Source organism: Alistipes sp., assembly GCF_020026455.1.
Lineage (GTDB): Bacteria > Bacteroidota > Bacteroidia > Bacteroidales > Rikenellaceae > Alistipes.
This window is the reverse complement of record NZ_JAHHQJ010000005.1, coordinates 57,672-115,342: the sequence shown is the minus strand read 5'-3', so window position 1 is coordinate 115,342 and position 57,671 is coordinate 57,672. Positions and strand designations below refer to the sequence as shown.

General features: G+C 57.3%; 53 protein-coding genes (2 of these 53 cut by a window edge). 51 read left to right on the top strand and 2 right to left on the bottom strand.

The genetic code is table 11. The annotated features are described in order from the left end of the window. The 33 genes from fusA to QZ460_RS04230 all read left to right on the top strand — a co-directional run. On the top strand, positions 1 to 702 hold the 3' end of the coding sequence (gene fusA, locus QZ460_RS04390; protein WP_290540369.1) for an elongation factor G. It extends 1,413 nt beyond the left edge of the window; 702 of the gene's 2,115 nt are visible here — the last part of the coding sequence; the start codon falls outside the window, past its left edge; its stop codon occupies positions 700 to 702. A gap of 9 nt (positions 703 to 711) precedes the next feature. Beyond that, positions 712 to 1,017, top strand: a complete 306-nt coding sequence (gene rpsJ, locus QZ460_RS04385; protein WP_004329464.1) for a 30S ribosomal protein S10 — start codon at positions 712 to 714, stop codon at positions 1,015 to 1,017. Positions 1,018 to 1,356: 339 nt separating this feature from the next. Next, positions 1,357 to 1,971 (top strand): 50S ribosomal protein L3, encoded by a 615-nt coding sequence (rplC, locus tag QZ460_RS04380; protein ID WP_044054309.1) that lies wholly within the window; start codon positions 1,357 to 1,359, stop codon positions 1,969 to 1,971. 1 nt (position 1,972) lies between these two features. Beyond that, positions 1,973 to 2,599 carry a 50S ribosomal protein L4 gene (gene rplD / locus QZ460_RS04375; protein WP_290540368.1) on the top strand — a complete coding sequence of 209 codons (627 nt, stop codon included), beginning with the start codon at positions 1,973 to 1,975 and terminating at the stop codon, positions 2,597 to 2,599. A gap of 14 nt (positions 2,600 to 2,613) precedes the next feature. Next, a complete protein-coding gene (gene rplW / locus QZ460_RS04370) occupies positions 2,614 to 2,904 on the top strand; it encodes a 50S ribosomal protein L23 (RefSeq protein ID WP_018696467.1) in 291 nt (96 codons plus the stop codon). Between the two features lie 5 nt (positions 2,905 to 2,909). Next, positions 2,910 to 3,734, top strand: a complete 825-nt coding sequence (gene rplB, locus QZ460_RS04365) for a 50S ribosomal protein L2 (protein WP_290540367.1) — start codon at positions 2,910 to 2,912, stop codon at positions 3,732 to 3,734. 17 nt (positions 3,735 to 3,751) lie between these two features. Next, complete coding sequence (gene rpsS, locus QZ460_RS04360) at positions 3,752 to 4,021, top strand: 30S ribosomal protein S19 (protein ID WP_290540366.1); 270 nt, start codon at positions 3,752 to 3,754, stop codon at positions 4,019 to 4,021. Positions 4,022 to 4,028: 7 nt separating this feature from the next. Next, entirely contained in the window at positions 4,029 to 4,439 is a 411-nt protein-coding gene (rplV, locus tag QZ460_RS04355; RefSeq protein WP_290540365.1) for a 50S ribosomal protein L22, read from the top strand. Positions 4,440 to 4,443: 4 nt separating this feature from the next. Next, positions 4,444 to 5,223, top strand: a complete 780-nt coding sequence (rpsC, locus tag QZ460_RS04350) for a 30S ribosomal protein S3 (RefSeq protein ID WP_290540364.1) — start codon at positions 4,444 to 4,446, stop codon at positions 5,221 to 5,223. Positions 5,224 to 5,250: 27 nt separating this feature from the next. Further along, positions 5,251 to 5,679, top strand: a complete 429-nt coding sequence (gene rplP, locus QZ460_RS04345) for a 50S ribosomal protein L16 (protein ID WP_087263390.1) — start codon at positions 5,251 to 5,253, stop codon at positions 5,677 to 5,679. A 12-nt stretch (positions 5,680 to 5,691) separates the two neighbouring features. Further along, positions 5,692 to 5,883, top strand: a complete 192-nt coding sequence (gene rpmC / locus QZ460_RS04340) for a 50S ribosomal protein L29 (RefSeq protein WP_015547054.1) — start codon at positions 5,692 to 5,694, stop codon at positions 5,881 to 5,883. An 11-nt stretch (positions 5,884 to 5,894) separates the two neighbouring features. Next, entirely contained in the window at positions 5,895 to 6,149 is a 255-nt protein-coding gene (rpsQ, locus tag QZ460_RS04335) for a 30S ribosomal protein S17 (RefSeq protein ID WP_290540363.1), read from the top strand. Positions 6,150 to 6,151: 2 nt separating this feature from the next. Further along, positions 6,152 to 6,517: a 50S ribosomal protein L14 gene (rplN, locus tag QZ460_RS04330; RefSeq protein WP_010262407.1), complete on the top strand. Its 366-nt coding sequence runs from the start codon at positions 6,152 to 6,154 to the stop codon at positions 6,515 to 6,517. Between the two features lie 20 nt (positions 6,518 to 6,537). Further along, a complete protein-coding gene (gene rplX, locus QZ460_RS04325) occupies positions 6,538 to 6,858 on the top strand; it encodes a 50S ribosomal protein L24 (protein ID WP_290540362.1) in 321 nt (106 codons plus the stop codon). Next, complete coding sequence (gene rplE / locus QZ460_RS04320) at positions 6,858 to 7,418, top strand: 50S ribosomal protein L5 (protein WP_290540361.1); 561 nt, start codon at positions 6,858 to 6,860, stop codon at positions 7,416 to 7,418. The genes rplX and rplE overlap by 1 nt, the downstream gene beginning before the upstream one ends. A 3-nt stretch (positions 7,419 to 7,421) precedes the next feature. Then, a complete protein-coding gene (rpsN, locus tag QZ460_RS04315; RefSeq protein WP_044054318.1) occupies positions 7,422 to 7,718 on the top strand; it encodes a 30S ribosomal protein S14 in 297 nt (98 codons plus the stop codon). Between the two features lie 770 nt (positions 7,719 to 8,488). Continuing rightward, positions 8,489 to 8,887 (top strand): 30S ribosomal protein S8, encoded by a 399-nt coding sequence (gene rpsH, locus QZ460_RS04310; protein WP_290540360.1) that lies wholly within the window; start codon positions 8,489 to 8,491, stop codon positions 8,885 to 8,887. Positions 8,888 to 8,912: 25 nt separating this feature from the next. Next, positions 8,913 to 9,500 (top strand): 50S ribosomal protein L6, encoded by a 588-nt coding sequence (rplF, locus tag QZ460_RS04305; protein WP_044054321.1) that lies wholly within the window; start codon positions 8,913 to 8,915, stop codon positions 9,498 to 9,500. 16 nt (positions 9,501 to 9,516) lie between these two features. Beyond that, entirely contained in the window at positions 9,517 to 9,879 is a 363-nt protein-coding gene (rplR, locus tag QZ460_RS04300; RefSeq protein WP_290540359.1) for a 50S ribosomal protein L18, read from the top strand. Between the two features lie 6 nt (positions 9,880 to 9,885). Further along, complete coding sequence (gene rpsE / locus QZ460_RS04295; protein ID WP_290540358.1) at positions 9,886 to 10,404, top strand: 30S ribosomal protein S5; 519 nt, start codon at positions 9,886 to 9,888, stop codon at positions 10,402 to 10,404. 14 nt (positions 10,405 to 10,418) lie between these two features. Then, on the top strand, positions 10,419 to 10,631 hold the full coding sequence (rpmD, locus tag QZ460_RS04290) for a 50S ribosomal protein L30 (protein ID WP_290540357.1): 213 nt from the start codon (positions 10,419 to 10,421) through the stop codon (positions 10,629 to 10,631). 25 nt (positions 10,632 to 10,656) lie between these two features. Next, the gene (rplO, locus tag QZ460_RS04285; protein WP_290540356.1) at positions 10,657 to 11,103 is read left to right on the top strand and encodes a 50S ribosomal protein L15; all 447 of its coding nucleotides are present in this window, start codon (positions 10,657 to 10,659) and stop codon (positions 11,101 to 11,103) included. Between the two features lie 22 nt (positions 11,104 to 11,125). Next, positions 11,126 to 12,502, top strand: a complete 1,377-nt coding sequence (secY, locus tag QZ460_RS04280) for a preprotein translocase subunit SecY (RefSeq protein ID WP_290540355.1) — start codon at positions 11,126 to 11,128, stop codon at positions 12,500 to 12,502. Positions 12,503 to 12,534: 32 nt separating this feature from the next. Beyond that, positions 12,535 to 13,311 (top strand): type I methionyl aminopeptidase, encoded by a 777-nt coding sequence (gene map / locus QZ460_RS04275; RefSeq protein ID WP_118406801.1) that lies wholly within the window; start codon positions 12,535 to 12,537, stop codon positions 13,309 to 13,311. 6 nt (positions 13,312 to 13,317) lie between these two features. After that, positions 13,318 to 13,536, top strand: a complete 219-nt coding sequence (gene infA, locus QZ460_RS04270; RefSeq protein ID WP_015547066.1) for a translation initiation factor IF-1 — start codon at positions 13,318 to 13,320, stop codon at positions 13,534 to 13,536. Positions 13,537 to 13,554: 18 nt separating this feature from the next. Then, complete coding sequence (gene ykgO, locus QZ460_RS04265; protein WP_010262443.1) at positions 13,555 to 13,671, top strand: type B 50S ribosomal protein L36; 117 nt, start codon at positions 13,555 to 13,557, stop codon at positions 13,669 to 13,671. A gap of 37 nt (positions 13,672 to 13,708) precedes the next feature. Continuing rightward, positions 13,709 to 14,089, top strand: a complete 381-nt coding sequence (gene rpsM, locus QZ460_RS04260) for a 30S ribosomal protein S13 (protein ID WP_015547067.1) — start codon at positions 13,709 to 13,711, stop codon at positions 14,087 to 14,089. Between the two features lie 13 nt (positions 14,090 to 14,102). Next, positions 14,103 to 14,492, top strand: a complete 390-nt coding sequence (gene rpsK / locus QZ460_RS04255) for a 30S ribosomal protein S11 (RefSeq protein ID WP_015547068.1) — start codon at positions 14,103 to 14,105, stop codon at positions 14,490 to 14,492. Between the two features lie 50 nt (positions 14,493 to 14,542). After that, positions 14,543 to 15,151 carry a 30S ribosomal protein S4 gene (gene rpsD, locus QZ460_RS04250; RefSeq protein WP_015547069.1) on the top strand — a complete coding sequence of 203 codons (609 nt, stop codon included), beginning with the start codon at positions 14,543 to 14,545 and terminating at the stop codon, positions 15,149 to 15,151. A 22-nt stretch (positions 15,152 to 15,173) separates the two neighbouring features. After that, positions 15,174 to 16,166: a DNA-directed RNA polymerase subunit alpha gene (locus QZ460_RS04245; protein WP_290540354.1), complete on the top strand. Its 993-nt coding sequence runs from the start codon at positions 15,174 to 15,176 to the stop codon at positions 16,164 to 16,166. Between the two features lie 2 nt (positions 16,167 to 16,168). Then, positions 16,169 to 16,759, top strand: coding sequence for a 50S ribosomal protein L17 (rplQ, locus tag QZ460_RS04240; protein WP_290540353.1), 591 nt, complete (start codon positions 16,169 to 16,171; stop codon positions 16,757 to 16,759). Between the two features lie 953 nt (positions 16,760 to 17,712). Then, positions 17,713 to 20,388, top strand: a complete 2,676-nt coding sequence (locus tag QZ460_RS04235) for a TonB-dependent receptor (RefSeq protein ID WP_290540352.1) — start codon at positions 17,713 to 17,715, stop codon at positions 20,386 to 20,388. 40 nt (positions 20,389 to 20,428) lie between these two features. Next, on the top strand, positions 20,429 to 21,679 hold the full coding sequence (locus tag QZ460_RS04230; protein WP_290540351.1) for a hypothetical protein: 1,251 nt from the start codon (positions 20,429 to 20,431) through the stop codon (positions 21,677 to 21,679). A gap of 178 nt (positions 21,680 to 21,857) precedes the next feature. On the opposite strand, the gene QZ460_RS04225 is transcribed toward QZ460_RS04230, so the two are convergent. Continuing rightward, on the bottom strand, positions 21,858 to 23,099 hold the full coding sequence (locus QZ460_RS04225) for an ROK family transcriptional regulator (RefSeq protein WP_290540350.1): 1,242 nt from the start codon (positions 23,097 to 23,099) through the stop codon (positions 21,858 to 21,860). Between the two features lie 346 nt (positions 23,100 to 23,445). Between QZ460_RS04225 and QZ460_RS04220 the strand changes: the two genes are divergently transcribed. From QZ460_RS04220 to QZ460_RS04135, 18 genes are all read left to right on the top strand, one after another. Beyond that, on the top strand, positions 23,446 to 26,592 hold the full coding sequence (locus QZ460_RS04220) for a TonB-dependent receptor (protein WP_290540349.1): 3,147 nt from the start codon (positions 23,446 to 23,448) through the stop codon (positions 26,590 to 26,592). A gap of 12 nt (positions 26,593 to 26,604) precedes the next feature. Then, positions 26,605 to 28,593 carry a RagB/SusD family nutrient uptake outer membrane protein gene (locus QZ460_RS04215; protein WP_290540348.1) on the top strand — a complete coding sequence of 663 codons (1,989 nt, stop codon included), beginning with the start codon at positions 26,605 to 26,607 and terminating at the stop codon, positions 28,591 to 28,593. A 23-nt stretch (positions 28,594 to 28,616) separates the two neighbouring features. Further along, positions 28,617 to 29,615, top strand: coding sequence for a DUF5000 domain-containing lipoprotein (locus tag QZ460_RS04210; RefSeq protein ID WP_290540347.1), 999 nt, complete (start codon positions 28,617 to 28,619; stop codon positions 29,613 to 29,615). A 92-nt stretch (positions 29,616 to 29,707) separates the two neighbouring features. After that, the gene (locus QZ460_RS04205; RefSeq protein ID WP_290540346.1) at positions 29,708 to 30,979 is read left to right on the top strand and encodes a DUF4855 domain-containing protein; all 1,272 of its coding nucleotides are present in this window, start codon (positions 29,708 to 29,710) and stop codon (positions 30,977 to 30,979) included. A gap of 28 nt (positions 30,980 to 31,007) precedes the next feature. Further along, the gene (locus QZ460_RS04200) at positions 31,008 to 32,477 is read left to right on the top strand and encodes a BACON domain-containing protein (RefSeq protein ID WP_290540345.1); all 1,470 of its coding nucleotides are present in this window, start codon (positions 31,008 to 31,010) and stop codon (positions 32,475 to 32,477) included. Positions 32,478 to 32,530: 53 nt separating this feature from the next. Next, positions 32,531 to 34,174 (top strand): phosphodiester glycosidase family protein, encoded by a 1,644-nt coding sequence (locus tag QZ460_RS04195; protein WP_290540344.1) that lies wholly within the window; start codon positions 32,531 to 32,533, stop codon positions 34,172 to 34,174. Continuing rightward, the gene (locus tag QZ460_RS04190; RefSeq protein ID WP_290540343.1) at positions 34,171 to 35,310 is read left to right on the top strand and encodes a DUF4855 domain-containing protein; all 1,140 of its coding nucleotides are present in this window, start codon (positions 34,171 to 34,173) and stop codon (positions 35,308 to 35,310) included. The genes QZ460_RS04195 and QZ460_RS04190 overlap by 4 nt, the downstream gene beginning before the upstream one ends. Before the next feature lie 36 nt (positions 35,311 to 35,346). Beyond that, complete coding sequence (locus QZ460_RS04185) at positions 35,347 to 36,567, top strand: hypothetical protein (RefSeq protein WP_290540342.1); 1,221 nt, start codon at positions 35,347 to 35,349, stop codon at positions 36,565 to 36,567. A 160-nt stretch (positions 36,568 to 36,727) separates the two neighbouring features. Then, the gene (locus QZ460_RS04180; RefSeq protein WP_290540341.1) at positions 36,728 to 37,390 is read left to right on the top strand and encodes a family 20 glycosylhydrolase; all 663 of its coding nucleotides are present in this window, start codon (positions 36,728 to 36,730) and stop codon (positions 37,388 to 37,390) included. Next, entirely contained in the window at positions 37,359 to 38,525 is a 1,167-nt protein-coding gene (locus tag QZ460_RS04175) for an AGE family epimerase/isomerase (protein ID WP_290540340.1), read from the top strand. Before QZ460_RS04180 ends, QZ460_RS04175 begins: the two co-directional genes overlap by 32 nt. Positions 38,526 to 38,814: 289 nt before the next feature. Further along, positions 38,815 to 42,786, top strand: coding sequence for a hybrid sensor histidine kinase/response regulator transcription factor (locus QZ460_RS04170; RefSeq protein ID WP_290540339.1), 3,972 nt, complete (start codon positions 38,815 to 38,817; stop codon positions 42,784 to 42,786). A gap of 283 nt (positions 42,787 to 43,069) precedes the next feature. Continuing rightward, on the top strand, positions 43,070 to 46,072 hold the full coding sequence (locus QZ460_RS04165) for a TonB-dependent receptor (RefSeq protein WP_290540338.1): 3,003 nt from the start codon (positions 43,070 to 43,072) through the stop codon (positions 46,070 to 46,072). Between the two features lie 19 nt (positions 46,073 to 46,091). Further along, on the top strand, positions 46,092 to 47,489 hold the full coding sequence (locus QZ460_RS04160) for a RagB/SusD family nutrient uptake outer membrane protein (RefSeq protein ID WP_290540337.1): 1,398 nt from the start codon (positions 46,092 to 46,094) through the stop codon (positions 47,487 to 47,489). Between the two features lie 22 nt (positions 47,490 to 47,511). Then, positions 47,512 to 48,726, top strand: a complete 1,215-nt coding sequence (locus QZ460_RS04155) for a basic secretory protein-like protein (RefSeq protein WP_290540336.1) — start codon at positions 47,512 to 47,514, stop codon at positions 48,724 to 48,726. 15 nt (positions 48,727 to 48,741) lie between these two features. Next, positions 48,742 to 50,988 (top strand): hypothetical protein, encoded by a 2,247-nt coding sequence (locus QZ460_RS04150; protein WP_290540335.1) that lies wholly within the window; start codon positions 48,742 to 48,744, stop codon positions 50,986 to 50,988. A gap of 80 nt (positions 50,989 to 51,068) precedes the next feature. After that, positions 51,069 to 53,399, top strand: coding sequence for a GH92 family glycosyl hydrolase (locus tag QZ460_RS04145; RefSeq protein ID WP_290540334.1), 2,331 nt, complete (start codon positions 51,069 to 51,071; stop codon positions 53,397 to 53,399). 1 nt (position 53,400) lies between these two features. Next, positions 53,401 to 55,725, top strand: coding sequence for a GH92 family glycosyl hydrolase (locus tag QZ460_RS04140; RefSeq protein WP_290540333.1), 2,325 nt, complete (start codon positions 53,401 to 53,403; stop codon positions 55,723 to 55,725). 33 nt (positions 55,726 to 55,758) lie between these two features. Beyond that, the gene (locus QZ460_RS04135) at positions 55,759 to 56,886 is read left to right on the top strand and encodes a basic secretory protein-like protein (RefSeq protein WP_290540332.1); all 1,128 of its coding nucleotides are present in this window, start codon (positions 55,759 to 55,761) and stop codon (positions 56,884 to 56,886) included. 338 nt (positions 56,887 to 57,224) lie between these two features. On the opposite strand, the gene fsa is transcribed toward QZ460_RS04135, so the two are convergent. After that, positions 57,225 to 57,671, bottom strand: the 3' portion of a protein-coding gene (fsa, locus tag QZ460_RS04130) for a fructose-6-phosphate aldolase (protein WP_290540331.1). The gene runs 207 nt beyond the window's last position; the window shows 447 of its 654 coding nt (coding positions 208–654); its start codon lies beyond the right edge, outside the window; it ends in the stop codon at positions 57,225 to 57,227.

Below are 57,671 nucleotides of genomic sequence, written 5' to 3'. Positions count from 1 at the left end.
CGCGAGTTCGGTGTGGAGATCAACCAGGGCGCTCCCCAGGTGAACTACAAGGAGTCGCTCACCAAGACGGTTCAGCACCGCGAGGTCTTCAAGAAGCAGACCGGTGGTCGCGGTAAGTTTGCCGACATTATCTTTGAGATCGGTCCCGCCGAGGACGGAAAGATGGGCCTTACGTTCGTTGATCAGGTGAAGGGCGGTAACATTCCCAAGGAGTTCATTCCTTCGGTTCAGAAGGGCTTCGAGTCGGCTATGGCCAACGGTGCACTGGCCGGATATCCGATGGACTCGATGAAGATCACGCTGCTCGACGGTTCGTTCCACCCCGTGGACTCCGACCAGCTCTCGTTCGAGATCGCTGCACGCAACGGCTATCGGGCTGCTGCCCCCAAGGCCGGTTCGGTGATCCTGGAACCCGTGATGTCCGTGGAGGTCGTTACCCCCGAGGAGAGCATGGGCGACATTATCGGTGACCTGAACAAGCGTCGCGGCCAGATCACCGGCATGGAGTCGAAAGGTACCGCACGCGTGGTGAAGGCCAAGGTCCCCCTGTCGGAGATGTTCGGCTATGTGACCGTGCTGCGTACGATTTCGTCGGGCCGTGCCACATCGTCCATGGAGTTCTCGCACTTCGAGGAGGTTCCTGCCAACCTGGCCAAGGAGATCATCGAGAAAGCGAGTGGTAAACGTAAGGATATAGAATAAGCAAACAATATGAACCAGAAGATTAGAATCAAGTTAAAGTCATTCGATCACAATCTCGTGGACAAGTCGGCCGAGAAGATTGTGAAGACCGTGAAGAGCACGGGTGCCGTCGTGAGCGGCCCGGTGCCCCTCCCCACGCACAAGCAGATTTTTACGGTCAACCGCTCGACTTTCGTAAACAAGAAAGCTCGTGAGCAGTTCCAGCTCTGCACCTTCAAGCGTATCCTCGACATCTACTCGTCGACGCCCAAGACGATCGACGCGCTGATGAAACTGGAGCTCCCCTCGGGCGTGGAGGTAGAGATCAAGGTCTGATCGAATTGTACGTCTGCCGGTTTTCCGAGCCCTAACCCGGGTTTCTTCGAAAGAAGGAACCGGGGGCGGGACGGCACGGCGAACGTTGCCCGGAAGCGGGAGCGGGAGTCGGATAAAATGACGAAAACCGGAGGAGTTGAGCATATTTCGTCTGCCGCCGTGCAGAGCGCAGGCCATCTTCCTCACTGCGGGAGAGCCGTGGTGGGGCCGAGTTGCGGATGACGCCCCGGGAGGCAATGACGCAGGTGAAAGCGGTCGGCAGGTCGGTGATAACTCCGGACGGCAGGACAAAAACCTTACATCACTTTATTACTATTTATAACAAACAATTGACAACAAATGTCAGGACTTATTGGAAAGAAAATCGGAATGACTTCCGTTTACAGTGCCGAGGGTAAGAACATACCATGCACTGTCATTGAGGCTGGACCGTGCGTTGTTACGCAAATCAAGACCGTCGAGAAGGATACCTACGAGGCGGTGCAGATTGCCTATGACGAGACAAGTGAAAAGCACGCCACCAGCAGTTTGTTAGGTCACTTCAAGAAGGCTGGTACCACTCCGAAACGCAAGCTTGCGGAGTTCAAGGACATGCCTGAAGTGAATCTCGGCGACACGCTGACCGTGGAGCTCTTCTCGGAAGAGGACTGGGTCGACGTGACCGGGATCTCGAAAGGTAAAGGCTTCCAGGGCGTAGTGAAGCGTCACGGCTTCGGCGGCGTCGGCGGCCAGACCCACGGCCAGCACAACCGTGCGCGCAAGCCGGGTTCGCTGGGCGCATCGTCCTATCCCTCGCGCGTCTTCAAGGGCAAACGTCTGCCCGGACAGATGGGCGGAGAGCAGGTCAAGGTTCTGAACCTGCGTGTATTGAAAGTAATCCCCGAGAGCAACCTCATCCTCGTGAAAGGTTCGATTCCGGGTGCAAAAGGTGCTTATTTAACGATTGAGAAGTAGTATGGAATTAGCTGTATTGAACACACAAGGAAAAGAGACGGGTCGTAAGGTAGTCCTGTCGGACGCCGTCTTCGGCGTGGAGGCTAATGACCACGCTATTTACCTCGACGTGAAGCAGTATCTCGCTGACCAGCGTCAGGGTACGCACAAGTCGAAGCAGCGCAACGAAGTTGCCGGCTCGACGCGCAAGCTCAAGCGTCAGAAAGGAACCGGCGGTGCCCGTGCGGGTAGCATCAAGTCGCCCCTGTTCCCGGGAGGCGGCCGCATCTTCGGTCCCCAGCCCCGCGATTACAGTTTCAAGCTCAACAAGAAACTCAAGCAGCTGGCTCGCCGCAGCGCTCTGACCTACAAGGCTCAGGCCGGTGTCATCAGCGTTGTCGAGACGATCGCCATGGAGGCCCCCAAGACCAAGTCCGTCGTGGCTCTGGCCGAGGCTCTCAAGGTTGACGACAAGAAGGTTTTGCTGGTTCTCCCCGAATCGAACGTAAACCTGCAGCTGTCGTGCCGCAACCTCCCCTATGTGAAGCCCGTGCTGGCTCAGAACGTCTGCACCTATGACGTGATGAACGCATCGGCCATCGTGATGGTGGAAGGCGCCGAGAATGTATTGAATACGATGTTAGCTTAAAAACGCAAGTTACAATGGAGATTATTATTAAGCCGGTTTTGACCGAGAAAATGACGATTCAGGGCGAAAAGTTGAATCGCTACGGTTTTATCGTTGACGTGAGGGCTAACAAGCTGCAGATTCGCAATGCCGTGGAGCAGATGTACAACGTCGTCGTTACGGACGTGAACACCGTGAACTACATGGGCAAACTCAAGAGCCGCTACACAAAGGCCGGACTCTTGGAGGGTCGCGCCAATAACTTCAAGAAGGCGATCGTCACCTTGAAGGATGGAGACAAGATCGATTTTTACAGTAATATCTAACGAAGATGGCAGTAAGAAAATTTAAACCTGTAACCGCAGGTACAAGACATAAGATTATCGGCACGTTCGACGAGATCACGACGTCGAAACCGGAGAAATCGCTGCTCAGCCCCAAGAAGAGCTCGGGTGGACGTAACAACGACGGCAAAATGACGGTCCGCTACATCGGCGGCGGTCACAAGCAGATGTATCGTAACGTCGACTTCAAACGCTCGAAGGACGGCATCGCCGCAACTGTAAAAACGATCGAGTACGACCCCAATCGTACTGCACGCATCGCTCTCCTGGTATACGCCGACGGTGAGAAGAGCTACATCATCGCACCCAACGGACTCCAGGTGGGTCAGACCGTCATGAGCGGCGCAGGTGTCGCTCCCGAGGTCGGAAACACGCTCTTCCTGAGCGAAATCCCCCTGGGTACGGTCGTACACAACATTGAACTCTACCCCGGTCAGGGCGCCGCTATGGCTCGTTCGGCCGGTTCCTACGCCCAGCTGCTGGCTCGTGAGGGCAAATTCGCCATCATCAAGCTGCCTTCGGGCGAGACTCGTATGGTACTCGTAACTTGCCGCGCTACGGTGGGTGTCGTCTCGAATGTGGACCACAGCCTCGAAAGCTCGGGTAAGGCTGGACGCGAGCGTTGGCTCGGTCGTCGTCCGCGCAACCGCGGTGTCGTCATGAACCCGGTGGATCACCCGATGGGTGGTGGCGAAGGACGTGCGTCGGGTGGTCACCCGCGTTCGCGCAAGGGTCTGCTTGCGAAGGGTTATAAGACTCGTAACCCGAAGAAGACGACCTCGAAGTTTATTATTTCCAAGAAGAAAAAATAATTAAATAAGAGTACATAATGAGCCGTTCATTAAAAAAAGGACCGTTTATCGACCCCAAGCTCGAAGCGAAGATCATCGCACAGGCGGAAGGAAACAAAAAGTCGGTAATCAAGACATGGTCGCGAGCAAGTATGATCTCGCCTGACTTCGTAGGTCAGACGGTAGCTGTCCACAACGGAAACAAATTCATTCCGGTGTACGTAACAGAGAACATGGTAGGACACAAACTCGGCGAGTTTGCTCCCACCCGCAACTTCCGCGGTCACGCAGGTAACAAGAAAAAATAGGTAGAAAATGGGTGCAAGAAAAGCAAATAAAGCCGCACAGTTAAAGGCTGAAAAGAAGCAGAAGGCTATCGCCATTATGCGTGATTGCCCGACCTCTCCCCGCAAGATGCGCCTGGTGGCCGACATCATCCGCGGCGTGGAGATTAACAAGGCTCTGGGCATCCTTCGTTACTCGAAGAAGGAGGCGTCGATCCGTATGGAGAAGCTCCTCAAGTCGGCGATCGCCAACTGGGAGGCCAAGAACGAGGCCGAGCGTCTGGAGGATGTGAAACTCTGCGTGAAAGAGGTATTCGTCGACGGCGGTCGCATGCTGAAGCGTATTCAGGCAGCGCCCCAGGGTCGCGCTCACCGGATCCGCAAGCGTTCGAACCACGTAACGATCGTAGTTGACAAAATGGTAACCGTAGAAAACAAGTAATCAGATGGGACAGAAAGTTAATCCGATAGCAAATCGTCTTGGTATCATCCGGGGTTGGGATTCCAACTGGTTCGGAGGCAAGGATTTCTCCGACAAACTCGTCGAGGACGCCAAGATCCGCAAGTATCTGAATGTCCGTCTGGCGAAGGCGTCGATCTCGAAGATCATCATCGAGCGTACGCTCAAACTGGTGACGGTTACGATTTCGACCGCTCGTCCGGGCATCATCATCGGCAAGGGCGGCCAGGAGGTCGACAAACTGAAGGAGGAGCTGAAGAAGCTCACCGGCAAGGAGATTCAGATCAACATCTTCGAGGTGAAACGTCCCGAGGTGGACGCTGTCATCGTCGGACAGAACATCGCCCGCCAGCTGGAGGGCCGCGTATCGTTCCGCCGTGCCGTGAAGACGGCCGTGGCTTCGACCATGCGCATGGGAGCCGAGGGTATCAAGATCCAGGTTGCCGGCCGTGTCGGTGGCGCCGAGATGGCCCGTACGGAGACCATCAAGGAGGGACGCATTCCGCTGCACACGTTCCGCGCAGACATCGACTACTGCCTCACGGAGGCCCTCACGAAAGTGGGTATTCTGGGCGTGAAGGTGTGGATCTGCCAGGGCATCGTCTACGGCAAGCGCGACCTGTTCGAAATCGCCGGTGCTTCGGCGCAGGCTCCTTCGGGTGAGCGCGGTGAGCGTGGCGAGCGTCGCGGTGGACGTGGCGAGCGTCGCGGGGGAGACCGTCGCGGCGGACGCCGGGGCGGAGACCGTCGCAACAACAATCAGTAAGTAGGACCTTTTTAAAGCAGAACTAACATGTTACAGCCGAAAAAGACCAAATTTAGAAGAATGCAGAAAGGCCGTATGAAGGGGCTCGCTCAGAGAGGTAACCAGCTTGCATACGGATCGTTCGCAATCAAGGCACTTGAATCGACCTGGATCACGGGTCGTCAGATAGAGGCGGCACGTCAGGCCATTACGCGTTACATGAAGCGTGAGGGTCAGTTGTGGATCCGCATCTTCCCCGATAAACCCATCACGAAGAAGCCCGCCGAGGTGCGTATGGGTAAGGGTAAGGGTAATCCCGAAGGCTTCGTGGCGCCTGTTACGCCCGGACGCATTCTCTTCGAGGCAGAGGGTGTGCCCCTGGCGGTTGCGCAGGAAGCGCTGCGCCTGGGTGCCCAGAAACTGCCCATCACCACCAAGTTTATCGTAAGACGTGACTACGTCGAAACCACAATTTAAGGGACACAGAACATGAAAAGTGCAGAAATCAAGGATATTTCGACTAAGGACCTGCAGGAGCGCATCGAGACCGAAAAGGCCCAGCTCGCAAAGCTGAAGGTGCAGCACGCGGTGTCCCCCGTCGAGAACCCGTCGATCATTAAGAAGAACCGCAGAGATATAGCTCGCATGCTGACCGTTCTGCGTCAAAAAAACGCTAAATAACGAGAACAACTATGGAAAGAAATCTTAGAAAAGAGCGTATCGGTGTGGTTGTCAGCAACAAGATGGAGAAAACCATTGTGGTTGCAGTAGCACGTAAGGTGAAGCATCCTATCTACGGTAAGTTCGTGAACAAGACGACCAAGTTCGTGGCAGAGTCGCTCGACGAGTCCTGCAAGGAGGGCGATACCGTACGCATCATGGAAACCCGCCCGCTGAGCAAAACGAAGCGTTGGAGATTAGTACAAATTATTGAAAGAGCTAAGTAGTTATGATACAACAGGAAAGTAGACTCATTGTAGCTGATAACAGCGGTGCGAAGGAGGTCCTCTGCATCCGGGTGCTCGGCGGCACGAAGCGTCGCTACGCATCCATCGGCGATAAGATCGTCGTGGCTGTCAAGAGCGCGACTCCCTCGGGCGATGTCAAGAAGGGTGCCGTGTCGAAAGCTGTAGTCGTGAGAACCACGAAGGAAATCAGACGTGCCAACGGTTCGTACATTCGTTTCGACGACAACGCCGTGGTGCTGCTTAACAACCAGGGTGAAATGCGCGGTACTCGTATATTCGGCCCCGTAGCTCGCGAGCTGCGCGACCAGTATATGAAGATTATCTCCCTCGCACCCGAAGTATTGTAATCATAAAAACTATTTCGGATATGTCAAAATTACATATTAAGAAAGGGGATCAGGTTCAGGTTATCGCCGGTGACAGCAAAGGCCAGACGGGAAAAGTCCTGAAGGTCGAGGTTTCGAAGCTGCGGGCCATCGTCGAAGGTGTGAACCTCTGCAAGAAGGCAACGAAGCCCAATGCGCAGAACCCCCAGGGAGGCATCGTCGAGAAAGAGGCGCCGATTCACATTTCGAACCTCATGCTCATCGACCCCAAGTCGGGCAAACCCACCAAGGTCGGCCGCAAGACCGATGCAAAAGGTAAATTAGTTCGTTTCGCTAAAAAGTCAGGGGAGGAGATCAAATAATGGCATACGTACCTACACTCAAGACACAGTATAAGGAGCAGATCAAACCTGCCCTTATGAAGGAGTTCGGTTACACGAGCATTATGCAGTGTCCGAAGCTCACGAAGATCGTAATCAACCAGGGTATGGGCCAGGCTGTAGCCGATAAGAAACTCATCGACATCGCCGAAGCCGAACTGACGCAGATCACCGGTCAGAAGGCTGTTCAGACCCGTTCGCGCAAGGACATTTCGAACTTCAAGCTGCGTAAGGGCATGCCCATCGGCGTGCGCGTGACGCTGCGCGATGCGAAGATGTACGAGTTCCTGGAGCGTCTGATCGCTGTTGCCCTTCCCCGAATCCGGGATTTCAAGGGTATCAACGAGAAGTTCGACGGTCAGGGTAACTACACGCTGGGTATCACCGAGCAGATCATCTTCCCGGAGATCGACATCGACAAGATCACCAAGATCTTCGGTATGGAGATCACCTTCGTAACGACGGCCAAAACCGACGAGGAGGCTTATGCCCTGCTCCGCGAGTTCGGTCTTCCTTTCAAAAACGCTAAAAAGAATCAATAAGCTATGGCAAAAGAATCGATGAAGGCCCGCGAGGTGAAGCGTGCGAAACTCGCAAACCGCTATGCTCACAAGCGCGAGGAGATCGCTGCCAAGGTGAAGAGCGGTGAGATGGATCACGAAGAGGCATGGCAGGCGCTTGCGAAGCTGCCCCGCAATTCGAATCCCATTCGCCAGCACAATCGCTGCAAGATCACGGGTCGTCCCAAGGGATACATTCGCTTGTTCGGCATCAGCCGTATCCAGTTCCGCGAAATGGCCTCGAAGGGGCTGATTCCGGGCGTTACGAAGGCCAGCTGGTAGCAAGCCGCAGGTGCGGGGTAGGGCGGCGTATGTCCGTCTGAAACCCGCAGAACCTGCGATTCTCAAGAAATGTTCCGTTTTCCGGAAGGTGTGGAGCCTGTGGAGAGTCTCGGACTCTCGGAAGGAAACGGGGCAGATAGGGGTGTTCAACCCGTGTAGATACGTCACAGTGTCGGGGAAAGTGCCGCCGCAAGCGGTAACTTCCCGATATGTGGGACGTAACGAGGGGGCGAGCACTTGGTTACAAATTTCCCGGACCAGGGAACGGACGGTTGATGCCGTGGCCGCGTGAGCAGCAGGGCGGATACCGGAAGGTTTGGCCGATGGGGATTTTGTGCGGATATATGTTAGCAACATGGGTGCTAACATTGTCTGCATTCCGGAGGCAGTGCTAAAATCGCTAAAAATCAGGCGATAACTTGGCTGTTTGGGAAATAATGCGTATATTTGCGCGCTTTAGGCCCTCGCGTGCGTATGCGAGCGGGGTGTCGAAGACAGGAGGAGAGGGGGGTAATGCTCTGGGCCTCAATGAAATGAAAACAAGGGTTGTTTGAAAGCTGAGCGTGTGGGATCCGGGAAATATGTCCGGAGCGTTCCGATGACTTCGGGACCTTGTCGCAAAGCCCCTCCGAAGAGGGGATTCGCGCCGGGAGGACCGGGAGGTGTGGCCGCAGGCTGCGGATGCGCCGGGGGAGTCGCGAAAACCTGCACGAACGATTCAAGCCCCAACTTAATTAACCAAATTTTTTAATTTTTAATTTCTATTCGTTATGACTGATCCTATTGCGGACTTTCTGACCAGAATTAGAAACGCGGTGAAAGCCAACCACAAGGTGGTTGAAGCTCCCGGTTCAAAAATTAAGCAGGAGATGACCAAGATCCTCTATGAGCAGGGTTATATTCTCGCTTACAAATTCGACAAGGACGAGAAAGGTCATCCGTCGATCAAAATCGCTCTGAAGTGGGACCCCGCCACCAAGACCAACGCCATCAAGAACCTCAAGCGCGTGAGCCGTCCGGGTCTGCGCCAGTATGCGTCGGTTTCGGACATGCCCCGCGTTTTGAACGGCTTGGGTATCGCCATCGTTTCCACGTCGAAAGGTATCATGACCGACGCCAAGGCCCGTCAGGAGAATGTGGGCGGCGAGGTGCTGTGCTATATCTACTAATCGCAAATCATTAAAGAACAACACAATGTCAAGAATTGGTAAATTACCTGTAAACCTGCCGGCCGGCGTTACTGTAGAGGTGGCTGCCGACAACACGGTAAGCGTGAAAGGGCCACTCGGGACGCTGAGCCAGAAAGTTGACTCGGACATCAAGGTAGAGGTCGGCACGCACACGGACGTTCATACGGGCAAGGAAGTGCCCGCTGTTCTGGTGACCCGTCCCACCAACCAGCCCCGCCACCGTTCGCTGCACGGTCTCTATCGTGCGCTGATCAACAACATGGTGGTCGGTGTGTCGAAAGGCTATGAAATCAAGCAGGAACTCGTCGGTGTTGGCTTCAAGGCCGAAGTCAAGGGCCAGGTGCTCGAAATGAGCCTCGGATACTCGCACGACACGCATTTCCTGTTGCCCAAGGAGGTGACCGCCACGGCCGTTACCGAAAAGAAGGGTAACCCGATCGTAACCTTCAAGTCGATCGACAAGCAGCTCATCGGTCAGGTTGCCGCGAAACTCCGTTCGCTGCGCAAGCCGGAGCCGTACAAGGGCAAGGGTATCAAGTTCGTCGGCGAGCAGATCCGTCGCAAGGCCGGCAAATCGGCAGGTGCTAAATAGTAAATAGTCTGAAGTTATGTCATTGAACAAGATAGAAAGAAGAGAGAGGATCAAGATGCGTATCCGCAAGATCGTGAGCGGAACGCCTTCACAGCCTCGCATGACTGTATTTCGTAGCAACAAGCAGATCTACGTGCAGTTTATCGACGACCTCGCAGGTGTTACCCTGGCTACGGCTTCCTCGCTGGACAAGGAGGTTGCAGAAGCTGCCGCCGGCAAGAACAAGTGCGAAGTTGCCGCCCTGGTCGGCAAGCTGGCCGCCGAGCGCGCCGTTGCCAAAGGCATCAGCGAAGTAGCCTTCGACCGTAACGGCTACCTGTATCACGGAAGAGTTAAACAGCTGGCCGAAGCAGCACGCGAAGGCGGACTTAAATTCTAAGCGATTATGTCAAATACCAACATAAAGAAAGTACGCACGAGCGATCTCGAACTCAAAGACCGTCTCGTCAGCATCCAGCGCGTTACCAAGGTTACCAAGGGTGGCCGCACGTTCAGTTTCTCGGCCATCGTCGTCGTCGGCAACGAAGACGGCGTCGTGGGCTACGGCCTGGGTAAGGCTTCGGAGGTTCAGTCGGCCATCGCCAAGGGCGTCGAGGATGCCAAGAAGAACTTGGTGAAGATCCCCGTCATCAACGGTACGATCCCCCACAAGCAGGAGTCGCGTTTCAGCGGTTCGCTCGTGATGATTCGTCCGGCCGCTCCCGGTACGGGCGTTATCGCCGGCGGTGCCATGCGTGCCGTTCTGGAGTCGGTGGGCATCAAGAACGTGCTCGCCAAGAGCAAGGGATCTTCGAACCCCCACAACCTGGTGAAGGCAACCATCGGCGCACTGTGCGAGCTGCGCGATGCCCACAGCATCGCCCGTCTGCGCGGTATCTCGATGGACAAGGTGTTTAACGGTTAATTCTCAAGAAGAACATGGCAAGATTGAAAATCACCCAGGTCAAAAGCCGCATCGGCTCCACGGAGCGTCAGTGCAAGAACCTTGACGCGCTGGGTCTGAAAAAGATCAACGCGAGTGTTGAGCACGACGACTCGGTGATCATAAAAGGTATGATTGCACGCGTGAAGCACCTCGTGAAGGTCGAGGAAGTGGCCCCCGCCAAGGAGGATGCTAAGACCGCAGAATAAGTTTAACAGCTAACGGATTATAACAATGGAACTCAATAATCTCAAACCCGCAAAGGGTTCAACGCATCACGATAAACGGATCGGCCGGGGTGCAGGTTCGGGCCACGGAGGAACGGCTACCCGTGGACACAAGGGTGCACAGTCGCGTTCGGGTTACTCGCGCAAGCTCGGCTTCGAGGGTGGTCAGATGCCCCTGCAGCGTCGCCTCCCCAAGTTCGGCTTTACGAATCTGAAACGAGTTGAATTCAAGGCCATCAACCTCTCGACGCTCGAGGAGCTGGCTGCCAAGAAATCGCTCTCGGAGGTTACGGTCGACACGCTCATCGCCGCAGGTTTCATCTCGTCGAACGACAAGGTGAAGATCCTGGGCAACGGCTCGATTTCGAAGGCGCTCGCCGTCAAGGCGCATGCGTTCTCGAAGAGCGCCGAGGCGGCCATCACGGCTGCCGGAGGGAGCGTCGAAAAACTGTAAGCAACCTTAGAACCCAAAAATTATGAATCAGTATCTCGTTGTTGGTATCGTCTTTTTGGTGGTAATCGCTCTTTTGGCGACCAACAAGAAATTGGTAGAAACTCTCAAGAATATCTATAAGATCGAGGAGCTCCGCAAGCGTGTCATTTACACGATCGGACTCCTGCTGGTCTACCGCTTGGGTAGTTTCGTTGTGATTCCGGGCATCAACCCCAACGCCCTGGGCGAGGGGTCGGCGTATGCCAGCCAGCTGGAAGGAAACGGACTTCTGGGTCTGTTGGATGTCTTCTCCGGCGGCGCCTTCGGCAATGCCGCGATTTTCGCGCTCGGAGTCATGCCGTATATCACCGCCTCGATCATCATCCAGCTCATGGGTATGATGGTTCCGTATTTCCAGAAAATGCAGAAGGAGGGTGAGAGCGGCCGCCGCAAGATGAACCAGTGGACACGCTTCCTGACGATCGGCGTGCTGCTGCTGCAGGGTCCGGCCTATATCGCCAACCTGTACCATCAGATGCCCACAGCGTTCGTTTACGGCAATTCGTTCGGTTTCGTTGCCTATGCGACGACGATCCTGATCGCCGGAACCATGTTCATCATGTGGCTGGGCGAGAAGATCACCGACAAGGGTATCGGTAACGGTATTTCGCTGATCATCATGATCGGTATCGTGGCACGTCTCCCGCATGCGCTGTTGGCCGAGGTCAACGCCCGCTTCCAGACGGCCTCCGGTAGCGCCATCATGCTGATCCTCGAGCTTGTGCTGCTGTTCCTTGTCTTCATGGCAACGATCGCTCTGGTGCAGGCTGTCCGCAAGGTCCCTGTACAGTATGCAAAGCGTATCGTCGGTAACAAACAGTATGGCGGCGTACGTCAGTACATCCCGCTGAAGATGAATGCTGCGAATGTGATGCCTATCATCTTCGCGCAGGCTCTGATGTTTATTCCGGCGCTGTTCTCCGGTACGGCCTTCGCGGCTGCTTTCAGCTCGATGACCGGTTTCTGGTACAACTTCACGCTTGCAGTGTTGGTAATCGCTTTCACCTACTTCTACACGGCGATTATCATCAACCCTCAAATGATGGCCGATGACATGAAGCGAAACGGAGGCTTTATCCCGGGAGTGAAACCGGGTAAGCAGACCGTGAACTACATCGACACCATCATGACGCGTATCACCCTTCCGGGATCGATCTTCCTGGCCATCGTGGCAATTCTGCCCGCGCTGGCGATGAAGTTCCTGGGCATTCAGCAGGCATTCGCCTACTTCTACGGAGGTACGTCGCTGCTGATCATGGTCGGTGTGGTACTCGACACTCTGAAGCAGATCGAGAGCTACCTGCTGATGCGCCATTACGATGGTCTGATGAAGACCGGACGTATTCAGGGTCGTCATTAGGAGTTTTTCCGAAGAGTTCTTAAAGCGAAGAAATGATTTATTTAAAGACAGACGAGGAGATAGAGCTGCTCCGGGAAAACAACATCCTGGTGTCGGAGACGCTGGCGGAAGTGGGGCGCCACATCCGTCCCGGCGTCACCACCAAGGAGTTGGATTCGATTGCCGAGGATTTCATCCGCGCGCACGGAGCAGTTCCCGCCTTCCTCGGGTATCAGGGATTTCCCGCTTCGTTGTGTATATCGGTAAACGAACAGGTGGTTCACGGTATCCCATCCTCGAAATGCGTCCTCAAAGAGGGCGACATCGTTTCGGTCGATTGCGGTACGTTTATGAAGGGGTTTGTTGGTGATTCGGCATATACGTTTGCCGTTGGCGAGGTTGCCGGGGAAGTTAGGCAGCTGATGGACGTCACCAAAGAGGCTCTTTATAAAGGTACGGCGCAGGCCAAGGCCGGCAATCGCGTAGGCGACGTGTCGGCTGCCGTGCAGGAGTATGCCGAAAGTTTCGGCTACGGAGTCGTGCGCGAACTGGAGGGACACGGACTGGGTCGGAAAATGCACGAAGACCCCGGTGTCCCCAACTACGGCGCACGGGGCAGAGGACCCCTTCTCAAGGAGGGAATGGTCATCTGCATCGAACCCATGATCAACATGGGGACCAAAGCGGTCGTTTTCGAACGGGATGGCTGGACGGTCCGCACGCGGGACCACAAACCGGCGGCACACTACGAGTTCGCCGTTGCGGTCCGCAAATCGGGACCCGATGTCCTGACGGACTTCAGTATCATCGAAAAGGCTATTAACAATTAAGACTCTATGGCAAAACAAACTGCTATTGAAAGGGACGGGACGATTATCGAGGCGTTGTCCAACGCGATGTTCCGCGTCGAACTGGACAACGGTCATATTCTCACGGCCCATATCTCGGGAAAGATGCGTATGCACTATATCAAGATCCTTCCCGGAGATAAAGTAAAAGTGGAGATGACGCCCTATGACCTTACGAAGGGACGTATATCTTTCCGGTACAAATAATTAGATTGCTTGAAAATCATGAAAGTTAAAGCATCCATCAAGAAAAGAAGCGAGGATTGCAAGATTGTGAAGCGTAAAGGCAAACTTTATGTCATTTGCAAAAAGAATCCCAAGTTTAAAATGCGCCAGGGGTAATGTTTTTTAAACAAGTCAAAAAAGAAAAAGAATTTATATGGCACGTATAGTCGGTGTAGATTTACCGAAAAACAAAAGAGGCGAGATCGGCCTGACCTATATCTATGGTATCGGTCGCTCGACGGCTCGTAAGATTCTCGAGACCGCTGGCATCAGCTACGATCTCAAAGTACAGGATTGGTCGGACGACCAGATCGGTGCGATCCGTTCGACGATCGCCGACCTGGGGCTGAAGGTCGAGGGCGAATGCCGTTCGATGGTCCAGCTGAACATCAAGCGCCTGATGGATATTGGCTGCTACCGCGGCATCCGTCACCGTCTGGGTCTTCCCGTCCGCGGTCAGTCGACCAAGAACAACGCGCGCACCCGCAAGGGACGCAAGAAGACGGTCGCAAACAAGAAAAAGGCAACGAAGTAATCTTTAGAGAATTATGGCAAAGAAAACTGGAACTGTTAAGAAAAAGGTTGTTAAGGTCGGTGCGCTGGGCAATGTCTATGTACACTCCACTTTCAACAACGTGATCATCACCATCACCAACGAGGTGGGCGATGTCATCAGCTGGTCGTCGGCCGGCAAGATGGGCTTCCGTGGTTCGAAGAAGAATACTCCGTATGCAGCACAGACCGCTTCGGCCGATTGCGCCAAGGTCGCTTACGACATGGGTCTGCGCAAGGTGAAGGTGTATGTGAAGGGTCCGGGTGCCGGTCGCGAGTCGGCTGTGCGCACGATCCACGGCGCCGGTATCGAGGTGATGGAGATCATCGACGTCACGCCGCTGCCGCACAACGGTTGCCGTGCTCCTAACCGCCGCCGCGTATAATTCAGGCACAGGTTAAGGATAATTTCAAGGTTTTAAAAAAAGACAAAACAATGGGAAAATACATAGGACCTAAATCGAAAATTGCCCGTAAATTCGGCGAAGCTATCTATGGTGCGGATAAGGTGCTTGAGAAGCGCAACTATCCTCCCGGACAGCATGGTCTGGCACGCAAGCGCAAGAAGGTGTCGGAGTACGGCACGCAGTTGAGCGAGAAGCAGAAGGCCAAGTATACGTACGGACTGCTGGAGAAGCAGTTCTCGCGCACCTACGAGCAGGCTGCCCGCATGGGCGGTATCACGGGTGAGAACCTGCTGAAACTGCTGGAGTGCCGTCTGGACAACGTCGTTTACCGCTTGGGTATCGCCCCGACGCGTGCGGCTGCCCGCCAGCTCGTTTCGCACTGCCACATCTGCGTGAACGGCAGTGTCGTGAACATCCCCTCGTACTCGCTGCGCGCGGGTGACGTGGTGTCGGTTCGCGAGAAGTCGAAGAGTCTGGAAGTGATCTCGGCATCCCTGGCCGGCTCGTCGAAGAGCCGCTACGCCTGGTTGGAGTGGGACAACGCCTCGATGAGCGGCCGTTTCCTGCAGAAACCCGAGCGTGAGGAGATCCCCGAGAACATCAAGGAGCAGCTCATCGTCGAGTTGTACTCGAAGTAGTAATTAAACAAATTCACTCATTATGGCAATATTAGCATTCCAGAAACCTGAGAAGGTTATTATGCTTGAATCCACTTCGTCGTTCGGAAAGTTCGAATTCCGACCGCTGGAGCCCGGATTCGGTATGACTGTCGGTAACGCTTTGCGTCGTATTCTGCTCTCTTCGCTGGAGGGTTACGCAATCACGACTGTCAAGGTAGCCGGTGTCGATCACGAGTTTGCCGCTATCCCCGGTGTGATGGAGGATATGTTGAACATCATCCTCAATCTGAAGCAGGTTCGTTTTATCCGCACAGTCGATAATCAGGATGCCGAAAAAGTATCCATTAACGTTGCGGGTGTTACGGAGCTGACTGCCGGATATATCTCGAATTACCTGTCGTTCTTCAAGGTCCTCAATCCCGACCTGGTGATCTGTCACCTGGCTCCGGGAACGAAGATGCAGATGACGCTCACGATCGGCAAAGGTCGCGGCTACGTACCTGCCGAGGAGAATGCTCCCGCTGAATGCGAATTCGGAACGCTCCCGATCGACTCGATCTTCACGCCCATCAAGAACGTGAAGTACTCGATCGAGAACTACCGTGTCGAGCAGAAGACCGACTACGAGAAGTTGAATTTGGAAATTACAACCGACGGGTCGATTCACCCCAAAGAGGCTCTGAAAGAGGCCGCAAAAATTCTCATCCAGCACTTCATGCTCTTCTCCGACGAGAAGATCACCGTCAACATGGAAGACACGAACGGTGCCGAGGAGTTTGATGAGGATGTGCTCCACATGCGTCAGCTGCTGAAGACCAAGCTCTCGGATCAGGATCTTTCGGTCCGCGCCCTGAACTGCCTGAAGGCTGCCGACGTCGATACCGTGGGGGATCTCGTGAAGCTGAACCGCAACGACCTGCTGAAGTTCCGCAACTTCGGTAAGAAGTCTTTGACGGAGCTGGACGAGTTGCTGACCTCGCTCAACCTGAAGTTCGGTATGGACGTATCAATCTACAAACTTGACAAAGATTAATTATGAGACACAATAAGAATTTCAACCACCTGGGCCGTCAGGCAGGCCACCGCAAGGCCATGCTGTCGAACATGGCTTCGTCGCTGATTCTGCACAAACGCATCGAAACGACGGTTGCCAAGGCCAAGGCCGTTCAGCGTTTCGTGGAGCCTCTGGTCACCAAGTCGAAGGAGGACACGACGCACTCGCGCCGTATCGTATTCTCGTACCTGAAACAGAAAGAGGCCGTTACGGAGTTGTTCCGTACGATCGCGCCGAAGATCTCGGAGCGTCCGGGCGGTTACACCCGCATCCTGAAGACCGGTTTCCGTCTGGGCGATGCTGCCGACATGTGCATCATCGAGTTCGTTGACTTCAACGAGGCTTACACGCTGGGCATCGCTCCCGCAGCCGCTGTCGAGGCGAAGCCGAAGACGCGTCGCTCGCGCAAGTCGGCTGCCAAGGCTGTCGACGCTGTCGAGGAGGCTACCGTTGTCGAGGGCGCACCCAAGAAGGCTGCCGCTCCGAAGAAGCCCGCAGCTCCGAAGGCTGCTTCGGCCAAGGCTGCTGCTCCGAAGGTTGCGAAGAAGACCAATGTGGGCAAGAAAATGTAAATTTTCGATGGTATAGGGCCTCTTTGCCCTTGCTTTCGTGTGGCGCGAATGGGATGTGCTTCGGTACTACCCATCCGCGCCGCACTGCGTTTGGAGGGGGGGGTATCCGCTTCGCTGGAGGATTTGCGCTGGGGGATTTGCGCTGGGGGATTCGTGCCGCAGGATTCCGGAAAATCCTTTGGACCCGCTACAACCAACCGTGCATTTCGGGTGAAAATAGGGTTTGGGGACAGGTGGGGTGGTCGAGTCTTCCGTCTGCAATCGAAAATCGATGTACCAAGAGCAGGGACCGTTTATACGGTTCCTGCTCTTGGTGCAATCTGTTGGGGGGGCTGGAGTGGTCGGGAAATACGATCCTTACATCAGGGGAGTTTGGGCCTGTTTTCGGTTTTGGGCAGCAACTGGATTTTTTTCCGGAATAATACGGCGGGGTAGACGGGCGGCAGCTCGATTTCTGCCGGAGCAATGCGGCGGGGCTGGTTGGCGACTGGAGCAATATTGCGGGAACGGTGGTATTTTGCTCTATGTTGGAGCAATGCGGTTGTTGGGGCGATGCTGCGGGGAGTGGGCGGCAGTTGGAGCAATTCAGCGGGGGTAGGGGACAGTTGCGAGGGGAAGGTTTGGGGTGCCCGTCGGCGTGGATTGGTTGCTTGTTATATACGGTACATATCCCGAAAGCGGCGTTTTGGGCCGCATTCGGTGCGTTATGGACTTTTGCGCGGGGGGCTTTGCGGTCCGATCTGTCTTTTCGGGAGGCAGGAGGTGGCCCGGCTGCAGTCCCGGCGTCCGTTATGCGCATCATCCTGCTCCGTCAGAGCAGACGGAGGGTCTGTTTCGTCGCTGATTCGGGGCGAATTGGGTTTTGTAATGGAAAATACACATCTGCGACATTTTTGCGCAATACCGCCTTTCGATCTTTGCACCCGAAATAGAGATGAAAAATACGTTAACGCATGTCATTACGAAAAATTCTGCTTACCACGCTGTTCTTATGCATATCCGGAGTTGCCGGTGCCGTTTCGCTCAAAGGTGTAATCGTCGATAAAACGACGCAGGAAGTACTTGTCGGAGCTACCGTTATGGTGAACGGTACGACAAAGGGTACGACAACCGATGCCGCGGGGCGTTTCGAACTGAATCTTGCACAAGGCCCCTGCTCGCTGGTTATTTCCTATATCTCCTTCGTGACCCGCGAGCTCAATGTCCGGATCGAGGACGGAATGCCGGAACTGCGTGTCGAGCTGGAGCCCGATAGCCAGATGCTCTCCTCGGTGACCGTGACGGCCCGCAAGAATCTGGAATCGGAACGCAGTCTGCAGACCGAACGCATCGCCTCGAACGTGGCTATCGAGAATATGGGTGCCAAGGAGATGTCGGTCAAGGGTATTTCCAACGTGCAGGAAGGATTGCGGAAAATGGCGGGCATATCCATCGCCCAGGCCGGTCAACTCATTGTCCGCGGACTGGGAGACCGTTACAGCATCACCACGCTCAACGGGCAGCCCATCGCCTCGCCCAACCCCGACAACAAGCTGATTCCGCTGGATATTTTCCCCTCGTCGACCGTGAAGAACATCACCGTGAGCAAGGTCTATGAGGTCAGCTCCTATGCCGACTATTCGGGGGCGCACATCAACATCGACACCCGCGAAAACTCCGGAGATGACTTTTTTACGGTGGATTTCCACGCTGGCGGGCAGTTCAACACGCTGGGGGGCGACTTCTACCGCATGGATCACCGCTCGCTCTTCACGCAGCCTGCAGTGGACGGCAAGGCCCTCTCGTCGAGTCTGTCCGAATTCCGCGAGTATGTGAAAACGAAGGATATTTTCGATACGGATTTCTCGGTTTCGAAGAAAACGGCCCTGCCCGTTATCGGCGGCAACCTGGCCTGGGGCCGCGAGTTCAAGGTCGGGCGTCAGAAGGTGAGCCTGCTGGCTTCGGGAGGCATGAGCAACGATCTGCAAACTCTGGAAGATGCCGAATTCCGGAGACTCGAAGCCACGGGAACCATTACCGACGAATATGCTTATGACAGTTATGCAAGTGAACTGAAAATGGCGGCTCTGGCGAGCCTGAGTACTACTCTGCGCGATGCCGACCGCATCAGTTACACTTTCTTCTATGCCCGCAACGCCATGGATACCTACATGCGCCGGGAAGGATACGACCAGGAGAGCCACCATCTGATCGGCAGCAACGATGTGATGCACGTCTACAAGCTGATGACCAATCAGTTGAACGGTATCCACGAATTCGGCAAGCGCTGGAAACTGCGCTGGAGCGGTTCTTACACCCTCACTGCATCCGACGAGCCCGACCGTCGGCAGGTGATGTACCTGCGCAATGAGGACGGTTCGCTGTCGCTCTTCAAGCTCAACCAGCAGGAGACCATGCGTTACTTCGGAACTCTCGACGAGAACGAATGGAACGCCCATGCCGCAGTCGACTACGGCTTCGGTACCGCGCATAAGTTCACGGCGGGATTCTCCTTCAAGGACAAGAGCCGCGACTACGAAGGTGTCCGTTTCTACTACAACCTGTCCGCCCTGTCGCCCGAGATCAAGGACATCTATTCGCCGAACGACTACCTTAATTTTGAGAATGTGGCGAACGGAACGCTTGGGATCAGCCGCCATAAGCAGCCCAAGGACGCCTACGAGGCCGGAAACCGGATTCTGGCAGGTTATCTCTCGCTGGATCTGAAACCGCTGCCGGAACTGCTGATCAACGCCGGGGTGCGCTACGAGGCCTCGAAGCAGTGGGTACGCTACCATAACGACCAGAGCATGCGCGAACGGCGCGATTTGGACCGGAACGACTTTTTCCCTGCCCTGAACGTCAAATACGAATTCGGCGAAAAGCACCAGCTGCGTCTGGCGGCATCGCGCACGATTACACGTCCTTCGTTCATCGAGATGGCTCCGTTCCTCTATCAGGAGTCCTACGGTTCGGTACAGCTGCGCGGTAACGAGGATCTGCAGAACAGCTACAACTACAACCTCGACCTGCGTTACGAATTCCTGAACCGTCGCGGCGACATGGTCTCCATAACGGGTTATTACAAGTACCTCGACGAACCGATCGAACGCGTGCAGACGCTCGCCGGAGGTGCTGCCGTGCATACGTTCCGCAATGCCGACAACGGTATGGCCGCCGGTCTGGAGGTCGAGGTGCGCAAAGCCCTGACGCAGACCCTGCGCATCGGCGTGAACGGAACCTATATGTACACCAACGTCAAGCTGCCCGAGGGCGGTGCATACACCAACAAGGAACGGGCCCTGCAGGGTGCTTCCCCCTATCTGGTCAATGCCGACCTCACGTGGTCGCCCCGCTTCGGCGAAGTGAAGCAGCTCAATCTGGCCCTGCTTTACAACCTGCAGGGACCCCGGATTCACGCCGTGGGAATCTCCGGACTGGGCGACATCGAGCAACGTGCCGTGCACACGCTCAACTTCTCGGCAGGGTACCGGTTCTGCCGCTGGGCCGAGGTGAAGCTACAGCTGACCGATCTGCTCAACCGTGCGATGGTCTTCGAGCAGGAAGTGCCGCAGACGGGTGGCTCGGTCGAGGTTGAGCGATACAGACGCGGAGCCGGATTTGAGATCGGGATGAACTTGAAATTCTGACAAAAGGGTAAACATAACACAACTTTCAAATTTCAATCAGATGAAAAAGTATTGGAAATTTTTGGCGGCGGTGGCAATCGCCTCGATGACGCTCGCAACCTCCTGCAACGATGACGAAGGCAAGGGTGATGGCAACAAGAACCAAGGACTGAAGGGTGAAATTCCCGCAGGAGAAACCCTCACGGGCAATATTACGGACGATGTAATCCTTACCGCAGGTAATACCTATAAGCTCAGCGGCGGTCTGCACGTCAAGGACGGCGCTACGCTTCGAATCCAGCAGGGCGTTCAGCTCATCGCCATCGACGACGATAAGCCCGATTACATTCTGATCGAACAAGGAGCCAAAATAGATGCTCAGGGCACGGCTGCGAAGCCGATCGTGATGACCTCCGAGCAGAAGAAGGCCGGAGCGTGGGGCGGTATCCACATTTGCGGTAAAGCCCATACCAACGCCGGAACAGGCGTGCGGTCGGAGATCGGCGACGCTCCCTATGGCGGCAGCCAGGATGACGACAATTCGGGTACTCTGCGCTACATCCGTCTGGAATACACGGGATTTGCTCTCGACGAAGAGCACGAAGCCAACGGCGTTTCGTTCTACGGCGTCGGCAATGGTACGACCGTGGAGTATCTGCAAGCCTACAAGGGTTCGGACGACGGCTTCGAGTTCTTCGGCGGATCGGTCAACGTGAAACACCTGGTTGTGACCAGCTGCTCCGACGACTCATTCGACTGGACCGAGGGCTGGAACGGAAAAGGTCAGTTCCTCGTGGCTTATCAGGAGGCCGAGTCGACGCTCGGATACGACTGCGACTGCCTGATGGAGTGCGACAACAACGGCAAAAACTCCGCTGCAACGCCGGTGGCACATCCCATTCTGGCCAATGTGACATTGGTGGGTAACAATGCGACGACCGGAACCCGCGGCGTGCGTCTGCGTGCAGGTACCGAGGTGGAGCTCTACAACGCCATCATCACCGGCAAATCGAAGTGCATCACCGTAGAGACCCCCGAAACCGAAAATTCGTTCTCGAAAGGGCAGAACCCCTCGAAACTCGAGTACATCTCGATGAGCACGGTGCTCAATTCGAAGGAGGGGATCTACACCAACACCAATTTCGCTGCTGCGGCCGGTAATGCAACCGACTACACCAATGCGTTGACCGATCAGTATGTCGGAACCATTGCCGGCGGCAAGACGCTTTCCGACAGCTTCTTCACGGCTGCCGCCTACAAAGGTGCCGTTCCGGCCGACAACAACTGGACGGCCGGCTGGACGTTGAATTGATGTCTGGTCCCCGAATGCACAAAAGCCGACGGACTTCATGATGAACGCTGCGCTTTGTGCCTTGCCCTGTGCGGTCGCCCCTTCGGGCAATGCGGAATGGGCGCTCTGATAGCCTTGCGGTGAGAGCCGCAGTGGAAAGGAACCGGTTGACCGGTTAGCCGGCCAGCCGGTTAACCGGTCATTCTTTGCTCAGCATTCGGTCCCGGATGGCCTTTTTCCGGGCGATCATGCAGGCGCCGGTGATTCCCGCATCGCTGCCCAGCATCGAGGGGAGGATGGTCAGATGCTGCGTCAGCAGCCGGAGCGAGTATTTGAGGATGGCCTGTTTGGCCGGTTGCAGGAAGTAGGAGGACGGGATTTTTGTGATCCATCCGCCCAGAATGATGCAGTCGGGATTGAGCAGGTTGATCAGCCCCGCTAGCAGGAGCCCCAGGTCGCTGGCCGTTCGGGTGATGAGCTCCACACAGAGCCGGTCTCCGAGTTTGGTGGCTTCGATGATGTCGCCGATGGTGATTTTCTCGCCCTCCCATACCTTTTGGGAGAGGACCGATGTCTCGTGGTTGTGGATTCGCTCGATCAGCTTGCGGCAGATGGCGCTTCCCGATACCTCGGTCTCGATGCAACCCTTCTTGCCGCACTGGCACATGATGTTGTTGTTGTAGTGGGAAATGTGGCCGAATTCGCCCGAATAGCCGTCCTTGCCGTAGTAGATTTCCCCGTTGATGATCAGACCGAGTCCCAGACCCCAGCCGACATTGACGTAGATGGCGTTCTTCAGGGTGGGGTCGACCACCGCGGCGTATTCCCCATAGGCCATGGCCTTGGTGTCGTTTTCGATGTATACGGGCATCCTCAGCCGTTCGGAGAGCAGCTCGGTGAGCGGGATCTCGCGCGTCTCCTCGAAGTTGAACACCGTGGCACTGGTCCCCTGGAGGGAGTTGATGCGGCCTCCAATGTTGAAGTTGGCCCCCGCGATCTCGGCCCGGTTGCGGAGCAGGAACTGCCCGGTAAACTGGGTGATGAGGGTGCAGATCTCGTCCAGCTTGTTGTGCGTGTTTTCAAACCGAAAGTCGGGGAAGCGTTCGATGTGGACCATCTCGCCCTGCAGGTTCATCAGCCCCAGCGTCAGTTCGAACGGGCGGATGTCGACACCCAGAAAATAGTAGGCTTCGGACCGGACGTGATAGAGGATGGGCTTGCGTCCCCGTTTGTTGGTCTGCAGGCATTCGGTCCGTTCCAGAAGTCCCTGCTCGTGGAGCTCCGCCACATATTTGGCAATGGTCGTAACGCTGAATCCGGTCTGTTCCGAAATCTCGGGGATGATGAACTCTCCCTTTCGGAAGATGCATTGCAGAATGGTGTTCTTGACAATTCCGCTCGGATCGCTGGAATGCGATGCTGTTGTGGAAGGGCGTGCCATGTTTTGGTGGGTTATCTAAAACAAATGTACGAATTTTAAATGAATTAAAAAACATTCTTTTTCAATACTTCTTACTAATTGTAAAAGGGGACTTTTTATAAATTTCGGTTGTTTTTCCTTGTAACATACTGTTGCTTATGGTTTTGCGCTGTGTGAGGCCTTCTCGGGCCGATTTGCGTAATGAAAAATCTGCTGTTTTAAATCAAAATATAATCGAAAGGAAACAGTGGCTTTAAAAAACCTTGCTATTTTTGTTTGTATGATCTGAATTTATTTAAATCAGGCCGAATTTTATTTGAAGGTAATAACGAATCACCTAAATTCTTAATCAATTTATGAGGAAACTATGACGAATTCACGTTCCAAAAATCTGTGGGGAGTAAGTGACTTGCTCCTGATATTACTGGCGCTCTTGCTGGTAAATCCGGCGTTTGCATCGGTCGGGAGTCGGCGGGTGGAAAACGACGAAGTGGCTGCAACGAAGGCTGATGCCAAAGAGTTGATCGCCAAAGGTAAGGTGCTCGATGCAAACGGTCAGCCCGTGGCCGGCGTCGCCGTCATCGTGGACGAGACGAAAGCCGGCGTGGTGACCGACGCAAACGGTTACTACGTGATCGAAGTGCCGCGAATCGGTTCGAAACTGATCTTTTCCAGCCTGGGATACAAGACCCAGGAGGCCATCGTCCCGAAATCCCTGGCCCTGGATATCTTCCTGCAGGAGGATACCGTCGAGATGGAGGCTGCGGTCGTTGTCGGTATGGGACACCAGCGCAAGGCGAGTGTGATCGGTGCGATCTCCTCGGTGGCCAATGAGAACCTGCAGATCCCGCAGCGCAACCTGACCAATGCCCTGGCCGGCAAGGTGGCCGGTGCGGTGGTTGTGCAGCGCACCGGCGAACCCGGTATGGACAATGCCGAGTTCTGGATCCGCGGTATCTCCTCCCTGAACTCCAGCGCCCCGCTGGTGCTGGTGGATGGCGTCGAGCGCGAGATGTCCGACCTGTCGATCGAGGAGATCGAGTCGATCTCGGTGCTCAAGGATGCTTCGGCCACGGCCGTCTACGGTGTGCGTGCCGCCAACGGTGTGGTGCTCGTCACGACACGCCGTGGTGTGGCCCAGAAGGCTGCCATCGATGTGAAGATCGAGGGCGGCGTCTCCAATCTGGTCAACATGCCCAAACTGCTCGACGGTGTCAATTACATGAAGCTCTACAACGAGGCGTATGGCAGCGAGTTCTACACTCCCGAGCAGATCGCAATGACGGCCTCGGGCGTCGATCCCTATCTCTATCCGAATGTCAACTGGTTCGACGAACTCTTTACGAAGACCTCGTCCAACATGCAGGCTTCGGTCAGCGTGCGGGGCGGCGGTGAGCGGGCCCGCTACTACGTTACGGCCAGCTACCTGCGCGACAACGGCAACCTATACAACAATCCCGATACGGATTACAGCACCAACATCCATATCAAGCGCTACAACTTCCGTTCGAACATCGACATGACCATCACCAAGACGACGACGCTCGGTCTGGAGATCGGTGCCAACATGACCGATGCCCACCAGCCCCGTCCGATCACCAGCAACAACAACTATCAGTCGCAGGCCAGCGAGATCTTCGACATGTGTTACCAGCAGGACCCGATCACCACTCCGGTGCGTGTGCCGCTGGGTTATGACGAAGGCGGCAAGATGCAGTGGGGATGGGGTGCGCCGCTCTCGACCAGTCTGGGCAACCCCGCCGAGCGGCTTTTCGGATCGGGCTACAACAAGACCTACAAGACGCAGATCATGAGCCAGATCGTCCTCAAGCAGGACCTGCCCTTCATCACCGAAGGACTCAATCTGACCGCTTCGTTCTCCTACGACGTGAACACCATGTCGATTCAGGCCCGCGGCAAGTATTCGTCGCTCTATGCCATCAACGGCATCGATGACGAGACGGGACTCTATAAACTCGTGCAGCGCCGCGTGGGCGACGAGTTCCTGGGCTATACCCACATCAATTCGGGCGACCGCGCCGACGAGTTCAAGGCACAGATCAACTACGACCGCGTTTTCAACGACCGGCATCGTGTGGGCGCCATGGCGATGTACTACCAGCGCAGTTTCAACAACCTGGCTGCCGGTTCGTCGATCCTGGCCCTTCCCTACCGGAAGCAGGGCCTTGCCTTCCGTGCCACCTATTCGTTCGACGACCGCTACTTCGTGGAGTACAACATGGGTTACAACGGTTCGGAGAACTTCAAGAAGGGACATCGCTTCGGCGTCTTCCCCGCAGGGGCCGTCGGATACCTCATCTCCAATGAGAAGTTCTGGAACGTGAAGTGGATCAACCACCTCAAGATCCGCGCGTCGATCGGTCTGGTCGGTTCGGACGCCCTCGCAGCCGGCCGTTTCGCCTATTTGAGCACCTGGGGCGGAGGTATCGGCGGCCACCACTTCGGCCCTACGGGTACGTGGTTCGGCAGCGTCGGTGAAGCCCAGGAGGGTGTGAACGACCTGACCTGGGAGAAGGGTCTCAAGAAAGATGTCGGACTGGAGATCAAGATGTTTGATTCGGCCCTTTCGCTGGACTTCGACTACTTCCATGAGAAGCGTTGGGATATTCTCATCCGGCGCAGCATCGTCCCCGGCATCAGCGGCCTGAACCAGCAGCCGCTGGCCAACATGGGCAAGATGAAGAACTACGGCTTCGAGAGCACGCTGGAGTTCTCGCACCACATCGGCCCGGTCAACTACCGTCTGTACGGTAACTTTACCTTTGCCCGCAACAAGGTGCTGGAGAAGGATGAGGCTCCGACGGATCCGTGGCGCATGCGCACGGGACATCGTCTGAACCAGTGCTTCGGTCTGGTGGCGCTCGGCCTGTTCGAGGATCAGGATGATATCGACCTCAGCCCCGAGCAGAAGTTCGGTACGGTGCGTCCCGGTGATGTCAAGTACCTCGACTACAACAAGGACGGTGTCGTGGACTCGCACGACGAAGTGGCCATCGGCTATTCGAACGTGCCGGAAATCAACTACGGTTTCGGCTTGCAGATCAACTGGAAGGGACTGGACATGGGCGTCTTCTTCCGCGGTCAGGCCAATGTGAATTACTATCTGGGCGGGTCGTTCTTCCCGTTTGCCCGCGGTGTCGGCCAGGGCAACCTCTTTGCGAAGGCGCTCGACCGCTGGTCCGAGGAGAATCCCAATCCGAACGCCTTCTATCCGCGTCTGTCGGCCACCACATCGACCAACAACCAGAAAACATCGACACGCACCATCTATAACGGTAACCTGCTCCGTCTTTCGGACCTGGAGGTGGGGTACACCTTCAGGGGCAAGGCGCTGAAGTCGTGGGGCTGCAACTCGATCCGTGTCTACTTCGTCGGCAGCAACCTGCTGCTCTGCTCCCCGTGGGACATGTGGGATCCGGAGACCGGTTCGCAAAATGGTGGAGCCTATCCCTTGTCGCGGAAGTTCAATTTTGGCGTCAGACTCTCATTCTAAACACAAATAATGATGAAACAATATATTTTCCTTTTGATGGCTCTGCTTTTCACGGGTTGCGAATACCTGGACAAGGAGCCCGATGACATGAAGACCGATAAAATGGTCTGGAGCAACCGGAACGAGGTGTTGAAGTATCTGACCAACTGCTACGGAGCCCTCCCGATGGATAATCTCCACCAGGGAGATCCCTGGTTGGGTTGCTCCGACGAGTGCGATATTCCCTGGGCCGTCTATCCGACCTACGGCATCAACCTGGGCAACTGGGAGCCTGCCACCAGTTTCTACGTGACATGGAACCTCTATTACCGCGCCATCCGCTCCACGTTCGTATTCGAGAACAACGTGGGCAAATGCGGCGAGTTGTCGCAGGACCTGAAAGACCGCTATTTGGGCGAGGCGCTCTTCTTGAGAGGCTATTATTACTTCCTGCTGCTGCGTCAGTACGGGCCTGTCGTCCTGCTTAAGGAGCTGATGCCCAACGAAACGAATTTCGGCAATCTTCCGCGCGCTCCGTTTGATCAGTGCATCGGATACGTCTGCGAACTGATGGATCGTGCCGAGACGCTGCTGCCGTTTTCCTATGCTTCGGAGCCCGAATGCCTGGGTCGCGCCACCATTCCGGCGTGCCGTGCCGTGAAGTCGTCGGCCCTGCTGCTGGCCGCCTCGCCCCAGTGGAACGGAAACAAGGACTACGCCCAGTTTGTGAACCACGACGGAACGCCTCTGGCCAGTACGCAGTATGACGAAACCAAATGGAAAACGGCCGCCGAGGCTGCCAAAGCCGTGATCGATCTCTCGGAAAAGAAGTTGGACGAGACCGGGCTGAAACTCTATACGGGGGGTGTCAACATCGATTCGGACGACTACAATCCCTACAAGGCCTATTACGATCTGTTCAATACCGGCTGGAATTCGGAGATCATCTTCGGGTCGATCGACCAGGGTTCCGGTTCGTGGGATAACCGCGGCCCCCGTTATGCGTGGATGGTGCACTGCATCCCGACGGGTGTGAACTGCATGGGTGGTGTCGGTCCGACGCTCCGTCTGGTCGACGCCTTCTATATGGAGAACGGGCGCACGATCGACGACCCGCAGTCGAATTACATCGAACGCGGATTTGTCACCAAGGACGGTCCGCACTACAACCCCAACAACGTCGACCAGAGCAGTGAGGCCGGTCGCAAGAAGTTGCTTGCCGACCTGAAGAGCCTCGATGCATGGGGACACTCGAAGGGCGACTGGAACATGTTCTGCAACCGCGAGGCCCGGTTTTATGCTTCGGTCAATTACAACCACCGCGTTCAGTTGCCCTATTCGGACGATGCGGCCATCCGCAACAAGCTGAACAGAACGAAGGACCAGCAGGACGGATGGGGCCGTGTGGAGCTCTACCGGGGCGGTACGAGCAATTCGGGCGAGAACCTGAACTTCCCGATGACCGGCTTCCTGGCTCAGAAACGCATCGTGCCCTGCGACTTCTACAACAACACGATGCCGGGCAAATACGTCTCGATCTACATCCGTTATGCCCAGATCCTGCTCGACTACATCGAGGCGCTGAACGAGTACGATCCGGCGAATGCCGATATTCAGAAGTACTGGGATCAGGTCCGCAAACGCGCAGGTCTTCCGAGCATCTTCGAAACCTATCCTTCGATTCGCGGCAATCGGGAGCAGCAGCGCGAGTACATCCTCCGCGAGCGTCAGGTCGAGCTGAACTTCGAAGGCGACCGCTACTTCACGACCCGTCGCCGCCTGTTGTGCGAAACCCCCGATCTGGGAGGAGCCTCCGACGACCGCAAGTATGGCGACAGCGGCCGTGTATGGGGTCTTTCGGTCGAGGCCGGAGATCCGAAGACCAACAATTTCAAATCGACGGAGTTCTATACGCGCAAGGCTTTCGAAAGCCGTGTGTTCCGCAAAGAGTATTATTTGTTCCCCATTCCGCAGTCCGAGATCGACAAGAGCCCTGCTCTGGTCCAGAATCCCTGGTGGTAGCGGATATTTAACGATCAAGAGAAATGAAACGTATCTATTCGATCCTTACGTTTTTGGCCTTGGCGGGAGGTGTCTTGACCTCCTGCGACCAGGATGCCAAGTTCAGTACCTATATCCCGACCCACGCCTTGCATGAGATGGTCCGTTCGGCCAAGGCAACCTGTGGCGAGGAGACGGTAACCGGTGCGGTGGATAACAATACGCACGCCATCAAGTTTGTCTTTGTCTCGGATGTCGATTTTTCCAAAGTCAAGGTCGTCATCGACTATGCCTCGCGCACGGTGCTCAAGGAGGGCGCTTTTACCGAGCAGGAAATCAATCTGACGACGCCTTATACCTTTGTCCTGAACAACCTCGAGGAGGATTTCACCTACACGATTTCGGTCGACAAGGCCCTCGTGGCCGAAGTTGACCGCGCCCAGTGTGCGGTGCTGGCGATGGAGAACGATGCCGTTTATGATGACACGGCGCCCGGTCAGGCCGGCGGACACATCCGCTATTGCTTCGACGGCAAACGCATGTCGAAAAAGGAGGCCTACGGCGAAGTCGGCTACAACTTCTTTGGCTGGACGATGAAGGAGCCTGCTCCGGAGGGTCACGGCAATTCGTTTACGTTCGATGTCGGAGAGCCGATGCGTCTGTCGAAGATGCTCATCTGGCCGTATTGGCCCTACAACAACAATGCCCCGGCCATCTACGAGATCTATGCCTACACGTTGCCCGGCGAACCTACGGGAGACTGGGCCAACTGGGTGAAGATTGCCGATGTGGACGATTCCGACAAGTGGGAGATCGTGAAGAATGCCCAGCCGGGGTCGGCCGAAGACCTGACGACGCAGGGTACTACGATCGAGTTCAAATTCGGGGATGTCCCCGAGACCCGTTACTACCGCCTGAAGATGGTCAAGAACTTCTATGCGGCATTTGGCGAGGCCATGAATGCGAACTGGAAGGTTCGTCAGAATTGGTTCACCCTTTCGGAAATCGAGTTGTGGCGTTATAATATCAGTGAGAAAGAGTAATGAGATTTGTTCGCTATATTGTCTGGAGTGTGTTGTCTGCATGCGCAATGGGCGCATGCGGGCACTCCTCGGACGATGATACCCAAGCACCTGTGCTGCCTCCGGAGACCCCGGAGGCCCCGGAGACTACGCTGACGGTTACCAATCGTCAGGGAACCCCCGTAACCCGGTATGATCTGCCTTTCGGATTCTTTTCCGAGTCGTTGATCGTCCGCTCCAATACGAAATGGACCGCGCGCGTTTCGGATCAGGCGGCCGAATGGCTCTCCGTCTCGGTCGGGTCGGCCGTCACGGCAGAAGTCTCGGTGGCGGTCAACACGACGGGTGAGGTCCGCACGGGGACGCTCCTCTTTGAAACTCAGGACGGAAAGGCAACGGTTGAAATCCCGGTTACGCAGCAGTCCGGGCAGACGATCGGAGCCTCGCCCATTCAGGACCTGATGCTGATCTACGACAACGACAGCGGCGAGCCCTATACCCGGGAGCGATTCCGTGCGACGGTGGCTACCGACGAGGAGAATCCGCGCTGGCTGTTCGACGGATTCCTCTTTTTGACGAGCCGCTTCGACGGCAAGACCCTTGCCGGAGAGCCCACGATCGCCTCTTCGAACAAGGAGGACTGGCTCAAGCTGCTGGATTTCTATTTCGGCCATGACTCCCATTCCGTGCCGGCACTCGATGCTGCGATCGGTGCGCTCAAACCCCGGGTTCAGGGGCCGTTCCACCGGCGCAAGGTGGTGATCATGCTGCCCGATCCGCAGGATCGCCAGACCGACTGGGGCGAGCTGGACGGCAAAAAGCTGGACTTCAGTAATTTCGAGGACCGGATTGCCGCCTGCAAGTGGTATGTGGATCAGCTGCTTGACCATTTCGCGCGGCGTGAGTATGCCAACATCCAGCTGGCCGGCATCTATTGGATCAAGGAGTCGGGCAGCTTCCTGCCCAAGTACCTGAGCCAGGTGGCGGACTACATCCATGCGAAAGGTCTCGACTTCTATTGGATTCCCTATTACGAGGCGTTCGGCTTCAGCAAGTGGGCGAGCTACGGGTTCGACCGGGCCTATTATCAGCCCAATTATATGACCCACCCGGAGTTCACCCGGACGCGGCTCTATGAGGCATGCGACATGGCCAAGGCCTGCGGAATGTTGATGGAGCTCGAGTTTGAGACGCATCAATCCCTGCAGGTCAATGCCGATTATGTGGATGTCTATGAGGAATTGGGGCTTTTCGAGACACAGAGTCTGGCGTATTACGAGGCTTCGGCGCTCGAGTACTGGAAAGAGGGCATCGCGGAGGAACGCGCCTTTTATGAGCGCATCTGCAAACTCGTTGCTGCCCGGCAACAAGCATTTTATCAATAAAATCTTTAATGGAACTATAATCTAAGCGATGAAAGCATATAAATTAGTCTTACTGGTAGCGTTGGCTTTGGTTGCTGCGGCCTGTTCGGACGACGAGGCTCCCTTCGTGAAACTGCCCGAGCCCATTGCCCTGAATGCCGAAGAGAATATCATCACGTTTGACGTCTCTTCGAATGTGGGTTGGAAACTGACGGTTTCCGATCCGTGGTTCAAGATCACTCCCAAGCACGGAAGCGGAAAGACGACGCTCAAACTGGGTGTCGATCGCAACAAGACGGGTGCGGCACGTACGGCGACGATCGAATTTGCCTATGCCAACGGCACGGTGGAGCGTCTGGAGGTCTCGCAGGCCGCCTATATGGTGGAGATGGAGATTAAGGCCCCCGAGTCTGTCGTTGTGAAAAAGGACGAGCAGCTGAGTCTGGCCATTTCGGCCAACACCGAAGATTGGGTCTATACGCTGACCGATGGCGATTGGCTCAAGGAGGCGTCGAAAACGGCCGAAGCGCTGGTCTTCAACCTCGATCCTTCGGTGCGCTTCGACGAGGCGGAGCCTGCCCGGCTGCGCTTCACCTCCGATTCCGATCCGCTCTTTGAGCGTCTGGTCTCGGTGAAACCGATCGATTTCGTGAAGTTCACGGCCCAGGCCCCCGAGTCCGTGGAGGTGAAGGAGGGCGCTCAGCTGACGGTCGACGTGGAGTCCAATGTCGCGGATTGGACCTATGCCGTAACGAACGGAGCCTGGTTGAAGGAGAAGTCGCGGACAGCCACCCGGCTTGTCTTCGATCTGCTTCCCGACCAGCTGCTCGACGCTTCGGTCAAGGCGCGGATCAAATTCTCGTCGCCCTCTTATGCCAATCTGGCCTCGACGCTGGAGATTCAGCCCGTATCGACGGGGCCTGCCATGGCAATGGTCGACAAGTCGAAGATGAAGGCCTTTGTCCTGCCCAACGACGGAGTGGTCGCCAACAATGCCAATGTGGCCAGCGCCTATCTGTTCGACGGCAAATGGATGACCAACAAGTCGGATTATTCGCCCATCGCCTACAAGCACTGGGAGCTCTCCACGACCAATGACGATGCCAAGGCCGGTCACGGCGACTCGTTTGTGATCGATGCGGGCGTTCCGGTGAAACTGGCCAAGTTCGTGACCTACCACTATTACGACTACGTGTCGCACGACCCGCTGATCTATGAGATCTATGCCTACACGGGAGCCGGAGAGCCCGCGGCCGAGTGGACCGACTGGAAGTGTCTGGGCAAGGTGGATGTGACGGAGATCTCGAAGATCGTCAAGGCACTGCCTGCCAAGGCCTATTCCGAGCACATCGCCAACGGCGACACCCTGGTCATCGAGGAGGCCGACGCCGTGACGGCCCGCTACTACCGCTTCAAGACCTTGAAGAACGGCTATAACTTCTACCGTGATGTTGAACCTTGGAGTGTACGTACCCACTGGCTGACGTTGAGCGAAGTGTCGCTCTTCGGCTACAAATAGTCTTTATTTCGCATGAGGGGCGGCTGCTCATGGGAACAGCCGCCCTTCGTCTTATGATTCGACGGATTTTGATGATGAAAAACTGGTTCATGTGGGGAGCGCTGGCTCTCCTGTCGTCGGCCTCCTGTTCCGATTCGGGAGGGGATACCGATCCGAAGGGGGATCGGCTGGCGGCACCTTCGGAGGTTGCGGCCGAATTCCGGGGCGCGTCCCGGGTTGAGGTTTTGTGGAAGGATCTCTGCACGCAGGAGAGCGGCTATTCGGTCTGGTTGAAAGGCCAAAAGGATGAGACGCCGCAACGCGTGGGCTTTACGGCGGCCGATGCCGAGAGCTATACAGTGAATATGAATCTGGAGCCGGGCAAGAGCTACTGTTTCGGGGTCCGCACCGACGGCCGCAAGGCCTCGATGGCCTCCGAAATCGTCTATGCCGCACCGCTGGCGGCGGAGGATCCCGCCAAACCCGGCGTCGTGCTGGAAGGGGAGGCTGAAGCCACGAGTTCGTGCATCGCCTTGCGTTACAGACTGCGCAATGCGGCGGAATTGAAGGATGCGGTATGCGGCGTGTGCTGGAACACGACCGGCAGTCCGACCGTGAAGGATGCCCGTCAGGACGGTCCCGAACCGGTCGGAGACAAGACTATCTTGCAGGCGATTCCCAATGTCCTGCTGGAGTACGGCCGGAAGTTCCACTTCAGAGCCTACCTCCGTTCGGGCAATACGGTCTGCTACAGCGCCGAGGCGGTTGCCGCTCTGGACGAGGAGCCGCAGGCCATTACGCTGAACTGGAAAAAAATCGATACGGAGGCGTTGCCCCGGTCCGTCTCGGTGTATGAGACGACCGATCGGCTCAACGGGCGGAACTTCCATGCCTGGTATGCCGTCGCCGATCTGGCTGGAGATGTCGAATTGCGGGTGAACATTCCGGATGCCAAGGCCACGATCGACGATCAGATGCGCGCGCTGGGCGGAGCGTGTCATGTATTGGTCAATGCCGGCTATTTCTATGGCGCGAATCATGTGGGCGTGGCCGTGGTGAACGGGACCCCGACCGGGTATATCCCCGATATGCGCGGCTCGCTGCGTGCGGGCGACTCCGAGTACGAGGTCATGTATCACGCGACGCGCGGCATCTTCGGCGTCGACGATACGGGTAAGGCGGCGGTCTGGTGGGTCGGCACGAGCGGCTCGAATTACTATTTCGACCGTCCGCTGCCTTCGGTCAAGGGCGAGGCGAAATATGCTCCCGTCTCTTCGTCGAATCCGGCGACCAACGTCGTCTGGAACCCGCAGTATGCCGTCAGCGCCGGCCCGGTGCTGCTCCGGGAGGGGAAGTGCCCGTTTGACTTCACCCTGACGGAGAAGGGCAAGGAGTATTATCTGAGCAATTTTGAGATCATTCCCTATGACATTTTCGGCCCCGATGTCTCGCCCGACCGCACGGCCGTGGGTCATACGGCCGACGGCAAGGTGATTCTCTTCATTTGCGACGGCCGCATCCCGGAGAGCCGGGGTGCCACGCTGACCGAACTGGCCATGATTCTCAAGGGGCTCGGGTGTGTCGGAGCGCTCAATCTGGACGGCGGCGGCTCGACGGGCATGATGGTCGGCGACAGGCATGTGAACGATTGCAGCACCGAGAATCGTCCGGTGAAAACCACGATCGGATTTTTCCGTAAAACAGAGAGAAACAGATGAAAAAAATTGGGTTTGTTCTTGCGGCGGCGGTTGTCGGCCTGCTGGTCGGGTGGGGCCTTTGCTCCTGCTCGGACGGGCGTCCCAGGGCGTTGACGGCGACGGATTTGGTGTTGATCTATGCCGGCGGCACGCACAGTCCCCGGTGGGATCGGGAGATGATGAGCCATTATGTTACCTATACCGACCGGGAGGGCCGGATGCATTGGCTTTTCGACGGGTTTCTGCTTCTCGAGATCCGTGACATCGGTCCCGGAAGTGCCCGGGTGGCATTCGACCCCGGACACAAGGACACGGACGGCACAGTGCTCCCGGCCGCCACGCAGGTGGACTGGCTCAAGTTGTTGCGCTATTATTTCTCCGAGGGGCACGGCATTGCCGCCATCGAGGAGGCGGTGGCCGCCGCCGCCGAGACGCTCGGCGCTCCTGCGACCAAGCGTCAGGTGGTGATCTCGATCCCCAATCCGATTGTCTACAAGGAGCCGCTGGCCAAGCGCGGCGGTACGTCCTATTGGGGCATGGTGGAGGACCGGATTCTGGATTTCTCCCGGGAGGAGGACCGGTTTCTGGCCTGCAAATGGTATATCGATCAGGCGCTCAGGATGTTTGAGGAACAGGACTACAAGTATGTCGAGCTGGCGGGATTCTATTGGGTCACCGAGGAGTCGGAAAAGGCCAGTCCGTTGTTGGCCGATGTCTCCTCCTATTTGGACGAACGGCAGTGCGAGCTGTGCTGGATCCCCTATTTCCATGCTCCGGGCTACACGGCCTGGCGCGAGCGGGGATTTGATCGTGCGTTCTATCAGCCCAACTACTTTTTCTCGGACGACATTCCGCGCGAGCGGCTGGCGCAGGCCTGTCGCGAGGCGGCAGCAAACGGGCTCGATATGGAGATGGAGTTCGACGAGAGCGCGATGGCCCGATGCGGACGCGGGTCGCGGCTGCGCGACTACATGGAGGCCTTCCGCGAATCGGGAGCCTGGGCCGGCAGCCGCATTGCCTATTATCAGAGCCATCAGGGGCTGGTCGTCCTGAAGAATTCGTCCGTTGAGGAGGATGTGGACCTTTACCACGATTTCTGCACCTTCGTTTCGCAGCGTCCGTTCCGCACGCTGCGGGCGGCAACCGAAAAACTGTAACCGAACCAAGAATTGTTCTCCAACTTATATGAATCGATGAAAACAACCATTTTCAAGACTCTTTGTCTGCTGCTGGCCCTCGGGGTGACGGGCGGACGGATTTGGGCCGCTCCCCCTCCCATGAGCCACACCGAGCAGCGCATTCGGGCCAATACGGTCAATTCGGTCAATGCCAACTGGCCGTTCAAATTCGGTGGCCCCTATTACAGCCACCTCTTCATCAATGACATCTGGGCCGACAGCGATCCGATCATCCCCTGTCAGTCGGTCTACGACGTGCAGATTGCCGCCCGTCTGGGCTTCCGCTTCATCGAGGGCAACGTCCACGCCACGGCCACTCCCGGCAAGTACATCGTGATGCACGGCGTGCGCGGGTGTCTGGGGGAGCAGGTTACCGATCTGGAAGGCCGTTCGGTGGCCGATGTGGTGATTCGCGAAACTCCTTTCGACGAGCTGATGCAGCGCTATGTCTACCGCTCGCGCTATGCCAAATACCGTACGCACATCTCTTCGCTGGAGGATTTCCTGTTGGAGTGCCGTCGCAACAACATCGCTCCGATGCTTTCGCATGTCGATGCCGAGCAGGTGCGCATCACACGGTCGATCATGGGCGACAACTTCATCCTCTACTGGGGGACGCGCGAGGAGTTCCGGGGCCCGATTCTGGAGTATCATACTTATAAAAGCATCGCCGAGATTGTGGACCGTTGCCACTACATGGGCCCTCCCTATCTCTATTGCATGGGGAATGTGCGTGACTTTACCGACGAGCAGCTGCGCGTGATCGTCCGCGAGGTCCATGCTCAGGGCTGCCATATCGGATATGCCGGATGTTACGAGACCCCGCAGACCAACCAGAAATTGCTCGACATGGGTTTCGATTTCTCGGCTTCGGGATGGGACATCAACGAAATCGAGAGCGGCAATCTGTGCAACCTGACAGCCGATGTGCGCTTCGACGACTTTGCGACCAACGGCTCGGTGCGTGATGCCGTGCTCCGCCTCAAGGAGGGCGAATGGCTCAGGCCGCAGGTGAAGCTGAAGCCCGAATTCCTGGCCGGAGGCAGTCTCCACATCCGTTTCCGCGGCAAGATCCGTGTGGATATGGGGCGGCACATCCATTCGGAGCTGGAGTCGGACGGCAGTCGTTCGATGTGGATCAGCTCCTACTTCATGGAGCAGGCCCCCACGTTCCGGATCACGGCCTGCGGAGACGTCGAGGTGATCAATGTGACATACAAGGCATCCAAAATGTAATCCGTTATGAAATACACCCCGACGGGCAAATGCCTTCCGGAAACCCTTCTGGCCGCAGGCTGTGTCTGCACGGCATCGGCACAAAGGCCGAAATCGGCCGTGGCGGAAGGGTGTCCGGGCGACGGTCCCGGGAGGAGTCCTGCTCTTATATGAAACTGTTATGTTGCGTATTGTTACCTTGTTATGTGCGGTGCTTGTGCCCTGGATGGTTGCGGGCGCCGGTTGGATGAAGGGCGATTCGTCGTCCGATCGGGTGGAAGAGGGAGTGTCGCCCGGAGTGAGCCTTGTGTCCATGCCGGCGCAAATCGAGGAGTCGGGAACCCGGTTCCTCTTGCCGCGAACCCTGGCGATGGATGCGAAAGACGGCATTGCCGCCGCCCGGCAGGGCAACGATGTCATCATGACGCCGTGCGACTGTTTCTATCTGGATTATTACCAGACCCCCGATCCGGAGGCTAACGGCGAAGCGTTGGCGATCGGCGGATGTGTCACATTGGAAAAGTGCTGTTCGTTCGACACTGCGGCGGGTCTCGATGCCGAGGATCAGCACTATATGAAAGGTGTTCAGGCCAATACTTGGACGGAGTTCATGCCCGATTTCGACCACGTGCAGCATATGATTCTTCCCCGTATTGCTGCCGCGGCCGAGATCGGCTGGACTCCCCGTAAGAGCGAATACGTCGATTTCCGCGAGCGTGTCCGCCGGGTCTGCTGCCGCTCTATCGTATGCGCGGATACAGGTATGCCGGTTACGCATTCTGACGGATGCGAACCCGAAAAACAGGAAAATCATGGATTTAGGACAATTGTCGAAACGCTATAAGGAGGAGCTATTAGGGAATGTTTTGCCCTTCTGGCTTGATTTCTCTCAGGACCGTGAGTTCGGAGGCTACTATACGTGTCTGGACCGCAAAGGGAATGTTTACGATACGGACAAGTTCGTCTGGCTCCAGGGCCGCGAAGTCTGGCTTTTCTCGATGCTCTACAACAAGGTGGAGGTGCGCCGGGAGTGGCTCGACTGTGCCCTTCGCGGAGGCGAGTTTCTGAAGAAGTACGGGCACGACGGCTCCTGCAACTGGTATTTCTCGCTCACGCGCGAAGGCAAGCCGCTGATCGAGCCTTACAACATCTTCTCGTACACCTTTGCGACGATGGCCTTCGCCCAGCTATCCAAGGCCTCAGGGGATCCGGAGTACGCCCGGATCGCCAAGCAGACGTTCGACCGGATTCTGGAGAAGCGCTCCAATCCGAAGGGGCAGTGGTGCAAGTCCCATGCGGGTACCCGCCCGATCAAGGATTTTGCGCTGCCGATGATCCTCTGCAACCTGATGCTCGAGATCGAGCACCTGCTGGACCCGCAGCAGATCGAGTCAACGATCGAGTCGTGTCTGCACGAGGTGCTGGATGTCTTCTACCAGCCGGATCTGGGTCTGATCGTCGAGAATGTCTCTGCGGTCGACAATTCGCTGGTGGATTCGTTCGAGGGTCGTTTGATCAATCCGGGCCACTCGCTCGAGGCGATGTGGTTCGTGATGGACATGGGCCGGCGTCTGGGGCGTCAGGACCTGATCGACAAGGCGGTTCGGATCTCTCTCCGTACGATCGAGTACGGGTGGGACAAGACGTACGGCGGCATCTTCTACTTCATGGATCGTCTGGGTCATCCTCAGCAGCAGCTGGAGTGGGACCAGAAGTTGTGGTGGGTCCATCTGGAATCGGCCATTGCGATGCTCAAGGGCTACTGGCTCACGGGTAACGCGGAGTGTCTGTCGTGGTTCGAGCGTCTGGATTCGTACATGTGGAGCCACTTCAAGGATCCAGAGTATCCGGAGTGGTTCGGTTACCTGAACCGCCGCGGCGAGGTCCTTCTGCCGCTCAAGGGCGGGAAGTGGAAGGGCTGCTTCCACGTTCCGCGCGGCCTGTACCAGCTGTGGCAGATCCTCGAACAGTGTAAATAAGACGATCTTCAGCCTTGCGACAGCAAAGCCCCCGTTCGGCGACGGACGGGATTGGACAGATGTAACGATTTGATTAGCGGGTCGTTACATTTTTTTGTATCAATAACAGGTGTCGCGAAGGCGACGGTTTGGGTTTGGCTGGTTGCACGAAAATGCCGCATGTCAAATAACCTTTGCTTCACTTTTTTGTCCATTTTTCCAAGTCCGTTTTCTGTTTTTGATTAAAACTTGCTATCTTTAACTCGTGTTTTCTCGTTTTCCGCATACGTCATGGCTGTCGGCTTGCCGGTTGTTGCTGTTGCTATCCGCTCTGGCGCTGGCAACGGGCCTTTCTGCCCGGTCGCTGGTCAAGGCGAACGTGCAGCTGGCGAACAACGCCGTGTTGGCGATGTACCAGGACGAGGATGCCAATATGTGGATCGGAACCTACGACGGACTGCATCTCTACAACGGCAAGAACACCTTTGTTTTCCGCATGGAGCTGGACAACGAATTCTCGCTGTGCAGCAATATCGTGCTGGAGATAGTCCCGGCCGAAAAGGGCTACCTGTGGGTGTCCACTTCGCTGGGAATCAATAAATTTTCCCTGCGCGAGCGACGCGTTGTCGAAAGCTACATGCAGTATGTGGACGTGGAGAATATCGCTTCGGACAGCGAGGGAAACACCGTGCTTTTCTCGGGCGAGGATTTTATCTCCTGCTACCGCCCGGAGCGTGCCTTTTTCGAGGATGTGTATGTTCCGGGCGTCCGCGCTGCGGAGATTGTCGCCGTCTGGTCGGAAGCGCCCGGGGTCTTCTGCTCCTTGGAGCGGGACGGAGAACTGGTGCGTTACCGACTCAACGACGGCGAGGGGAAAAGTATCGTGCGGGTATCCGGGCACCAGCTCTCCGTGAGTCCGGTGTGCAAGGCGTTCTTCAATGGCGGCAGGATCCATTTCGTCGACTCCTCGGGCGAATTGTGGCGGTATGTGTGCAAGGACGAATCGCTGCTACGGCTATCCGATCTTTCGCAGCTGGGCGAGACAGGCTTTACCGTGTCGGCGATCTGTCCGTTCGGAGATGAGGTTTATGTGGGCTTCCTGGCCGGTGCTCTGGGCCGTGTTCCCGAGGAAGGAGGTCCTTGCAAGCTGATTGCCTCGGACTACCGCGTTTTCTGCCTCTGGGCCGACCGCAACCAGGATATCCTTTGGGTCGGAACCGACGGCTACGGGGTTCATATGTACTGCGACAAGGAGGAGCTGTTCACAACGCTGCTCATGGAGGACATCCCGCAAAAGGTGCTCAAACCCGTGCGGGCCATCCACACCGACGACAGGGGAAACCTGTGGATAGGCACCAAGGGCGACGGCGTGATCCGCATCCGCGATTACGAAAGCTATGGCGGCGGGAATATTCCCGTCAGCCACCTGACCAGTTACGACCGCAGCAAGGGACTTACGAGCAACGAAGTTTTCAGTTTTTGCAGCAGCCCGACCCGGAATGTCTTGTGGCTCGGAACCTCGGGTCCGGGTCTTACCTATTATTCATACGACGACGACCGGATGCGGACGCTACCCTTGCAGCCGGGGATGCCGGAGATCCGCGGCGTCCACCAGATGTGCGAGGTGAACGACTCTACGCTCTACCTCGCCTGCGATATGGATGCGCTGGTCGAACTGACGATCGGAAAGGGCGACAAGCCCGTCGTGACGGCGATGCACCGTTACCGGTTCCGGCTGGATCGCCGCGACTGCAATGAGTTTTATGCCCTGATCCGCGAAAGCGACTCGACGCTGCTGTTGGGCCTGCGCGGCGGCTACGGGCTGATACGCTTCGACATGCGGACGAAGAAGTACGCATTTGTCGATATGCAGCGCCTGCAAAGCCGGGCACTTGGCGATTTGCTCTGTCTGTGCAAGAGCCGTGAGTCGGGACTCTACTGCGGTGCCAGCTCGGGGCTGATACTGCTTACGCCCGAGGGGGACATCCGGCAGTTCAACCGCCGCAACGGCATTGTCAACGACATGATACACGGAGTGTTGGAGGATGCGCACGGCTGCATCTGGCTGAGCACGAACAAGGGTCTCACGCAGTACAGCCCCGGCCATGACTTTTTTCACAACTACTCCTCTTCCGATTTGCGCGTCATCGAGTTCTGCGACGACGCTTACTGGAAATGTCCCTATACCGACCGGCTCTTTTTCGGCGGCGTGAACGGCGTGGTGTGGATAGACCCCGGGAGCGAGCTCCCCTCCAGCTACAAACCCCGGCTGCGCTTCATGGATCTCGAACTGTCGGACGGAACACTCGTGCCGCTGTCGGATTATACGGGCAGCGGGCATGACCCCCTCCCGGTGCGTATTGCACCCCATACAACCGACTTCGCCGTCTCGTTCGTAGCTGTCGACCACCTGAATGGCGATAACTACGAGTATTCCTACATGCTGGAGGGTTATTCCGACGAGTGGGTGGAATTGCAGAAGGACAACCGCATCGCCTTTATGAATATCCCCGCGGGCAGCTACCTGCTGCACGTGCGCTATAAGAGCAACGTCATGGACCGTGCCACGCAGGTCTACACTCTGCCCCTGACGGTGCTGCCGCCGTGGTACCGCACGACGGTGGCCCTTATGTGCTATATCCTGCTTGCGGCGGGGCTCGTGTGGCTGTTTGCCGCCTTGCTGCGCCGGCATTACCGCAGGCAGCAGCAGCGCGTCGTGGCCCGGCTGGAGGAGGAGCAGCGCGAAAAGCTCCATGAGGCGCGGCTCAATTTCTTCGTCAACATTTCGCACGAACTCTGTACGCCGCTAACGCTTATCAACGGCATGAACGAGCGCATCGCACAGCTGAGCGCGGAGAATCCGCAGCTGCACAAGTATACGGATGTGATGCACGAGAATGTCAAGGGGCTGAACGACCTGATTCAGGAAATACTGGATTTCCGGAAAATCGAGGAGGAGGGATTCGGCCGCGTTCATATCCATAGCGTCGATATCGCCGCGATGCTCTGCGTGCAGGTCCGCTCGTTCGCCGACGCTGCGGAACGCAATGACATCGAACTGCTGTTGGAGGCTCCGCCCGAGCTGACGTGGAACACCGATGCCGCATGTCTGAAGAAAGTGATCTTCAACCTCCTGTCCAATGCGATGAAATATACGCCTCAGCGGGGTTGTATCCGCATTTCGGCGGCGGCAACTGGTGCCGGGCTGGAACTGAAAGTCCGGAACACGGGGCAGGGAATAGCCCCCGAGCAGCTGGCTCAAGTCTTCGACCGTTACCGTATTCTGGACAGTATGGATCGCAATATGTACACCGACTCCACGTCGCGCAACGGTCTGGGACTCTTCATCTGCCGCGGGCTGGTGCAGGCGCTCGGCGGGGAAATTTCGGTGGATAGCGAGGTCGGCAGCTATGCCGAATTTACGGTGCGCTTGCCATACCGCGAGGTGACGGACGAGGATGCCGGTGCGGAGGCGGTGCCGAAGTCGGCCGAAGTCGCTCCGGCCCTGCCGCGCGGGGGTGAAAAACCCCTCGTGCTGGTCGTGGACGACAACAAGGACATCGTATGGCTGATCGAATCGGCGCTCTCCGGCGAGTTCCGCGTCAGCACGTGCCACGATGTGGACGAGGCGCTCGCGCGTCTGGGCGAGATGACGCCCGACTTGATCATCACCGACATCGTCATGGCGGGCGCGAGCGGACTGGAGTTGGTGAATGCCGTGCGCAGCGATAAATTCCTGCGCGGTATCCCGATCGTCGTCGTTTCGGCAAAGATTACCGAGAGCGAGCAGGTCGAAGGTCTGGCGTCGGGAGCTGACGCCTACCTGACCAAACCCTTCTCCGTGCCCGTGCTCTGCGCCACGGTCGAACGGCTGATAGCCAGCCGCCGGATGCTGAAGGATTATTACAATACGCCCGAGAGCGTCTATACGGTTGTCGAGGGGCAGAAGATGCATCAGACCGACAAACTTTTCATGGACACCGTCGTGGACACCATCCAGGAACATATCGAGAGCGAGAACCTGCGCATAGAGCTGATTGCGGAACGCCTCGGACTGACGGCACGCAATTTCTACCGGAAGTTCAAGAAGATTTCGGGGCGCACGCCGAGCGAGTTCATCAAGGAGTACCGTTTCGAATATGCGGCCCGCCTGCTGACGACCACGAACCTCACCATTCAGGAGATCATGTACCGTGTGGGGATTTCGAACAAGTCCTATTTTTACCGCGAATTCCAAAAGAAATACGGGCTCAAACCCAAGGAATACCGCATGAAGCAGTAGTTTGCTCCGGGAGCGGAAAAAGTATCCTGATTTGCATAAAAGAGCTGGTAATTTGCCTCATGCGAATCAGGATACTTTTTTTGTCCGCGGTGCATCCCTCTCCCCGGGGCTGTTCGCTACATTTGTAAAAACCTCAAACCGAACTGCTGACTTTCCATGACTGAAATAGTCCATCCTCTCAAAACTGCAGGCAGCGTTTCTGGATCCGAAACCGACGCTCCCGCATGATTCTACAAAACTACTGTTCTACGGAAACCATTTTATCAACCTAAACCAAAAATTAATGAAATTGCACATTTTCTCTGTTTGTATGGTCCTGCTCTCCCTGCTGCCGGGATTGACCGTCTCGGCACAGGAGCAGAAGACGACTGCCACGCGTACGGTGGTTGTCGTTGATCAGGCGGGGCCGGTAATCGGTGCGAGTGTCGTGGTCAAGGGAACCGTATCGGGCGCCTCGACCGATGTCAATGGCGTTACAACGATCGCTTGTCCGGACGACGCCGTTCTCTCCATATCGTATGTAGGCTACAGTACGCAGGAGGTAGCCGTCGCTTCGCGCACGAAGATCGAAGTCAGACTCATGGAGGACGCCCAGCGGCTCGATGATGTCGTGGTCGTAGGTTACAACACCGTACGCCGCGCCCAAACCACGGGAGCCCTCTCGCAAGTGAAGGGCGAAAAACTCCAATTCCAGTCGTCGCCGACGCTTGAAAACCGATTGCAGGGCCAGACGCCCGGCGTGATGATCTCCAGCGGTTCGGGACAACCGGGCAGCAACGACCTCTCGATCCGCATTCGCGGTACGGGATCGATCAATGGTAGCAACACGCCTCTTTATATTATGGACGGCGTGATGGTGCAGTCGGCCGATTTCGCGGCGCTCAACTCCAACGACATCGCCGACATCCAGGTGCTGAAAGACGCTTCGGCTACGGCGATCTACGGTTCGCGCGGCGCCAACGGCGTGATTGTCATCACGACCAAAAGCGGCCAGAGCGGACGCACGAACATCAACTACCGCAACCAATTCGGCTTCTCGTTCCTGGTGGATTACATCGATATGATGAACAGCGAGCAGAACCTCCAGTATCAGCTGCAGTGCGTGATGTCGGAACCCAACAGCAACTTCTATCCGATGATGCAGTACCTCAAGCGCGAAAAGGACGGCACGGCCTCGGAGGCCGACCTCGCGCGTCTGGCCAAGGCCCGCGCCACCAACACGGACTGGATGGACCTGATGACCCAAACGGGTTTCCTGCAGGAGCACAGTATCTCGGTCTCGGGCGGCAACGACAAGACTCGGTTCTTCATCTCGGGCTCTTACCTGACGCAGCAGGGAATTCTCAAGAAGTCGGACCTCAACCGTTATTCGACGCGTTTCAATATCGACCACAAGGCGACCAAGTGGCTCGACCTGGGACTGAAGGCCACGGCCGGTTACAGCAAGACCAACTTTGCAGACCCCGAAGCCGGCGCCGGACGCCAGAACTGGGGCAACCCGTGGTTTACCACGCTGCTGGCCTATCCCTACGAGTCGCCCGACGACTGGTACAACGTCGACAACCCGACGCTCATCACCAAATATTTCAACCGCGAAACGGGCGGTCTGAAAACCGTCGCTTCGGTGTATGCGAAAGCCTCCATCACGGACTGGCTCTCCGTAAAGACCAATTTCGGACTGGATTTCATGTACGACCGCAGCGTGACGACACTGCACCGCGACCATCCCAATGCGCAGCAGAATCACGGTTACTACGGACAGTCCTCCTCGGAGCTGTTCCGCTACACGTGGACCAATACCATCAACGTCAACAAGGATTTCGCCAACGGACATTCGCTCAACGCCGTAGCCGGCATGGAGATGTTCCAGGGCAAATGGTACTCGTCGAACTTCACGGGCTACGACCTGAATTCGGACATGATGCAGTCGCCGTCCGGTATCGGTGACAAGTCGGGTTCATCGCTTTTCCCGCCCTCGATCGGCGGCGGACGCACGATGAGCAACCTCTTGTCGTTCTTCGCGCAGGCCAGCTATTCGATCGGCAACAAGTACAACTTTTCGGCCTCGCTTCGCCACGACACCTCGTCGAAATTCTACGAGGACAACGCCAGCGCCACGTTCTGGTCGGTCGGCGCCAGCTGGCTCCTCTCTTCGGAGTCGTGGTTCGACAACGCAAAGTGGCTCAATCAGCTGAAATTGCGCGCCAGCTACGGCACGACGGGTAACCAGGACGGCGTGAGCGACTTCGGAACGTTCGACGGCTACTACAACTCGTCCTACAACGGCGAATCGGGCTACAGCCACGGCCAGCTCGGCAACAGCGAACTGCGCTGGGAAACCTCGGCCCAGACCAATGTCGGACTGGACGTGTCGGTACTGGATTCGCGTGTGAATGTCACCTTCGACTTCTACAACATCAAGACCAAAGACCTCTACATGTCGAAGAACATCTCGATGACCAGCGGCTTCGGCTCGATTTTGGCCAATGCAGGCTCCATCGTCAACCGTGGTGTCGAGCTCAGCGTCAACACCACGCCCGTCAAGACGCAGAACTTCCAGTGGGATCTCGGGTTCAACTACACCTACAACAAGAGCGAGATTACCGATCTGGGTACCTGGTCGAACAAGGAGGGGCGCTACAAAAACGGCAACACCCTCTATGAACTGGGTCGTCCGCTCGGTACGTGGATCATGCCTTACTATGCAGGCGTCAGCCCGGCCAACGGCATGCCCGTCTTCTACGACAACTACGGACAGTTCACGACCGACATCAACCAGGCGTATATGGCCGACCATCTGGGAACCTATGAAGTGCCCGTCTTCGGCGGCATCACGACCCGGCTGCGCTACAAGGGCGTGCAGCTCGACGCACAGTTCACCTATGCCTACCACTATACGGTGATGAACTGCCAGCGCTGGTATATAGACAACCACAAGTTCAACGGCAACAAGCCCGTGCGCATGCTCCGCATGTGGATGAAAGAGGGCGATGTGACCGACGTGCCGGCTTTCCGCGACGGCATTCAGCCCTCGCCGATGGCCTCGCAGTTCCTCGAGGATGCCTCCTACCTGCGTCTGAAGACCCTGCGCCTGTCGTGGGCGCTGCCCGAACGCTGGATGCGGAAGACCGGCTTCATCCGCAACCTGACGCTCTATGCACAGGGCGAGAACCTCGTGACATGGACGGGATATACGGGTGCCGACCCCGAGGTCAACGGTGCGCAGGACGTCATGGCCTATCCGAAGCCCCGTACCATCACGTTCGGTGTGGATATGAATTTCTAATCCTAAAATGAACCAGACAATGAAAAAGATACAATCGATATGCATCATGGCGCTGCTGGCGGCTTTTACGCTCTCGTCATGTAACTATACCGACCTCGATCCCACGGACATGGTCGGCCCCGACAAGGCGTTCGGCAACGTGCAGAACGTCCATAAGGCCGTGGTCGGCATTTACGGCATGGCCAGCCTGCGCTCGAAACTTTCCGTTGCGGAATATATCGCCGACGACTGCGTGCAGGGCGGCGACTCGGGTGGCGCCGGAACCGACCTCGCCGGCTGGGTCTACACCGCCACGTCGGGCGAAGTCGCCGGCTTGTGGGCGCATTACTACAGTATCGTCAACCAAGCCAACCGCGTGCTTCACTACGGCCAGAAGGTGGTGCCGCTTAACACCGAAGAGGAAACCTCGCTGCAGGTGTCGCTCGGCACGGCTTACTTCTTCCGCGCCTATGCGCATTTCGAGCTGCTCTGCTTCTTCTCCGATTTTTCGAACGACGAGGCGCAGGGCATCCCGTACGTCAGCCATTATCACGTGGTGGGCAATCCCTCGCGCGACAAGGTCGGCGCATGCTACGAGCAGATCATGACCGACCTCACACGCGCATACGACATGCTGACGGTAGCGGCTCCCGACCTGGCGGCCGACAACAAGGCGACCAACTCGACGGCCTACATTTCGCAGGCTGCGGTCGATGCACTCCGTGCGCGGGTCTCGCTCTATCACAAAAAGTACACCCACGCCTACATCTATGCCAGCAACGCCCTGCGTGCCGTAGGTATCGCCAAACGCGGCGAGGTGCAGAACCTCTGGCTGGACAAGTCGAACGCCGGTACGATTTTCAAGCTGTCGCGTCCCGCAGGCTCGTCGGAAATCGGGACCCTCTTCGTGGGCCGCGACTATTCGAGCGTTTTCCGCCCGAGCAATGAACTGCGCGCCCAGTTTTCAGAAAAAGACGTCCGCAAGCCGATCTTCTTCGAATACGGCCGTGACCGCGCCGGGTCACCCGTGTGGATGGTCACCAAGTGGTTCGGCGACGCGTCGGACATCGGCCGCCTCGACGAGAAAATGTTCCGCGCCGAGGAGATGCAGCTCATAGCCATCGAGGCGCTGATGATGCGTGAGAACCCCGACCTGGCGGAGGCCAACCGCCTGCTCAACGAACTGCGCGCCGAACGTATCGAAGGCTACGCGCCGCAGACCTACGAGGGGCTGCTGGCCGAGCTTATCAAGGAGCGCCGCTGCGAGCTGGTATGGGAGGGACACCGCCTGTTCGACGCGCGCCGTCTGAAAGTGGCCATGACGCGCGAGGGCAAGACCCTTTCGGCCGACGACTACCGTCTGACGCTGCCGATTCCGCAGGCCGAAATCGACTCCAACTCGGGCATCTCGGAGAGCGACCAGAATTACGGATATTAACGGACTTTAAAACCTGAAAATGATGAAGAAGATAACATATATGCTTTTTGCGGGGGCGCTTCTCTGCTCCTGTGCCGATGAAGAGCCGCATTTCCTGCCGGCCCCGGGCGGCAGCGTGGAGATCGGCGGCATCGGCGCCAAGCCGTCGTCCGACGTGGGGGTGCTCCTTGACGACGACCTTACGACCTACTTCGAGGCCGAAGTCGGCGCTGAGAACAGCGTCGAGGCGGTCGTGGATTGTAGCGCCGGGCGGATCGTGGCCTACACGCTCGTATCGTCGGGCGTGGTGGAGCAGGGCGACAACGGCGTCGAAACGCTCTACGACCCCGTGTCGTGGACGGTCTACGGGTCGAACGACGGCGCGTCGTGGAACGAGGTGGACAGCCGTTCGGAGATTGCGTTCATCGCCCGTTTCCAGAAACATATCTATTACCTGAAGACCCCGGCCGAATATGCCAAATACAAGTTCGTGTTCAAGGCCAACGGCGGCGACAAACTGACGCTTTCGGACATCCTTTTCCACAAGGAGGACCCCTATGCCACGTGGAAAAACTTTAAGTCGCCCGAAATCCTGTTCATCGACCTGGCCGAGGACAAGGGTTCCAAACTCTACGACGTGCTCGTGCAGGACAAGATCGCCTACCTGAAGTGGCATGCGCTGGAGATTTGCACCCTCCTCTATTTCAGCGATGAGGACGAGCGCTTCCCGGTGAACACCATCGAGTATTTCCTCGAGCCGATGCCCGGCGAAGTGTCGTACAAGGGAGGTTCGTCGCCCAAAATCAACATTCATTACTCGACCGACTGGATTCAGAAATCGGCCAACGAGTCGCTGCTCAAGTTGAGCCTCGAAACGCGCGGCGTGCTTTTTCACGAGATGGTGCACGCGTTCCAGCTCGAACCGCAGGGCATTCCCCCTTACAGTCAGGGCAATCTGTCGTGGTCGGCAATCGAAGGCCTGGCCGACGCGGTGCGCACGGTGGCGGGCTACCACGACTATGCCACCCGCAATACCAACGGCAGCCTGATGTCGGGCTACCAGACGACGGGCTTCTTCTGCTACTGGCTGACACAGACGAAGGACAAGGACGCCATCCGCAAAATCAATGCGTCGATGCGCACGATCAATCCGTGGAGCTGGGATGCGGCGCTCAAATATGCGCTGGGCGAGGATGCCAATGAACAGGCGCTTTGGGCGCTCTACAAGGCCGATAAAACCAATTACCAAAAACGCTAAATCTGGATGACAGCCATGAAAAAAATAACGATATTTCTGGCGGCCTTGCTGCTCGTCTTTGCTGCGGGATGCCGTGAGGATGTTTCCCTCGACGGACTCGAGTCCCAGACCAAGGAGGAGGGCGCCTCGGCCGGCGAGAATGCCGAGTCGGCAGCCGTGAAAGAGGCGCTGACCTACAAAAGTATGCTGGAATACAATTGGGTGGCGGAGTATGAGCCCGCTGCCGGGAAAAGCTATACGATTTTGTTCAACTTCATGTCCGACAGCTCGGTGGCGAGCGACTCGCCCGTTTCGGAAAACGAGAAAAACCTGGCTCTTTTCAGCGTTTCGGCACTCAGGGAGGGCGGCGCGGTTATCACGTTCGACGGCCCCACGATGCTCAGCGACGAAAGCATCGAGTCGGAGTTCCGCGAGAAGCAGCTCATCGTCAAGTCGACGACCGAGACGACCATCAACTGCGTAGGCGCCTCGTCGGGCAAGCCTGTCGTCTTGACCAAAGCCACGTCGGATGACGTCCTCAAGCTGGGCGAGAAGTTGGTATGGCTGGCCCTGGCGAAGAAAAACGCCATGCAGGGCGTCCTGCGCGACAGTGAGAATAAGTTCCTGGCCCGCTATGCCGTCGACAAGAAGTCACACAAAATGGAGTTCACCTGGATCAATGCTACGGACAAGGACGCCAAACACGAGTCGGCAGCCTTCGAACTGAAGGTGACCGACGCACAGTACGGCATCCAGTGGCCGGCCATCACGATTAACGGGGTGGCGTACAGTTCGCTCTCCTACACGATTGCCGGTGAAAGCCTCGCCTTCAACGTGGCGGAAGCGAAAATCACCGCCCCGACCGAGGCGCATCCCGGCTTCGTGGACAAGTCTTCCAAGCAGTATAACCTCGGAGGCAAGCTCAAGTGCGGCACAGCCCACCCGACGCTCTGGTCGGTGCTGGCTTCGGACAAGTTCCGCAGCATCCTCTTCTATCCCTATGCCGACGATATTCCGCTGCGCGTGGAGGTCTATGCGGGCGACGGAACGACAGCTAACTACCTCTTCGTGAACGATTATACGAACGATCCCAAGACCGCACGCTTCGACAACGACGCCGACTGGATTCGCTTCTACGCCAGCAAGCAGGGCGACTTCCTGAAGATTCCTACCGGTTCCGAGATCACATCGTACCCCATCAGGCAGGTGGCCTCCGACCTGAAACCGTTTACCGATTTCTATTTCCATGCCGACGGCCTGTACGTAATCGAGGAGAGCGATTCGAACGGCAAGGGCTTTTACCTGATTTCCAAGACGGGCAACCTCTGGGTGAAGGTGCGCGACGGCCTCCACTCCGAAGGCGGGGACAAGAAGCCGGGCGGCGAGAATCACCTGGCGCAGCTCGTGGCGCAGGGCATGAAACCCTACGGTACGTTCTTCGACAGCAGCAACAAGAATTTCAAACTGCACTACACCCTCAATGCGGAGGCTGGCATGGCCGATCTGATTTGGATCGAGGATTCCGAGGCGGTCTACACCGAAGGCAATTACCGGGAGATGGCGCGCAACAAGGCGCAGTACAAGACCGTGTCCGTCGATGCGACCGAGGCGGGTGTCATCACCTTCCGGGAGCCGCTCAAGGTGGGCGGGGTCACCTACAAGGGCCTTACATGGGCGAAGACCTACACGCCGAACGTGGAGGGGCTTTCCTGCACGATCCGCACGCCGATGCAGAGCGAGGAGCATCCGCTGGAGTATTTCTTTACCTATCCGGTCGACAAGTACGAGGGCGGAACGCCGGTATTCATTCCCCATTCGCGGCTCTGTCTGCCGACGACCGAGGATGCTATTCCGGGCATGACGGGCGCGGATCGCTATATCTTCTACCCCAACATGCAGTCGAACGGCAGCACGCCCGGCGGACCTTGTGCCATCGAGGTTTTCGCGGTGGGCAAGGGACAGCGCATCGACATCAAGTCGTTCTGCAACGGGTATGAAACTCATCCCGTATCCATCGCCGTCAGCGCCTACAAAGTCGAAGGCGACCGCATGATTTTCACCAAAGGCGCCGTGACGGGTGCATTCGCGAAGGCCGACGGCAGCAAGATGAGCAGCGAGGAGTCGCTGAAACTCGTCAAACCGCTCGAGCGGCTGCTCTTCGGCGAGCGGGGATTCCATGTCTACAAGGCAGAAAGCGTCCCCTATGACGGTAACAAGCACTATTTCTACCTGGTGAGCCCCGATCCTTCCTATCCTTACTGGATCAAGATACGCGAGGCCTGATGGCCTGCTGCGGACGGAGGTGCTCCGGCCTTGACCGGGGCATCTCCCGTCCTGTGGTACAACAAACCGAAATGACAGTTATGAAGAATTTCCTGATTGCCCTGATTGCGGCCTGCCCGGTCGTTGTGGCCGCTGCGCAGACACGCCCGGCGGCGGACTACATCGACCCGATGATCGGCACCCGCAGCATGGGACATGTTTTCCCCGGGGCCTGCGTGCCGCACGGCATCGTGCAATTGAGCCCCGACACGGAGATGGTGCCGCACAGCATCGACGGCAAGTACCAGCCCGAGGCCTACCGCTACTGCGCCGGGTATCAGTACGACGACCCGACGATCGTCGGCTTCTCGCACACGCATTTCAGCGGCACGGGGCACTCCGATCTGGGCGACATCCTGCTGATGCCGACCGTGGGGGAGATACGCACCGAGCGCGGCACGGCCGAACATCCCGAAACGGGCTACCGCTCGCGCTTCTCGCACGAGCGCGAACGCGCCGCGGCGGGCTATTACGAGGTGATGCTCGACGACTACGGCATCCGGGCCCAGTTGACCGCCACCGAGCGGGTGGGCTTGCACAAATACACCTATCCCGAGGGCGAAGACCAGCACCTGATTCTCGACCTCGACCACGGCATCTACAACTACGAGGGCAAGACCCGCTGGGCACAGGTGCGTGTCGAGAACGACACCTTGGTGACGGGCTACCGCATCACCAGCGGATGGGCGCGCACCAACTACACCTATTTTGCCATGAGCTTCTCCAAGCCCGTGCGCGAATACGGCGCGCGCGACCGCCGGCCGCTCGATTACGGCGGAGGCTGGCGGAAGTTCGACACGGAGCGGAACTTCCCCGAAATCGGCGGATGCGGCATCGTGATGCACTTCGATTTCGGCGACGATTCCGCACCGCTCGAGGTCAAGGTGGCGCTGTCGGCCGTGGGAACGCGCGGGGCGCTGGCCAACCTGCGTGCCGAGGCTGGCGGGTGCACGTTCGACCAGGCGGCGGCCGATGCCGCACGCAAGTGGGAGGAGCAGATGTCGGCAATTGAAGCCCAGGGCAGCGACGAGGCGCTGCGTATGCTCTATACGTCGCTCTACCATACGATGATAAATCCGTCGGTCTATATGGACACGGACGGTAAATACCGCGGTATCGACCACGAGATACACCAGGCCGGGGATTTCACCAATTATACCGTTTTCTCGGTTTGGGACACCTACCGGGCATTGCACCCGCTCTTCAACCTCATCTGCCGCGACCGCAGCCGCGACATCGTGAACTCGATGCTCGCTCACAGCCGCCAGAGCGTGCACCGCATCCTGCCCGTATGGTCACACATGGGCAACGAGAATTGGTGCATGATAGGCTACCATTCGGTGTCGGTGGTGGGCGACGCCCTCGACAAGGGAATCGACGTCGACCCGAAGCCGGCGTTTGAGGCGATGGTCAGCAGTGCCAACTGCGACTATTACGACGGAACGGGCATTTACAAGAAACTGGGTTACGTACCCTGCGACGTGAAGTCCACGGGTTCGTCGATGACGCTGGAATATGCCTACGACGACTGGGTGATCTACCGGACAGCCCAGCGCATGGGGCTCTCCGATGAGGCCGAAACCTACCGCCGCCGGGCGTTGAACTACCGCAATGTCTTCGATCCGGAGACGGGGTTTGCCCGGGCGCGGATGAGCGACGGGAGCTGGAAGCCCGACTTCAACCGCTACGATACGCACGGACAGGGATTCATCGAGGGCAACTCGTGGAACTACTCGATGTACGTGCCGCACGACCCGGCGGGGTTGATTGCCCTGATGGGCGGCGACGATCGGTTCACGGCGCGTCTGGACAGCCTCTTTACCGAGTACCTGCCCGACAGGTATTTCGCTCAGACCGAGGACGTGACGCGCGAGGGGCTGCTGGGCATGTATGTCCACGGCAACGAGCCGAGCCACCACGTGCCCTACCTCTACATGTGGACTTCGCAGCCGTGGAAAACGCAGTACTGGGTGCGTGAGATCATGGATCGCATGTACCGTCCGACGGTCGACGGCCTGTGCGGCAACGACGACTGCGGCCAGATGTCGGCATGGTACATTTTCACGGCGATGGGATTCTATCCCGTCTGCCCGGGCACCGACCAGTATGTGCTGGGCGCACCCTATCTGCCTTACATGAAAGTGAGGGTCGGCGAGGGTCGCTACCTGGAAATTAAGGCGCCGGGCGTCAGCTCGAAGAACCGCTATGTGCATGGGGTGAAACTCAACGGGAAACCCTACACCCGGGCGTATATCACCTATGCCGACCTGAAAGAGGGTGCCGTGCTGGAGTTCGACATGCGTTCCACGCCCGACAAGCGCCGCCACTTTTCGGCCGAAGAACGGCCCTACTCCCTGAGTTGCGAACAATAAAATGACTGCAAACATGAAATTTACACAGATAAGGTTTGTTGCCGCATGCGCTGCATTGCTGTGGGCGTTCTCGGTTGCGGCCGACGATGCCCCGCGCATCGGCTATGTCCGTCCGCTGGTCGGCACCGACGGCTTCGGCAACGTCTATCCCGGTGCGCAGGCGCCGTTTGGCGGCATTCAGATCAGCCCCGATACGGACAACGATTATTACGATGCCGCCTCGGGCTACAAATACGCGCACAAGACACTGATGGGATTCTCGCTCAACCATTTGAGCGGTACGGGCATCCCCGATCTGGGCGACTTTCTCTTCATGCCGGGCGTGGGGGAAATCAAACTCGAACCCGGCACGCACGACGACCCCGACGCCGGTTACCGATCGCGGTACAGCCACGACGAGGAGTGGTGCTCGCCCGCCTATTACGGCGTGAACCTCACGGACTACGGCGTGAAGGCCGAGATGACGGCGGCACAGCGCAGCGGCATCCTGCGCTTCACCTATCCCGAGGCCGACGACGCCTTCATCCTGGTCGACATGCAGCATACGCTGTGGTGGAAATGCCGGTGGGCCAACCTCCGCAAGGAGGACGACCACACCATCACGGGCTATAAACTCGTGCAGGGCTGGGGCGCCGAGCGCCATGTTTATTTCGTGGCCGAGTTTTCCGAACCGCTCGACGACTTCGGCATCATGGAGGGCGGCAAACGGGTGTGCTACAACACGAAACGTTTCCGCAGCGATTGCGAGGCGTGGGGCGAAGACCTGAAATTCTGGGTGCGTTTCGCCACGCGGCAGGACCAGCAGGTGACCGTCCGCGTCGCCATTTCGTCGGTCGACCCGGCGGGCGCCCGGGGCAACCTGCGCGAGATCGACGGCCTTACGTTCGACGAGGTGCGCAGCCGCAGTGAGCAACTGTGGGAGCGCGAGCTTTCGCGGTTCACGGTCGAGGGCCCGCAGCGGGTAAAGGAGACGTTTTACACATCGGCGTACCGTTGTTTCCTCTCTCCGTTCCTTTTCCAGGATGCGGACGGCCGCTTCCGCGAGCACGACAAGAGCATCGGGCGCGCCGAGGGATTTACCAACTATACGACTTTTTCGTTCTGGGACACCTACCGCGCCTTCCATCCGCTGATGAACCTCGTGCGGGCGGACATGAGTGCCGACGTGGCCAACTCGATGCTGGCACACTACGACAAGAGCGTCGAGCGGATGCTGCCCATCTGGTCGTTCTACGGCAACGAAACCTGGTGCATGATCGGGTACCATGCCGTATCGGTGCTGGCCGACATGATTGTCAAGCAGATTCCCGGCTTCGATTACGAGCGGGCCTTCGAAGCGATGAAGCGCACGGCGACCAATCCCAATTACGACTGCCTGCCCGAATATACGGAGCTGGGCTGGGTGCCATTCGACAAGGAGCGCGAATCGGTTTCCAAGACCCTCGAATACGCCTACGACGACTATTGCATCGCACAGGCCGCCCGCGCGCTCGGCAAGGAGGAGGACTGCGACTATTTCCTGCGCCGCTCGCTCTCGTACCGCAACCTGATTGACCCCGAAACGAAGTTCATGCGGGGCCGCGACAGCCAGGGCCGCTGGCGCACGCCCTTCACGCCCATTGCCTATCAGGGCCCGGGCTCGGTGCACGGTTGGGGCGATATTACGGAGGGATTCACGCTGCAATATACGTGGTACGTGCCGCACGACGTCGCGGGACACATCGACCGCGTGGGCCGCAAGCTGTACGAAACGCGTCTCGACTCGCTCTTCGTGACCAAACTGCCCGATGATATCCCGGGTGCGCACGACATACAGGGGCGTATCGGCGCCTACTGGCACGGCAACGAGCCCTGCCACAACATCGTCTACCTGTACAACTACCTCGGGCAGCCGTGGAAATGCCAACAGTGGGTGCGCCGCATTTCGGACGCCTTCTACGGCAACGAACCCGGCTCGTTGAGCGGCAACGACGACTGCGGCCAGATGTCGGCGTGGTACCTGTTCAATACGATGGGCTTCTACCCGACGGCACCGTCGAGCAATGTCTACAATATCGGCTCGCCGACGGTCGAAGGCGTCGAACTGCGCCTCTCCAACGGGAAGTCCATTCGCGTGACGACCGAGAACTGGAGCCCGGAGAACGTCTACATTCGCCGCATGTACGTCGATGGCCGCGTGTGGGACAAGTCGTACATCACCTACAACGACATCCGCGACGGTGTGCACCTGCATTATGTGATGGGTTCGCGGCCCGACAAGCGGCGCGCCGTGTCGGCTGCAGCCATCCCGCCGTCGCTTCCCGTCGCCACCGAGCCGGACAGATGATAGGAACATCCGAAAAACAGGTAACCTTATACTATGAAACACTTTATTTTTGCGCTTACGGCGCTTGCGATGCTCTCCTGCGAGCAGGAGGCACCCCGCAATATTGCGGAACTTTGTGACGACGATCCCTCGACATCTTATGCCATGTCTGCGTCCGGTCCCTGTCGGGTCGTCTTCGACGGCTTCGGCGCTCCGATGCGGAACTACCGCGTATACTCTTCGGGCGAAGCACCCGCCGCAGATCCGGCAGGATGGGTGTTGAGCGGCTCGCACGACGGTCGCAAATGGGTCGAGCTCGACCGCCGGGAGGGATGCGAATTCTGCTCGCGTTTCCAGGAAATTACCGGGCGGATTGCCGAACCTTCGAACTATACGGCCTATAAAATCGAATTCCTGCCGCGCGGAGAGGCCGATACGGTCGTCGTGGGCGACGTGCGTTTCTACGAGTGTGACAGGGAAGAGGCGTGGAGCGGCTTCGTCTATCCCGCCGTGGATTTCGAGGTGCTTGACCCTCAGACCGAGGGAGCCGCGATTTACGCCACGCTGGTGCAGGACCCCGAGGCGTATGTCCGCTACCACACCCGCAAGGTTGCCGAAATTCTTTTCTACTCGGCTGCCGATACGATGAACACGGTGGGGAAAATCGACTATACGCTGAAGGATTATGGCGGGGTTTCGGCCAAATCGGGCGATCCTGCGGAAACGGCAATCGTGTACAGTACGCAACACGTCGAGAAGTCGGCGCGCGAGTCGCTTTACAAACTCGACTACGAAACGCGCGGTGTGCTTTTCCACGAACTGGTGCATGCCTACCAGTTCGAGCCGAAAGGGATTGGAAGCTATTCGACCAACAAGGAGTTTTGGGCCTGCATCGAGGGCCTTGCCGACGCCGTGCGCGCCCAGGCCGGGCTGTTCGACATTGCGGCGCTCCGCAAGCCGGGCGGACATTGGCTCGACGGCTATAGGACGACCGGATTTTTCCTGCAGTGGCTGACGACCCTGAATCCCAATGCCCTGCGTGAATTCCACATTACGGTTCGCGACATGGATGTCTGGAGTTTCGACAAGGCCATGCGTGCGATGTTCGGCCCCGAAAAGGGCATCGAGCAGATGTGGGCAGAGTACCAGCAGTTCCTGCAGAGCCAGGAGCCGCAGGCCTGATTCCCGCATGACAAGATCTTTGAAAACGAGGCTCTCCGGGGCCTCGTTTTGTATGACGGGTCGATCCCGGAAGCGAGATCTCTTGTCGTGGAGCGGTAAACGGCGAACTGTTCGATGAACTTCCGTTTGGGCTCTCCTGAGCGCCATACCCCTGGCAGGGTATCCGTATTCGGGGAAAACGGCAGGCGCCGTCCCTCCCCGGAAAGGCGTTGCGAAATCTACACAAACAGGTGTGTCAAGAGGCTGTGATCGAGATGCTTGCTCGGCACTGTTTGCCGTTGCTCCTGCAAAGCCCCCGTCCGGCGACGGACGGGGGCTTTTGTGTGGGTAATTCCGGATTATTCCAGCCGGGCGTGGTCTGCGAGGAATTTCTCCAGTCCGCTGTCCGTCAGCGGATGTCGGAGCAGCCCTTCGATGGCCGCAAGGGGGCATGTTGCAACGTCGGCCCCCGCGTCGAGACACTGGATGATATGCTGCGTGTGGCGGATCGAGGCGGCCAGTACCTGGGTTTTGTAGCCGTAGGTGCGGTAGACCTTCACGATGTGGGCGACCAGTGCCACGCCGTCCTCGGAGATGTCGTCGAGCCGTCCGACGAACGGAGAGACGTAGGTCGCTCCGGCCTTTGCGGCCAGCAACGCCTGTCCGATGGAGAACACCAGCGTGCAGTTCGTCCGGATGCCCTTGGCGGCGAAGTATTTCACGGCCCGGATTCCTGCAGCCGTGCAGGGCAGCTTCACGACGATGCGGGGATGCAGTGCCGCCAGCGCTTCGCCCTCGCGCACCAT

What these genes read in the sequence shown, in the direction of transcription:
- rpsJ (WP_004329464.1), top strand. Translation starts at nt 712, where the DNA reads ATGAACCAGAAGATTAGAATCAAGTTAAAGTCATTCGATCACAATCTC.
- rplC (WP_044054309.1), top strand. Translation starts at nt 1,357, where the DNA reads ATGTCAGGACTTATTGGAAAGAAAATCGGAATGACTTCCGTTTACAGT.
- rplD (WP_290540368.1), top strand. Translation starts at nt 1,973, where the DNA reads ATGGAATTAGCTGTATTGAACACACAAGGAAAAGAGACGGGTCGTAAG.
- rplW (WP_018696467.1), top strand. Translation starts at nt 2,614, where the DNA reads ATGGAGATTATTATTAAGCCGGTTTTGACCGAGAAAATGACGATTCAG.
- rplB (WP_290540367.1), top strand. Translation starts at nt 2,910, where the DNA reads ATGGCAGTAAGAAAATTTAAACCTGTAACCGCAGGTACAAGACATAAG.
- rpsS (WP_290540366.1), top strand. Translation starts at nt 3,752, where the DNA reads ATGAGCCGTTCATTAAAAAAAGGACCGTTTATCGACCCCAAGCTCGAA.
- rplV (WP_290540365.1), top strand. Translation starts at nt 4,029, where the DNA reads ATGGGTGCAAGAAAAGCAAATAAAGCCGCACAGTTAAAGGCTGAAAAG.
- rpsC (WP_290540364.1), top strand. Translation starts at nt 4,444, where the DNA reads ATGGGACAGAAAGTTAATCCGATAGCAAATCGTCTTGGTATCATCCGG.
- rplP (WP_087263390.1), top strand. Translation starts at nt 5,251, where the DNA reads ATGTTACAGCCGAAAAAGACCAAATTTAGAAGAATGCAGAAAGGCCGT.
- rpmC (WP_015547054.1), top strand. Translation starts at nt 5,692, where the DNA reads ATGAAAAGTGCAGAAATCAAGGATATTTCGACTAAGGACCTGCAGGAG.
- rpsQ (WP_290540363.1), top strand. Translation starts at nt 5,895, where the DNA reads ATGGAAAGAAATCTTAGAAAAGAGCGTATCGGTGTGGTTGTCAGCAAC.
- rplN (WP_010262407.1), top strand. Translation starts at nt 6,152, where the DNA reads ATGATACAACAGGAAAGTAGACTCATTGTAGCTGATAACAGCGGTGCG.
- rplX (WP_290540362.1), top strand. Translation starts at nt 6,538, where the DNA reads ATGTCAAAATTACATATTAAGAAAGGGGATCAGGTTCAGGTTATCGCC.
- rplE (WP_290540361.1), top strand. Translation starts at nt 6,858, where the DNA reads ATGGCATACGTACCTACACTCAAGACACAGTATAAGGAGCAGATCAAA.
- rpsN (WP_044054318.1), top strand. Translation starts at nt 7,422, where the DNA reads ATGGCAAAAGAATCGATGAAGGCCCGCGAGGTGAAGCGTGCGAAACTC.
- rpsH (WP_290540360.1), top strand. Translation starts at nt 8,489, where the DNA reads ATGACTGATCCTATTGCGGACTTTCTGACCAGAATTAGAAACGCGGTG.
- rplF (WP_044054321.1), top strand. Translation starts at nt 8,913, where the DNA reads ATGTCAAGAATTGGTAAATTACCTGTAAACCTGCCGGCCGGCGTTACT.
- rplR (WP_290540359.1), top strand. Translation starts at nt 9,517, where the DNA reads ATGTCATTGAACAAGATAGAAAGAAGAGAGAGGATCAAGATGCGTATC.
- rpsE (WP_290540358.1), top strand. Translation starts at nt 9,886, where the DNA reads ATGTCAAATACCAACATAAAGAAAGTACGCACGAGCGATCTCGAACTC.
- rpmD (WP_290540357.1), top strand. Translation starts at nt 10,419, where the DNA reads ATGGCAAGATTGAAAATCACCCAGGTCAAAAGCCGCATCGGCTCCACG.
- rplO (WP_290540356.1), top strand. Translation starts at nt 10,657, where the DNA reads ATGGAACTCAATAATCTCAAACCCGCAAAGGGTTCAACGCATCACGAT.
- secY (WP_290540355.1), top strand. Translation starts at nt 11,126, where the DNA reads ATGAATCAGTATCTCGTTGTTGGTATCGTCTTTTTGGTGGTAATCGCT.
- map (WP_118406801.1), top strand. Translation starts at nt 12,535, where the DNA reads ATGATTTATTTAAAGACAGACGAGGAGATAGAGCTGCTCCGGGAAAAC.
- infA (WP_015547066.1), top strand. Translation starts at nt 13,318, where the DNA reads ATGGCAAAACAAACTGCTATTGAAAGGGACGGGACGATTATCGAGGCG.
- ykgO (WP_010262443.1), top strand. Translation starts at nt 13,555, where the DNA reads ATGAAAGTTAAAGCATCCATCAAGAAAAGAAGCGAGGATTGCAAGATT.
- rpsM (WP_015547067.1), top strand. Translation starts at nt 13,709, where the DNA reads ATGGCACGTATAGTCGGTGTAGATTTACCGAAAAACAAAAGAGGCGAG.
- rpsK (WP_015547068.1), top strand. Translation starts at nt 14,103, where the DNA reads ATGGCAAAGAAAACTGGAACTGTTAAGAAAAAGGTTGTTAAGGTCGGT.
- rpsD (WP_015547069.1), top strand. Translation starts at nt 14,543, where the DNA reads ATGGGAAAATACATAGGACCTAAATCGAAAATTGCCCGTAAATTCGGC.
- QZ460_RS04245 (WP_290540354.1), top strand. Translation starts at nt 15,174, where the DNA reads ATGGCAATATTAGCATTCCAGAAACCTGAGAAGGTTATTATGCTTGAA.
- rplQ (WP_290540353.1), top strand. Translation starts at nt 16,169, where the DNA reads ATGAGACACAATAAGAATTTCAACCACCTGGGCCGTCAGGCAGGCCAC.
- QZ460_RS04235 (WP_290540352.1), top strand. Translation starts at nt 17,713, where the DNA reads ATGTCATTACGAAAAATTCTGCTTACCACGCTGTTCTTATGCATATCC.
- QZ460_RS04230 (WP_290540351.1), top strand. Translation starts at nt 20,429, where the DNA reads ATGAAAAAGTATTGGAAATTTTTGGCGGCGGTGGCAATCGCCTCGATG.
- QZ460_RS04225 (WP_290540350.1), bottom strand. Translation starts at nt 23,099, where the DNA reads ATGGCACGCCCTTCCACAACAGCATCGCATTCCAGCGATCCGAGCGGA.
- QZ460_RS04220 (WP_290540349.1), top strand. Translation starts at nt 23,446, where the DNA reads ATGACGAATTCACGTTCCAAAAATCTGTGGGGAGTAAGTGACTTGCTC.
- QZ460_RS04215 (WP_290540348.1), top strand. Translation starts at nt 26,605, where the DNA reads ATGAAACAATATATTTTCCTTTTGATGGCTCTGCTTTTCACGGGTTGC.
- QZ460_RS04210 (WP_290540347.1), top strand. Translation starts at nt 28,617, where the DNA reads ATGAAACGTATCTATTCGATCCTTACGTTTTTGGCCTTGGCGGGAGGT.
- QZ460_RS04200 (WP_290540345.1), top strand. Translation starts at nt 31,008, where the DNA reads ATGAAAGCATATAAATTAGTCTTACTGGTAGCGTTGGCTTTGGTTGCT.
- QZ460_RS04195 (WP_290540344.1), top strand. Translation starts at nt 32,531, where the DNA reads ATGATTCGACGGATTTTGATGATGAAAAACTGGTTCATGTGGGGAGCG.
- QZ460_RS04190 (WP_290540343.1), top strand. Translation starts at nt 34,171, where the DNA reads ATGAAAAAAATTGGGTTTGTTCTTGCGGCGGCGGTTGTCGGCCTGCTG.
- QZ460_RS04185 (WP_290540342.1), top strand. Translation starts at nt 35,347, where the DNA reads ATGAAAACAACCATTTTCAAGACTCTTTGTCTGCTGCTGGCCCTCGGG.
- QZ460_RS04180 (WP_290540341.1), top strand. Translation starts at nt 36,728, where the DNA reads ATGTTGCGTATTGTTACCTTGTTATGTGCGGTGCTTGTGCCCTGGATG.
- QZ460_RS04175 (WP_290540340.1), top strand. Translation starts at nt 37,359, where the DNA reads ATGGATTTAGGACAATTGTCGAAACGCTATAAGGAGGAGCTATTAGGG.
- QZ460_RS04165 (WP_290540338.1), top strand. Translation starts at nt 43,070, where the DNA reads ATGAAATTGCACATTTTCTCTGTTTGTATGGTCCTGCTCTCCCTGCTG.
- QZ460_RS04160 (WP_290540337.1), top strand. Translation starts at nt 46,092, where the DNA reads ATGAAAAAGATACAATCGATATGCATCATGGCGCTGCTGGCGGCTTTT.
- QZ460_RS04155 (WP_290540336.1), top strand. Translation starts at nt 47,512, where the DNA reads ATGAAGAAGATAACATATATGCTTTTTGCGGGGGCGCTTCTCTGCTCC.
- QZ460_RS04150 (WP_290540335.1), top strand. Translation starts at nt 48,742, where the DNA reads ATGAAAAAAATAACGATATTTCTGGCGGCCTTGCTGCTCGTCTTTGCT.
- QZ460_RS04145 (WP_290540334.1), top strand. Translation starts at nt 51,069, where the DNA reads ATGAAGAATTTCCTGATTGCCCTGATTGCGGCCTGCCCGGTCGTTGTG.
- QZ460_RS04140 (WP_290540333.1), top strand. Translation starts at nt 53,401, where the DNA reads ATGACTGCAAACATGAAATTTACACAGATAAGGTTTGTTGCCGCATGC.
- QZ460_RS04135 (WP_290540332.1), top strand. Translation starts at nt 55,759, where the DNA reads ATGAAACACTTTATTTTTGCGCTTACGGCGCTTGCGATGCTCTCCTGC.